Source organism: Micromonospora sp. AP08 (genome assembly GCF_008085935.1).
GTDB classification, from domain to species: Bacteria; Actinomycetota; Actinomycetes; order Mycobacteriales; family Micromonosporaceae; genus Micromonospora; species Micromonospora chersina.
Genome location: NZ_VSEZ01000003.1, coordinates 112763 through 168490, shown reverse-complemented (window position 1 = coordinate 168490; position 55728 = coordinate 112763). Strand labels below are relative to the sequence as shown.

The window sequence follows — 55728 nt, the reverse complement described above, 5'->3', positions numbered from 1 at the left end:
CTACCGGCCGAGCGACCGGTTCTGAGTCGACCCGACGGCGGCCCCGCCGGCACCCGCGTGGTGTCCGGCGCGGGCCGCCGTCGCGTTCCCGACCCCGCGCTGACCTGGGCGTTCGGCGCAGGGCGGCGTAGAGTCGATGGTCTCCCCGCACGCGGCGGGGGCGGTGACGGCTCGGTGCGGATCCTCCCCGGGCGACGCCGCCCGGGCGCCGCTCCCGCGTCCGTCGGGCAGCGTGGCCGGAGCCGGCGCGCGTGTGCGGATCGGGAATGCGGGTAACCCGGTGCGGTGAACCGGACGGACAGCCTGTGCGGTCGCAGTCCGGGCCGACATGTCACCGTCGGGAGTCGATCGACAGCCGACCGTTGTCACGCAATTGTCCGACCGGCAGTTAATTGCCGCGACTAATGCGACAATTCGGAACGACGACCGGGGATTTGGTGACCGATGAATCGGTTACGCGTTGTAGGAGGTGTGGGGCAGATGACGGCGTTCGACCGCGATCTACCTGCTGTCCCGCAGATATTCGGGCCCTCCCACCAGGGCATTCGTGACGCTGCGCGGTCCGACCGCTACGCGAAAGATGTTGCGCAGCGTCACCGCCGGAGGTCTAGGCTGTCTGCTGTTCTCCCCGATGATCCATCCATCTCTAGTGATCGAGAATTCGACGTGACGAGTGCGTTGACGCTGCCGTCGGGCAGCCCGCTGGCATCGTCCTGGCCGGAGGCGCCGACCGGGTCCCAACCCCTGCCGTTCGAGCTCGACCATCTGCTCGCGCTTCGGGTACCCGGCCTCATCGCGACCCGCCGTCACATCCACTCCCACCCGGAGCTGTCGGGCGAGGAGTTCGAGACGGCCGCCCTGGTCCACCGGGAGCTCTCCCTCGCCGGCCTGAGCCCGCGCCTGCTGCCGAAGGGCAACGGGGTCATCTGCGACATCGACGGGCGCCCGGACGGCCCGGTGATCGCGCTCCGCGCCGACATCGACGCGCTGCCGCTCAGCGACCCGAAGGACGTGCCGTACCGGTCCACGGTCGACGGCGTCTGCCACGCCTGCGGGCACGACGTGCACACGAGCGTGATGCTCGGCGTGGGCATGCTGCTCGCCCAGCTCGCCGACCTCGGCCAGCTCGACGGCCGGGTGCGCCTGATCTTCCAGCCCGCCGAGGAGATCCTGCCCTGCGGCTCGCTGGAGGTCATCGAGGCCGGCGGCCTGGACGACGTGGTGCAGATCTTCGCCGTGCACTGCGACCCGAACCTGCCGGTCGGCAAGGTCGGCCTGCGGGTCGGCCCGATCACCGCCGCCGCCGACAACGTCACCGTGCGGCTCACCGGCCCCGGCGGGCACACGGCCCGCCCGCACCTGACCGTCGACCTGGTCGACGCGCTCGGCCGGCTGGTCACCGAGGTGCCGACCCTGGTCAGCCGCCGGGTGCCGGCCAACAGCGGGCTGCTGCTGGTGTTCGGCCACGCCTCGGCCGGCACCCGCTACAACGTCATCCCCTCCGAGGCCTGCGCCGCCGGCACCCTGCGGGTGATGGACCGGGACACCTGGGACCAGGCCCCGAAGATCGTGGCTCAGGTGGTGCGGGACGTCCTCGCCCCCACCGGCGCCACCGTCGACCTCGAATACCTGCGCGGCCGGCCGCCGGTCACCAACGACGCCCGGGCCATCGGCGTGCTCACCGCCGCCACCGCGGCCGCGCTCGGCCCGGAGGGCATCGCCGAGACCCCGCAGAGCATGGGCGGCGAGGACTTCTCCTGGTACCTGGAGCACGTGCCCGGCGCGCTCGCCCGCCTCGGCGTCGGCCGGAACGGGCCCAACGTGGACCTGCACCGGGCCTCGTTCGACGTGGACGAGCGCGCCATCCCGGTGGGCGTACGCCTCATGGTCCAGACCGCGCTGCGGGCACTGGCGGCGGCCCGCTAGGCACCGGACCCGCCGGCTCCGGCAGCGCCGGACCGGCCGGCGGCGTACGGCGCCCGCGGCGACGCGCCAGGGCCACCACGAGCGCCACCGGCACGCCGATCGCCAGCGCGAACGGCAGCACCGCGCCCAGCACGGTGAGCGCCACCCGCAGCGAGCCCAGGAAGGCCGACCAGCCGCCCCGCAGCCCGGTCAGGAAGCCGAGGTCCTCCTCGTCCTCGGTGGCCGCGGCCTCGGGGCCGACGAAGGTCACCGTGACGGTGGAGAGCGCCGTCAGGTCGGCGAGCCGGCGCTTCTTCGCCTCCAGCGAGGCCAGGTCCGCCTCCCGGCGGCCCACCTCGTTCTCCAGCGTGACCAGGTCGGTGATCGAGGTGGCCCGGGCCAGCAGCCGGCGGGCGCTGTCCACCCGGGCGCGCTGGGTGGCGATCCGGGCGTCCAGGTCGACGGTCTCCTCGGTCACGTCCTCGGTCCGTACCTCGCGCCGCTCCTGCCTGCCGAGCTTCGCCAGTGCCTCCAGCACGCTCGCGAACCGGTCCGCCGGCACCCGCAGGACCAGCTCGGCCCGGGCGTCCGCGGAGTCGCTGTTGCGCTGGTCGCCGCCGATGAAACCGCCCGCCGCCGTCACCGCCGTGCTCGCCTCGCGTGCCGCCCGCTCCACGTCGTCCACCCGCACCTGGAGCGTTCCGGTGTAGATGATCGCCCGCTGGTCGACCCGCAGGTCCGCGCCCCCCGCACCGGACTGCGCCTTCTCCGGCGCGGCCTGGTCCCGGTCCGCCGCCCCACCCGCCACCGCCTGCGGCTGGGCGGCCGAACCCGCGTTGTCGCCGCCCGAGTCGCCGCCCGCGCTGCAGGCCCCGACGCCCAACACCACCAGCAGCCCGGCCGCCGCGAGCGCCCCGCCCCGGCGCCGGCTGTCCCGTATCCTCATGTCCCCGCTCCGATCCTCCGAAGGCCCCGCCACGGGACCGATACGTCGGACGCGACGCGACACCGCGCCGGTTCCGGCAGACTGCGCTGAGGACGTCACGATTCGATAATCGAGGAGTCACGATGCAGGTCACCAAGTACACCCACTCCTGCGTCCGGCTGGAGCACGACGGCGGAGTGCTGGTCGTGGACCCCGGTGTATACAGCGAACCCGAGGCGCTGGACGGGGTGGACGCGGTGCTCATCACCCACGAGCATCCGGACCACGTGAACGTCGAGGCGCTGACCCGGGCGCTGGACCGGCGGCCGATCTCCGTGAACGGTCCCGCCTCGCTCGCCGGCGCCCTCGGCGACGCGGCCGAGGCGCTGACCGTGGTCGCGCCGGGCGAGTCGTTCACCGCGGCGGGCGTGGCGGTGCGCGCGTACGGCGGCCAGCACGCCGTCATCCACCCGGACATTCCGGTCATCCAGAACCTGGGCTACGTGTTCAACGACGTCGTCTACCACCCGGGCGACTCATTTGTCGTCCCCGACGACATCCAGGTGGACACGCTCTTCGCCCCGATCCACGCCCCCTGGTCGAAGTTCTCCGAGGTCGTCGACTTCATCCGGGCGGTCGCCCCGCGGCGGGCCTTCGCGCTGCACGACGGGCTGCTCAACGACCGGGGCTTCGGCGTGCTCGACCGCCAGTACACCGCGCTGTCGAAGACCGAGTACCGGCGGCTGGAACCGGGCACCCGGATCGACGCCTGACCCCGCAGTGGCCGGTCCACCCCCCGACCTGGTCCAGCGGCTCTACGCGACGCCGCCGGACCGGTTCGTCGCGGCCCGGGACGCCGCCGTCGCCGAGGCACGCCGGGCCGGCGACCCCAGGGGCGCCCGGGAGATCGGCAAGCTGCGCCGGCCAACCGTCGCCGCCTGGCTGGTCAACCTCCTCGCCATCCGCCGCCCGGAGCTGGTCGCCGACCTGGCGCAGCTCGCCGAGTCGCTCCGCTCCGCCCAGCGCGAGCTGCGCGGCGGCCGGCTCCGCGAGCTGTCCGCGCAGCGCCGGGCCGTCGTGGGCGCGCTGGTCGCCGAGGTACGCAAGCTCGCCACCGCCGAACCGGGCGCCCCGCCGGTCGGGAAGCTGCCGCTCGGTGAGGTGGAGGCGACGCTGAACGCGGCGCTCTCCGACACCGAGGTCGCCGAGCAGGTACGCGCCGGCCGGCTGCTCCGGGCCACCCACTACGCCGGGTTCGGCGAGGTGCCCAGGCCGCAGCTGCGGCTGGTCACCGGGGGTGGGGAGGAGGAACCCGCCGTACCGGACCGGGCGGCCGAGCGCGCCGAGGCCCGGCGGACGCGCGACGAGCGGGCCGCCGAGCGGGCGGCGAGGGCCGAGCGGGCGAAGCGCCGCCGGGCCGTGGAACGCGAGCTGGCGAAGGCCCGCGAGGAGCAGGAGCGGGCCGAGGCGGAGCTGGCCGAGGCCGCCGACGCCGAACGCGACGGCGGGGCGACGCTGGACCGGATCGAGACCGAGCTGGCCGAACTCGAGCGCCGCCGGGCGGTCGCCGAGCAGGAGCTGAGCCGGGCCAAGCTGGCCCGCCGGGGCGCGGAGCGATCGCTCACCGCGGCGCGCCGGCGGACCGGCGAGGTCGAGGCCGCGTTGGAGGCGCTGGACGCCGAAGAGGGGGATGCCGCGGAGGGTGGTCACGGGGCAGACTGACCGTGATGGATGACCACGGTGGACGGACGGTGAGGTGCCGCCGATGACCCCGGAGCAGGTCGCCGCCGCCAGCAAGCCGCTGGTGCTGGAGCTCGGGGAGGCGTTCTCCCGCTGCCCGTCGACGCTGCGCCGGGCCCGGCTGCTCGGCATCTCCGGCTGGGCCTTCTACATCACCGGCCGGGCCGGGGCGCTCGGCGACGTCCGCGCCGAGACGGTCGCCGCCGCGCTCGGTTTCATCGCACCGGAGGCGGTCGCCGACGGCTGGGACGCCGCCGTGCGGACCGTCCCGCCGCTGGACGTGGCGGGCGCCAACCTGGCCGAGTGCTGCCGGTGGGGCGCGGCCAACCTGGGTGACGCACCGGAGACGTCCCGGCTCGCCGCGCTGCTGCGCCGGGCGGTCGACGCGGCGGACGGCAGCGGGATGCCGCTCTTCGCCGCCTGGCGGGCCATGCGGGTCGACGACCCCGCGCCGGGCGCCCGGGCGGCCGTCGCGCTGCTGCTGCTCCGCGAGCACTTCGCCGGGGCGTACCTGCTGGCGGTGCGGGCCTCCGGGATGACCCCGCTGGAGGCGGTGCTGGCCGGGCCGGAGGGGGACGCCGGGGCCGCCGCGTGCGGCTGGCCGCCGCCGTACCCGCCGGTGGGCCCGCTGGTGCGGCGGCGGCTCTGGGCCGAGGCGGTGACCGACCGGCTGGTCTCCCCGGCGTTCCGGGTCCTCGGCCCCGGCGAGGGCGCGGAACTGCTCCACCTGCTCACCGTCGCGCGGCTGCGCCTCCGCGGCCGATAAATGGGAAGCGCGGTCGCCGGGGCGGCTGCCAATATCTGCCGCGTGACGATTCCCGCCGGTTGGACGGCCCGCCGCCCCACCCTCGACGACGTGCCCGCCATCCTGGCGGTGGTGCACGCCGCCGACACCTTCGCGGTCGGCTACCCCGACTTCGACGCCGAAGACGTGCGCGACGCCCTGACCGCGCCCTTCGTCGACATGGCCCGCGACTCGTGGCTGGTCACCGACCCGGACGGCACCGCCGTGGCCTGGTCCATCCTGAGCAACCCCACCGGGGTCGGCCGGGAGTTCGTCGAGGTCTACGTCGACCCCGACCGGGGGGCCGACCTGCGCGCCCCGCTGCTGGCCCGGCTGCTCGACCGGGTCGCCGAGCGGGCCGCCGAACGCGGCCTGCCCGCCCTCACCGCCCGGACCGCCGTCTTCGCCCCGGAGACCCGCTGGGCGGAGGAACTGGTCGAGGCGGGGTTCACCCGGATCAAGCGGTACATCCGGATGACCCGATCGCTGGCCGACCTGCCCGCCGAGCCGGCGCCCCCGGCCGGGGTGACCGTGCGGCCGCTGCGCGCCGACGACGAGGCCGACCTGCGGCTGTTCCACCGGATCTTCGACACCGCGTTCCGGGACACCCCCGACTACGAGCCGGTCGACTTCGCCCAGTGGCGCGAGGCGCTTCCCTCCTCGGGCAAGGTCTGGGACGAGTGGTACGTGGCCGAGGTCGACGGCGAGCCGGCCGGCGCCCTCCAGTCCTCCGACCAGGCCCTCGACCAGGACATGGGCTGGGTCCGGACGCTGTCCGTGCTGCCCGCGTACCGGCGGCGCGGGGTGGGGGCGGCGTTGCTGCGCCGGGCCTTCGCCGGCTACGCCGCCAAGGGCCGGACCAGCGCCGGTCTCGGCGTCGACCTGGCCAACCCGACCGCCCCGGTCACCCTCTACCGCTCCGTCGGGCTGGCCGACGCGCGCTGGACCGACATGTACGAGCGGAGCGTCCCCGCCACGGGTGTGTGATACGCGACCCGCCGCGGGGTCGACGCCCGGCCGGGGGACCGGCCGGAGCAGACTGGAGACGTGGGAGACGCGCTACGCGGACGCGGTGCCGGTGGGGCGGGACCGCAGATCGGTGACGTAGTCGTCCGGCGCGCCCGCCTTCTCCGCCGCGTTCGCGATCTCCGACAGATACCACGACGTCGGCAGGCCGCCCTCGTATCCGTCGAACACGTAGACCCAGGCGGTCACGTCCCCGTCCAGCGTCGAGACGCGGACGGTCAGCTTGCGGTAGGTCCCCGAGGTCACACCCTCGATCTCGTCGAGCTGGGCCGCGTCGTACGGGTGGATGTCGTAGAGCGCCACGAAGACCTGGTCGCCCGGCGACTCGACGACCGTGCTGACCGAGCCCTCCCAGCCGATGACGTCCTCGCCCGCGAAGGTGAGCCGCCACCCCGCCAGCCAGCCGGTGCCCACCATCGGCGAATGCGGGCAGTAGGCGCGCATGCGAGCGGGGTCCAGGTTCGAGCCGTAAGCGGCGTAAAGACGCACGGCGATGACGATAGCCCGGCCGACGGGTGGGGGAGAATACGACGGTGCGTGTCGGACGCGACGGGGAGAAGAAAGTCACTGTGAGCATGGGTGGGGGGCGAGCGCGGTGAGCGCGAGGAGTGCGGCGGAGCGGAGCCCCGCAGTCGCGAACGAAAGGATGGCCCTGTGAGCCAGATCGTGATCATCGGCGGGGGGCCGGCCGGGTACGAGGCGGCGCTCGTCGCCGCCCAGCTGGACGCCGATGTCACCGTGGTCGAGGCCGAGGGGGCCGGCGGCGCCTGCGTCCTCTCCGACTGTGTGCCCTCGAAGACCTTCATCGCCAGCTCGGAGGTGGTCACCGGCTACCGGGACACCGAGGAGTTCGGCGTGCACTCCGACGGGCTGGAGGCGGTCACCGTCGACGCCCCGGCGGTGCACGAGCGGGTCAAGCGGCTCGCCCTGGCCCAGTCCGCTGACATCCACGCCAAGCTGATCAAGGCCGGGGTCGAGTTCGTCGCCGGCACCGCCCGGCTCGGCGAGGACACCCTCGGTCACACCCACCGGGTGATCGTCGCGCCGGCCGACGGGGGCGAGGAGTACTCGATCGCCGCCACCACCGTGCTGATCGCCACCGGCGCCACCCCGCGCCAGCTCCCCACCGCCCTGCCCGACGGCGAGCGCATCCTCACCTGGCGCCAGGTGTACGACCTGCCGGAGCTGCCCGAGCACCTGATCGTGGTCGGCTCCGGTGTGACCGGCGCCGAGTTCGCCAGCGCGTACCTGGCCATGGGGGTCGAGGTCACCCTGGTCTCCAGCCGCGACCGGGTCATGCCGCACGAGGACGCCGACGCCGCCTCGGCCATCGAGCGGGTGTTCCGCAACCGGGGCATGACCATCCTCAACAACTCCCGCGCCGAGGCGGTCCGCCGGATCGGCGACGGCGTCGAGGTGGTGCTCTCCGACGGCCGGGTGGTCGCCGGCTCCCACGCGCTGATCGCGGTCGGCTCGATCCCCAACACCGCCGACCTGGGCCTCGCCGAGTACGGCGTCGAGCTGGCCCGGGGCGGCTACGTCACGGTGGACCGGGTCTCCCGGACCAACGTCCCCGGCATCTACGCGGCCGGCGACTGCACCGGGGTGCTGCCGCTGGCCAGCGTGGCCGCCATGCAGGGCCGGATCGCCATGTGGCACGCGCTCGGCGAGGCCGTCCGGCCGCTGCGGCTGCGTACCGTCGCGGCGAACGTCTTCACCGACCCGGAACTGGCCACCGTCGGCGTCTCGCAGGACGAGGTGGACGCCGGCAAGGTCCCGGCCCGCCAGGTGATGCTGCCGCTCTCCGGCAACGCCCGCGCGAAGATGGACGACCTGGCCGACGGCTTCGTGAAGCTCTTCTGCCGGCCCGCCAGCGGGCAGGTGATCGGCGGCGTGGTCGTGGCGCCGAAGGCCAGCGAGCTGATCCTGCCGATCACCATGGCGGTGGAGAACAACCTCACCGTGAACGAGCTGGCCCAGACCATCACCATCTACCCGAGCCTGTCCGGTTCGATCACCGAGGCCGCCCGCCAGCTCATGCTCCACGAGCTGGAGTGACCTCGCGCGACACGTCGGCGAGCTGGCGGTATTCCCATCCCCGGGGCACCGCCACGCCGCCGACGCGATGCCCGGCCAGCGTGGCCGCGACCACCGCGAGCAGGGCGACCTCGGCGAGGATGAGCACGCGTTCGGCGAGGCCGATCAGCAGCCGGTCGCCCGGATAGGCCGACCAGACCATCACCGCGGCCAGCAGCACGCTGGTCAGGGCGAGCCCGCGCAGCCAGCCGGCGGCCCGCCCGCCGAGCGGCCGGGCGAGCAGCCAGCCGGCGACCGGCAGGGCCAGGAAGGCCACCACCGAGGCGTACCGGTGCAGGTAGGCGGCGGTGTCCATGGGGAGCCCCGGCTCGTTGGTGGGCACCACCGCGGCGGCCAGCAGGCCCGCGGACCAGGCCACCAGCAGCGTCCCCGCGAGCCGGCCCGCGCCGGCCCGGCGCAGCGCCGGCAGGAGTACGACGGTGGCCGCCGCCAGCACCGCCATGGCCGTGTCGATGACGCCGCCCCGGTCCGAGACGGCGAAGTCGCTGACGGTCAGCGACCAGGGATTCAGGTCGTCGCTCACCTCGAGGTGACCGAGGACGGCGAGCACCGCCGCCAGGGCGATCCCGCCGAGGGCCAGCAGGCCGCTGTTCCGGGTTCCAGGCATGCCTCAGCCTGTCGCCGGAACCGCCCGAAACGGATCGGGGACCACCACCCACTTCGATCCCGGGGTCGCCCCCTACAGGCCGCGCTTCAGGAGGCGATCGTCGGTTCCTCGGCCGTTGCCTCGGCCTCCGGCCGGGTATGGCGGGCGCTGATCGCCGTCATGGCCCAGCCCGCCGCCGCGAACCCGGCCGCCGCCGTGCCGCCGATCAGCAGCAGCCGCCACGCCGACTCGGTCAGCGCGGCGCCGCCGAGGTGGCCGACGAGCGTCCCGTACGTGGCCCAGCAGGCGGCCGCGGCGGCCTCGTACAGGACGAAGAGGCGGTACGGGTAGCGGCTGCGCCCGGCCGAGAAGCAGGCCGCCATCCGGCCGCCGGGCACGAACCGGCAGAGCAGGATCACCAGTGGCCCGGGTTCGCGCAGGCCACGGGTGACCCGGGCGGCGGCCCGGCGGGCCCGCCCCGGCGTCGCGTGTCGCGGCTCGCGGCGGGTGGGCGCGGTGCGGCCCAGCACGTAGCAGGCGAGGTCGCCGGCGAAGACGCCGAGCGCGCCGACCGCGATGGTCAGCGGCAGGTTGAGCCCGCCGTAGACGGTCAGTGCACCGCTGGTGATCATGACGACCTGGGTCGGCACCACCGGCACGAAGGCGTCGGCGACCAGCAGGGTGAGCAACACCGCGTACGCCCACGTGGGCGACGCGACGTCAGAGATGAGTTCGGCCACGACCGCCACCTCGCCGGAGTTCCCCGTTCGACCGCACCGAGCCTGACGGCGTGTCCCGCCTCACCGTGAGCGGCCCTGTCCGGCGGTGACCGGCGACACCGGCAGGCCACCGATGTTCAACGAGGCAGCGCCGCCGAATGTGACGAGCCGCGAAGGTGCCGCCGGTCGCGGGGGCGGGCGGCGGATCGACGATCGGCGGCGTACCGTTGTCGGCGCGCGGCTCCGGAGGCGTCGGGTCCCCCGTTCCCGACGGACGGGCCGCCGCGGGTCGCCGGCAGGTCCCGTGCCGGCGACCCGCCCCCATCGCACCGCCGCCGGGCGCGTCGCGAAATCCAGGTGCACCAGCCGCGCCGCCGCGCGTACCGTCGCCGCATGCGCAGCGCGGTGGTGACCACGACGCCGGGTATCCCCGGCGCGCCGCACTGACGTTTCCGTCAACGAGGCCCCGGGGCGATCCGCTCCGGGGCCTCGCGGCGTTCCGGGTCAGCTCGCCTCCGGGTCGTACCCGATCTAGGAGAGCGACATGATCGACCACCGCAGGCTCGGCCGGGACCTGGAGCTGTTCGTCTCGGACCCCCTCGCGGGCGCCGGGCTGCCGATCTGGCTGCCGGCCGGCGCCGCCGCCCGCCACGCCGTCGAGGAGTACGTGCGGGAGTTGGAGCGCCGGGCCGGCTACCGGCACGTGTACTCGCCGCCGCTGGGCAAACGGGAGCTGTTCGAGCTCTCCGGTCACCTCGGCTACTTCGCCGACGACATGTTCCCGCCCATGCGGCTGAGCGCCGACGACGAGTTCGTGCTGCGCCCCGCGCTCTGCCCGCACCACGCGCTGGTGTTCCGCGCCCGCGGCCGCTCCTACCGGGAGCTGCCGCTGCGGGTCGCCGAGATCGGCGCGATGTACCGGGCGGAGCGCTCCGGGGTGGTCGGCGGCCTGTCCCGGGTCCGCGCCATCTCGCTGAACGACGCGCACAACTTCTGCGCGCTGGAGCAGGTCGGCGACGAGGTACGCGAGATCCTCCGGCTGATCCGCGAGGCGCACGCGGCGCTCGGCGTCCGGCCGGCCGGGTTCCGGCTGTCGCTGCGCGGGCCGGGGGAGAGGTACGTCGGCGACGACGCCGACTGGGCGCGGGCCGAGGAGCTGCTCCGCGCCGCGCTCGACGGGGTGGATTACCACGAGGGCCCGGGCGAGGCCGCCTTCTACGGCCCGAAGATCGACATCCAGATCGTGGACGCGGCCGGCCGGGAGTCGACCATCTCCACCGTCCAGCTCGACTTCGACAAGCCGGAGCGGTTCGACCTGTCGTACACCGACGCGGACGGGCGCCGGAAGCGGCCGGTCATGGTGCACCGGAGCCTGGTGGGCAGCATGGAGCGGCTCTTCGCGTACCTCATCGAGGTGCACGCCGGCGCCTTCCCGGCCTGGTACGCCCCGGTGCAGCTGGTGCTGCTCCCGGTGGACGACGGCCAGGCCGACGCGGCCGTGGCGCTGGCCCGCCGGGCCGAGGCGGCCGGGCTGCGGGCCGAGGTCGACCTGGCCGGCTCGCTGGGCGCCCGGATCCGCGACGCGGCCCGCCGGAAGGTCCCGTACGCCGGGGTGATCGGCCACCGGGAGGCCGCCGACGGGTCGGTCGCCCTGCGCCTGCGCGACGGGCGCGGGCTCGACCCGATGCCGGCGGCCGACGCGCTGGGGCTGGTCGGCGCCGTGGTGGCCGCCCGTTCCGCCGACCTGCTTCCGCCGGCCTGACCTGCGGCGCGCCGCTCCGCCCGGGTCGCCGCTCGTGGCGTCCATGTCAGCGTCCGGCCGGCGCGGCCGCCGGCTTCCCGGGCGGCGGTCCGCCGGCGGGGCCTCCCGGCGGTCCGCCCGGCCTCCCGGGCGGACCGCCGGCCGGCAGCGGCGCGGCGGCCTCCTCGTCGACGGCGGCGCCGGTGAACTGCGACCGGTAGAGCTCGGCGTACGGGCCGTTCGCCGCGACCAGCTCGTCGTGCGTGCCCTGCTCGACGATCCGGCCCTGGTCCATCATGAGGATCAGGTCGGCGTCGCGGATGGTGGAGAGCCGGTGCGCGATGACGAAGCTGGTCCGGTCGCTGCGCAGCGCCGCCATGGCTCGCTGGAGCAGCACCTCGGTGCGGGTGTCGACCGAGCTGGTGGCCTCGTCGAGGATCAGCAGCGACGGCTCGGCGAGGAACGCCCGGGCGATGGTGATGAGCTGCTTCTCGCCGGCGCTGACGTTGCTCCCCTCCTCGTCGATCACGGTGTCGTAGCCGTCGGGGAGGCTGCGCACGAACCGGTCCACGAAGGTGGCGCGGGCCGCGGCCAGGATCTCCTCCTCGGTGGCGGTCGGCCGCCCGTACGCGATGTTGTCCCGGATGGTGCCGCCGAAGAGCCAGGTGTCCTGGAGCACCATGCCGATCCGGCCGCGCAGCTCGGCCCGCTTCATCGACCTGATGTCCACCCCGTCGAGGGTGATCCGGCCGGCGTCCAGCTCGTAGAACCGCATGATCAGGTTGACCAGGGTGGTCTTGCCGGCGCCGGTCGGGCCGACGATGGCCACCGTGTGCCCGGGCTCGGCCACCAGCGAGAGGTCGTCGATCAGTGGCTTGTCCGGGTCGTAGCGGAACGAGACGTGGTCGAACTCCACCCGGCCGGTGACCTTCGGGGGCGCGGGCCGGTCCGCGACCTGCTCCTCGGCGTCGAGGACCTCGAAGACCCGCTCGGCCGAGGCCACCCCGGACTGGAGCAGGTTGGCCATCGAGGCGATCTGGGTCAGCGGCTGCGTGAACTGCCGCGAGTACTGGATGAACGCCTGCACGTCGCCGAGGCTCATCGTGCCCGAGGCCACCCGCAGCCCGCCGACCACGGCGATGGCGACGTAGCTGAGGTTCCCCACGAACATCATGGCCGGCATGATGATCCCGGAGATGAACTGGGCGCCGAAGCTGGCTTGGAACAGTTCCTCGTTCTTGGCCGCGAAGGCGGCCTGCGCCTCGCGCTGCCGGCCGAAGACCTTGACCAGTTCGTGGCCGGTGTAGGTCTCCTCGATGAGGCCGTTCAGCTCGCCCGTGTGCCGCCACTGGGCCATGAACCGGCGCTGCGACCGCTTGGCGATCTGCTGGGTGACGACCACCGACAGCGGCACCGCCACGAGGGCGACCAGGGCCAGCAGCGGCGAGATCCAGAACATCATGGCCAGCACGCCGACCACGGTGAGCAGCGCGCTGAGCAGTTGGCTGAGCGTCTGCGACAGGGTCTGCGAGATGTTGTCGATGTCGTTGGTGACCCGGCTGAGCAGCTCACCCCGGGGCTGCTTGTCGAAGTAGGGCAGCGGCAGCCGGTTGAGCTTCTCCTCCACCTCGGCGCGCAGCCGCAGCACGGTGCGCTGCACCACCCCGTTGAGCAGCCAGCCCTGCCACCACATCAGCAGGCTGGCGCCCAGGTACAGCGCGAGCGCCAGGGTGAGGGTGCGGCCCAGCGCCGTGAAGTCGATGCCCGCCCCGGGCACCACGTCCATCCGGGCCAGCATGTCGGCGAAGTTGTCGTTGCCGGCGGCCCGGGCCGCGGCGACCGCCTGCTCCGGGGTGGTGCCGGCGGGGATCTGCCGGCCGATCACCCCGGCGAAGATGATGTCGGTGGCGTGCCCGAGGATCTTCGGGCCGATCACGCTCGCCCCGACGCTCGCCACCGCCAGGGTGATGATCGCGGTCAGGGAGAACCGGTGCGGCCGGAGGCGGCCGAGCAGCCGGCGGGCGGACGGCCCGAAGTTCATCGACTTCTCCGCCGGCATGGCGGCGCCCATCCACGGCGGCCCTCCGCCGCCGCGCCGTGCGGCGGCCGCCGCCGGCAGCCGCTGCGGCGCCTGCCCGTCGGCCTTCGCGTCCGGCGCCGGCTTCTGTCCGGGTACGGCGGTCATGCCGTCACCTCGCTTCGCTCGGCGCCGTCACGACCCCCGCGGCGACTGAGCTGCCTGGTTCGCTCGCTGCGCTCGCTCATGCCGTCACCTCCGCCGTCTGCTGGGACGCCACGATCTCGGCGTACGTCGGGCAGGCCACCAGCAGGTCCTCGTGTCGTCCCATCCCGACGACGCCCCCGTCCTCGAGCACGATGATCTGATCGGCGTCGACGATCGTGGAGACCCGTTGGGCCACGATCACCACCACCGCGTCCGCGGTGACCGGTTTCAGCGCGGCCCGCAGCCGGGCGTCCGTGCCGAGGTCGAGCGCGGAGAAGGAGTCGTCGAAGAGGTAGATCTCCGGTTGGCGGACCAGCGCGCGGGCGATGGCGAGCCGTTGCCGCTGGCCGCCGGAGACGTTCGTGCCGCCCTGCGCGATCGGCGCGTCCAGCCCGCCCGGCATCTCCGCGACGAAGTCCCGGGCCTGGGCGATCTCCAGGGCCGCCCAGAGTTCGGCGTCGGTCGCGTCCGGGTTGCCGTACCGGAGGTTGCTGGCGACGGTGCCGCTGAACAGGTACGGCCGCTGCGGCACCAGGCCGATCCGGCGCCACACCTCGTCCTGTTCCAGCAGCCGCACGTCCACCCCGTCGACCAGCACGGCGCCGGCGGTCGGGTCCACCAGCCGGGGGATCAGGGTGAGCAGGGTGGTCTTGCCGGCGCCGGTGGACCCGATGATCGCCGTGGTCCGGCCGGGGCTGGCCCGGAACGAGATGTCGTGCAGCACCGGCGCGCTCGCTCCCGGGTACTGGAAGGAGACGCGGCGGAACTCCAGCTCCGCACGCCGGGTCATCGCGATCATCGGCTCGACCGGCGGCACCACCGACGACTCGGTGTCCAGCACCTCGACGATCCGTTCGGAGCAGACGGCCGCGCGCGGCACCATCATGAGCATGAAGGTGGCCATCATGACCGCCATCAGGATCTGCATCAGGTATTGCAGGAAGGCGGTGAGCGCGCCGACCTGGATCTGGCCGGAGTCGACCCGCTCCGCGCCGAACCAGAGCACCGCGACGCTGGAGACGTTGAGCACCAGCATCACCACCGGGAAGATCAGCGCCTGGAGCCGGCCGATCCGCAGCGCGGTGGCGGTCAGGTCCGTGTTCGCCACCCGGAACCGCTCGGTCTCGTAGGGCTCGCGGACGAAGGCCCGGACCACCCGGATGCCGCTGATCTGCTCGCGCAGCACCCGGTTGACCGTGTCGATCCGGGTCTGCATGAGCCGGAAGCCCGGGACCATCCGCCGGGTGATGAGGCCCAGCGCGACCGCCAGGACCGGCACGCAGACCAGCATGAGCCAGGAGAGCCCCACGTCCTCCTGGAGCGCCATGACCACGCCGCCGACACTCATGATCGGCGCGGCGACCAGCATCGTGCAGCTCATGAGCACGAGCATCTGCACCTGCTGCACGTCGTTGGTGTTCCGGGTGATCAGCGAGGGCGCCCCGAACCGGGCCACCTCGCGGGCGGAGAAGCGGTTGACGTGCGCGAAGATCCCGGCCCGCACGTCCCGGCCGAAGCCCATGGCGGTCTTCGCGCCCAGGTAGACGGCGACGATCGAGCAGGCGATCTGGAGCAGGCTGACGAGCAGCATCACGCCGCCCGTACGCAGGATCTGGTCGGTGTCGCCGACGGCCACGCCGCGGTCGATGATGTCGGCGTTGAGGCTCGGCAGGTAGAGCGAGGCCATCGTGCCGACGAACTGGAAGGCCACCACCGCGGCCAGCAACCGCCGGTACGGGCGCAGGTGGGTACGGAGCAGGCGGATCAGCACGGACGGCTCCCCGATGGGTTCTCGGTGTCGGACTCGCTGTCCGGGTTCAACCGGCGAAGGTCCCCGTCGGACATGCTCGTGATGATTTCCGTGAGGAACTCGCGGATGACCGCCTGCTTCGCGGGGTCCGCGTCGACCGAGGTGAGCGGCCGGTTGCTGTGGATGAGGTCGATGATGGCGAGCGCGTGCTCCCGGCCCTTGTCGGTGAGGCTGAGCTGGACGCTGCGCCGGTCGCCGGGGTCCCGGCGGCGGGCGACGAAGCCGTCGCGCTCCAGGGTGTCGACGATGCCGGTGAGGGTGGCGGGCCGGACGAAGCACCGCTCCGCCATCTCGCGGTGGGTGCTGTCGCCGGCCCGCAGCAGGACGAGCAGCACCCGCATGCCGGCGGAGGTGAGCCCGTGGTGTTCGGCGAGGTAGCGGCCCCAGTGCTGCTCGACGACGTGCCCCGCGATGGAGATGAGCCGGCCGAGCGGCGCCTGCTGGAGCGCGTCGGGGAAGCGGACGAGCGGTCCCATGTTCACGGGCCTTACGTTAGCCCCCGAACGGTAAGGTCCCAAACTATTTTCGCGGTCAGCCGAACGCCACCGCGAGGGCGGCGGCGACGAAGACGACCTGGAGGACCGTCCGGACGCCGACCGGGGTGACCGGGCGGCCGGCGAGGGTGAGCCCGCGACGCGCGGCCGAGACGTTGGCCGGAAACATGGCCAGCATGAGCAGCGCCAGGCCGGCGGCGGCCGCCCGGGCGGTGGCCGGCAGGAGCAGCCCGAGCGCGCCGAGCAGTTCGAGCACCCCGGTCAGCGTGACCAGCAGGTCCGCCCGGGGCAGCCCCGGCGGCACCATGGCGATCAGGTCGGCGCGGCGGGACAGGAAGTGGGCCGAGGCGGTCAGCAGGAACATCAGGGCCAGGCCGATCCGCAGGGCGGGGTGCCAGCCGTCGAGGGCGTCGACGCCGAGCAGGCCGGCGAGCCGGGCCGCCGTGGTGCCGGCGACGAGGGCGATCAGAGGTGCCATGGGTACGCCTCCCGAGGGAATCAACTTGTCGATGACAAGATTGCGCCGCGGAGGGTTATCTTGTCAATGGCAAGTTAGAGTGGTGCGCATGACCCGGTCCCGCGCGTACCACCACGGCGACCTCCGCCGTGCCCTGCTCGACGCGGCGGTGGAGGTGATGGCCGAGTCCGGCCCGGCCGCGCTGAGCCTCCGCGACCTGGCCCGCCGGGCCGGCGTCTCGCACGCCGCCCCCGCCCACCACTTCGGCGACAAGGCGGGGCTGCTCACCGCGCTCGCCGCCCAGGGGTTCACGCTCCTGGCCGAGGCGCTGGCGAACGCTGGCGACGACCTGGTCGACACCGGGGTGGCGTACGTGGGGTTCGCGGTCCGGCACCGGGCCCACTTCGAGGTGATGTTCCGCCCCGACCTCTACCGGGCCGACGATCCCGAGGTGGTGGCCGCCCGGACTCGTGCCGGGGAACTGCTGCGCACCGGCGTGGCCCGGCGCACCGGCCGGGGGCCGGACGTCGACGCGCTGGCGGCGTGGTCGATCGTGCACGGCTTCGCGACGCTCTGGCTCTCGGGCGCGCTGCCGCCCCGGGTCGGCCCCGACCCGGAGGCCGCCGCCCGCACCGTGATCAGCCGGCTCTTTTCCTGACGGCCGGGCCCCTCGGCGCGGGACCCGGCCGCGGGGTCACCAGCTCGTCGGCAGGGGCATGCCCTCGGTGTAGCCGGCGGTGCTCTGTACGCCGACCAGGGCCTGCTCGTGGAACTCCTCCAGGTTGCGGGCGCCCGCGTACGTGAACGCGCTGCGCACTCCGGAAATGATCTCGTCGATCAGGTCCTCGACACCCGGTCGGGTCGGGTCCAGGTACATCCGGGCCGAGGAGATGCCCTCCTCGAAGATCGCCTTCCGGGCCCGGTCGAAGGCGCTGTCCTCGGCGGTGCGGGCGCTCACCGCGCGGGCCGAGGCCATGCCGAAGCTCTCCTTGTAGCGCCGGCCGTCGGCGTCGGTGTAGAGGTCGCCGGGGGACTCGTAGGTGCCGGCGAACCAGGAGCCGATCATGACGTTCGAGGCGCCCGCCGCGAGCGCCAGCGCCACGTCCCGCGGGTGGCGTACGCCGCCGTCGGCCCAGACGTGCCGGCCGAGCGAGCGGGCCGCCGCGGCGCAGTCGAGCACCGCGGAGAACTGCGGGCGGCCCACGCCGGTCATCATCCGGGTGGTGCACATGGCGCCCGGCCCGACACCGACCTTGATGATGTCGGCGCCCGCCTCGACCAGGTCGCGTACGCCGTCGGCCGTGACCACGTTGCCCGCCGCCACCGGCACCCCGGGGTCGAGCTTGCGGACCGCCCGCAGGGCCGAGATCATCCGTTCCTGGTGCCCGTGCGCGGTGTCCACCACGAGGGTGTCCACCCCGGCCTCCAGCAGGGCGGCCGCCTTGCCGGTCACGTCTCCGTTGATGCCCACCGCGGCGGCGACGCGCAGCCGGCCCCGGTCGTCCACGGCCGGCTTGTAGAGCGTGGCGCGCAGCGCGCCCGACCGGGTCAGCACCCCGACCAGGCGCCCCTCGGCGTCCACCACGGGGGCGAGCCGCCGCCGGCCCGCCGACAGCCGGTCGAAGCCGGTACGCGGGTCCGCGTCCGCCGGCACGGTGTGCAGCTCCGTCGACATGACGTGCCGCAGCTGGGCGAAGCGGTCCACCCCGACGGTGTCCGCCTCGGTGACCACGCCGAGCGGGCGGCCGGCCTCGTCCACCACGATCACCGCGCCGTGCGACCGCTTCGGCAGCAGGTGGATGGCGTCGCCCACGGTGTCGGTGGGGCCGAGCGTGATCGCCGTGTCGTGCACCAGGTGCCGCTGCTTCACCCAGGCGACGACGTTCGCGACCACCTCGATGGGGATGTCCTGCGGGATCACCGCGATGGCGCCGCGCCGGGCCACCGTCTCGGCCATCCGGCGGCCGGCGACCGCGGTCATGTTCGACACCACCAGCGGGATCGTGGTGCCCGTGCCGTCGGCCGTGGCCAGGTCGACGTCGAGCCGGGAGCCCACCTCGGAGCGGTTGGGCGCCATGAAGACGTCGTTGTAGGTCAGGTCGTGCGCGGGAACCGCGCCATGAAGGAACCGCACCCGGCCATCATTCCCGCTCGCGGCCGGTCCCGCCGCCGCTGGTGGCCCAAACCACCCCGGCCGGCGGGACCGCCGCGGACGTCAGGAGATGGTGCAGATCGCGGCGCCGGCCGTGATCACGGCACCGACCTCGGCCGACAGGCCGCTCACCGTGCCGGCCTTGTGGGCGTGCAGGGGCTGCTCCATCTTCATGGCCTCCAGGACCACCACGAGGTCGCCCTCGGCGACGGTGTCCCCGTCGGCTACGGCGATCTTGACGATGGTGCCCTGCATGGGCGAGGCGAGCGTGTCGCCGCCGGCCGCCGCGCCGGCCTTGGCGCCGCCGCCCCGGCGGGCCGGCTTCTTCGCGGCGGGCGCGGCTGCCGCCGTACCCGCGCCGAGGCCGGCCGGGAGGGTGACCTCCAGCCGCTTGCCGCCCACCTCGACCACGACGGTCTCGCGCTCGGCCGGGCCCTCGGCGGCGCCGGCGGCGGCGGTGAAGGCCGGGACGGTGTTGTCCCACTCGGTCTCGATCCACCGGGTGTGCACGGTGAACGGCTCGGCGGTGAACGCCTCGTCGCGGACCACCAGGCGGTGGAAGGGCAGCGCCGTGGCCATGCCCTCGACGACCATCTCGTCCAGCGCGCGGCGGGCCCGCTCCAGCGCCTCGGTGCGGGTCTCACCGCTGATGATCACCTTGGCCAGCAGCGAGTCGAAGTTGCCGCCGATCACGTCGCCGGCCGCGACGCCCGTGTCCACCCGCACGCCCGGCCCGCTGGGCAGCCGCAGCGCCGTGATGGTGCCGGGGGCGGGCAGGAAGTTGCGGCCCGGGTCCTCGCCGTTGATCCGGAACTCGATCGAGTGCCCGCGCGGGGTCGGGTCCTCGGTGAACCGCAGCTTCTCGCCGTCGGCGATGCGGAACTGCTCGCGGACCAGGTCGATGCCGGAGGTCTCCTCGGTCACCGGGTGCTCGACCTGGAGCCGGGTGTTGACCTCCAGGAAGGAGATGGTGCCGTCCGCGCCGACCAGGTACTCCACCGTGCCGGCGCCGTGGTAGCCGGCCTCCCGGCAGATCGCCTTGGCACTGTCGTGGATCTGCTGGCGCTGGGCCTCGGTGAGGAACGGCGCCGGGGCCTCCTCGACCAGCTTCTGGTGCCGGCGCTGGAGCGAGCAGTCCCGGGTGCCCACCACGATGACGTTGCCGTGCTGGTCGGCCAGGACCTGCGCCTCGACGTGGCGCGGCTTGTCCAGGTAGCGCTCGACGAAGCACTCGCCCCGGCCGAACGCCGCGACCGCCTCGCGGGTGGCCGACTCGAACAGGTGCGGGATCTCCTCCATGGTGCGGGCCACCTTGAGGCCGCGCCCGCCGCCGCCGAACGCCGCCTTGATGGCGACCGGCAGCCCGTGGTCGACGGCGAAGGCCATCACCTCGTCGGCGTTTCCGACCGGGTCCGGCGTGCCGGGGACCAGGGGCGCGCCGGCCCGCTGGGCGATGTGCCGGGCGGTCACCTTGTCGCCCAGGTCGCGGATGGCCTGCGGGGTGGGGCCGATCCAGGTGAGCCCGGCGTCGATGACGGCCTGGGCGAAGTCGGCGTTCTCGGAGAGGAAGCCGTAGCCGGGGTGCACCGCGTCGGCGCCGGCCCGCGCGGCCACGTCGATCAGCTTGTCGATCCGCAGGTAGCTGTCGGCCGCGGTGTCGCCACCCAGGGCGTACGCCTCGTCGGCGAGGGTGGCGTGCAGGGCGTCCCGGTCGGAGTCCGCGTAGACGGCGACGCTCGCCAGGCCGGCGTCGCGGCAGGCGCGGATGACGCGGACGGCGATCTCGCCGCGGTTGGCGATGAGTACCTTGCGCACCTTGGTGGCTCCTCCCGAGGTCGTTGCCGGGAGTGTATCGGCCGGGGATTCGGCCCTAACGATCGCTCAGTGTGGGATGCCGCACCTTAGTCAAATTTGGCTATTACGCTTGCCCGGTGTCGGCAACGCGGATGATGATTCTGGGCCTGGTCAGGTGGATGCAGCCGGTGCACGGCTACGACGTGCGCCGTGAGCTGCTGAGTTGGAGCGCGGACAAGTGGGCCAACGTGCAGCCCGGTTCGATCTACCACGCGCTGCGCAAGCTCACCGACGAGGGGCTGCTCCGGACGGTCTCCGTCGAGCAGGTCGGCGCCCGCCCGGCCCGCACCACATACGAGGTGACGGCGAAGGGCGAGGAGGAGTTCGAGACCCTGCTGCGGGCGCAGTGGTGGCAGCTCAACGAGCCGCCGGACCCGTTCGTGGCGGCCTTCTCGTTCCTGCCCGCCATGCCGCGCGACGAGGCGGCGGCGGCCCTGCGCAACCGGGCGAACCTCCTGCGGGCCGGCGTCGAGTCGATGCGCGCCTCGCTGGACTCGGACTGGGTGCGCAACCGCAAGCCCGTGCACGTCGGCTGGATGTTCGAACTCTGGCTGGCCCGAGCCGAGGCGGAGATGGCCTGGTGCGAGCGGATCGCCGAGCGGATCGAGTCCGGAGTGTCGTACCTGCCTGCTGGGCTGGAGCAGGCCGAGGGGTGGTCGGGCTGGCGGGACGGTGCCCCGGACGCGGAATAATCAACGTTGACCACAAGAGCTATATCGCGTTAGTCTCGGCGCGAGCCGTGGGGGAGCCGTGCGTCCTCGCGGACCATCGACGGCCGGGCGCGTCCGGCCCGGAGGACCAGGAGCAGACATGATCGAGACCAGGGGGCTGCGGAAGTCGTTCCGCTCCCGCGCGGGTCGCGAGACGAAGACCGTGGACGCGGTCCGCGGCGTCAACCTCGAGGTGGCCGAGGGGGAGATCTTCGGCTTCCTCGGCCCCAACGGCGCCGGCAAGACCACCACCCTGCGGATGCTCGCCACCCTCATCGAGCCGGACGGCGGCGAGGCCACCATCGCCGGGGCCGACCTGCGCAAGGACCCGGCCGAGGTGCGCCGGCGGATCGGCTACGTGGCCCAGGGCGGCAGCACCTGGGACGAGTCCACCGCCCGCGAGGAACTGGTGCTGCACGCCCGGCTCTACGGCATCTCCAAGGCCGAGGCGCACCGCCGCGCCGCCCGCGCCCTGGACGCCTTCCAGCTCAGCGAGTACGCGGACCGCAAGTGCAAGACCTACTCCGGTGGCCAGCGCCGCCGCGTCGAGATCGCGCTCGGCATCATCCACGAACCGAAGATCGTCTTCCTGGACGAGCCGACCACGGGCCTCGACCCGCAGAGCCGGGCCCACATGTGGGACGAGATCCGCCGGCTGCGCACCGAGGGGATGACCGTCTTCATCACCACGCACTACCTCGACGAGGCCGACGCGCTCTGCGACCGGATCGCGATCATGGACCACGGCGAGGTGGTCGCGGAGGGCACCCCGGCCGAGCTGAAGCGCGAGATCTCCGGCGAGGTCGTGCTGGTCGGCCTCGACGCCGCCACCACGCCGAAGGCCGCCGAACTGCTCGACACCGAGGCGTACGTCGGCAAGCTGGAGACCGTCGACGAGGGTGGCCTGCGGCTCTACGTCGAGGAGGGCGCCACCGCCATCCCGCAGGTGCTGCGCCGCCTCGACCACGCCGGGCTGGAGCTGCGCTCGATCGAGTTGCACCGTCCCAGCCTCGACGACGTCTTCCTCACCAAGACCGGCCGCTCGCTGCGCGAGTCCTGAACATCGGGAGAACTGTCATGAAACTCGCCCGCGACACCTGGCTGATCTTCCAGCGCCAGATCCAGCTGCTGCTGCGCAACCCCGTCTGGGTCTTCGTCGGCGTCTTCCAGCCGGTGATGTACCTGCTGCTCTTCGCGCCGCTGCTCAAGCCCGCGCTGAACGCGCCGACCCAGGCCGCCGCGTACAAGATCTTCGTGCCCGGCCTGCTGGTGCTGCTGGCCATCTTCGGCGGCCTGTTCCAGGGCTTCGGCCTGATCGCCGAGCTGCGCGCCGGGGTGATCGAACGGTCCCGGGTCACCCCGGTCAGCCGGCTCGCCCTGCTGCTCGGCCGCTCGCTGCGGGACGTGGTCTCGCTGATCGCGCAGGCCGTCATCATCACCCTGCTGGCGCTCCTGTTCGACCTGCGCGTCTTCATCGGCTACCTGCTGCTGGCCTACCTCATGCTGGCCCTCATCGCCCTGATGACCTCGGCCGTCTCCTACGGCGTCGCGCTCAAGGTCAAGAGCGAGGACGCGCTGGCCCCGCTCATGAACACCGTGGCCCAGCCGGTGCTGCTGCTCTCCGGCATCCTGCTCCCGCTGACCTTCGCCCCCGGCTGGCTCCAGGGCGTCGCCAAGTGGAACCCGTTCTCCTGGTCCGTCGACGGCGTCCGGGCGCTCTTCGCCGGTGACCTGAGCAACGACAAGGTCTGGCAGGGCCTGACGATCATCGCGGTGCTCGCCGTCGCCGGGGTGGTCTGGGCCGCCCGGCAGTTCGCCCGCAGCGTCCGCTGAGCAGGACGAGAGCTGCCTCTCATCCGGGGCGGGGTGCCGGCCGCGCGCGCGTAGCGTAAGGCCGGTGCCCCGCCTCACCCGTGACCGGACGACCTGGCTGACCTACTCCCAGCTGGGGTTGTGGGGCTTCTTCCTCTACGGGTTCGGCCCCGTCGTACCGCTGCTCCGGGACGAACAGGGCACCAGCGCCGCCGTCGCCGGCCTGCACAGCACCGGCATCGCGGTCGGCGCGCTGGCCGGCGGCGCGCTCTTCGCGCCGGCCGCCCGCCGCCTCGGCCGCGGCCCCGCCATCTGGCTCGGGCTGGCCGGTGTGGCCGCCGGCGTCACCGCCCTCGGCCTGCTCCGCCCGCTGCCCGCCACCATCGCCGCCGTCGCGGTCATCGCCACCTTCGGCATGATGGTGATCAGCGGAATCAACGTCGTGCTCACCGCCCACCACGGGCCGGGCGCGCCCGCCGCGCTCAGCGAGGCCAACGCGGCCTGCGCCGGCATGGGCATCCTCGCGCCGCTGGTCATCGGCGCGACCGTGGACGCCGGGCTCGGCTGGCGGCCGGTGATGGCCGTCGAGGTCGGGCTCATCACGCTGGTCGCCCTCGCCGCCCTGACCTTCCGGGTACGCATCCCGCGCTCTTCGTCCTCGCGGATCTTGAAGACTTACCGTCCGTCTCGAACGGGGACTGTCCAAGATCTCCGGCAGCGTGCGGGGTCGGGGCGGCTGCCGCGGGCGTACTGGATCGCCTGGGTGCTGATGTCGGTCACCGGCTCGATCGAGGTCTGCCTGTCGCTCTGGGCAGCCGACGTGCTCCGTACCCACGCCGGCCTCACCGCCGGCGGGGCGTCCGCCGCCGTCGCGGCGATCGTCTGCGGCATGTTCGTGGGCCGGCTGGCCGGCGGCCGACTCGCGCTGCGCTGGCCGCCGGTGCCGCTGCTGCTCGCCGCGCTCACCGTCTCCCTGGCCGGGTTCGCGCTGTTCTGGTCCGCCCCGGTCGGCTGGCTGGCCGTCACCGGCCTGGTCGTGCTCGGGCTCGGCAACGCCCTGCACTACCCTCTGGCGATCTCCATCGCCCTCGCCGCGGCCGGGCCGGCCGCGGACAAGGCGGCCGGCTGGGCGTCGTACTCGATGGGGGTGGGTTTCGGGATCGCGCCGGTCGCGCTCGGGTGGGTGGCCGACGGCGTCGGCCCGCACCTGGCCTTCCTGCTCCTGCCCGGCTTCATCGCCGCGGCCATGCTCCTCACCGTGCGACTCGGCCGCGCCCTGCGCCTGCCCGCACCCGGCGACGACCGCACCCCGGTCTCCGCCGCCGCGTGATCGGCTTCAGAGCACGCGGGCCAGGGTCACACCGTCGGCGATAGGGAGCATGACGACCTCGACGCGGACGTCGGCGAGGATCTCGTCGTTGAAGGCGGCGATGGCCCGGTCGTCGGCGTTCTGCGGGGCGAGCACCCGGCCGCCGCGCAGCGTGTTGTCCACGGCGATCACCGCGCCCGGGCGCATCCGGGGCACCAGCTCGTCCCAGTAGACCGGGTAGCCGACCTTGTCGGCGTCGATGAACGCAAAGTCCAGGTAGCGCTCCTGCGGCAGCTGGCGCAGCGTCTCCGCGGCCGGACCGATACGCAGCTCGATCCGGTCCTGCACCCCGGCCCGGGTCCAGTAGCGCCGGGCCACGCCCGTGTACTCCTCGGAGATGTCGAAGCAGGTGAGGCGGCCGCCCTCGGCGAGGCCCCGGGCGATGGCCAGCGAGGAGAGCCCCGTGAACGTGCCCACCTCCACCGCCTGCCGGACGCCGAGCAGCCGGGTCAGGAAGGTCAGGAACGCGGCCTGCTCCGGCGCGACCTGCATGTCCGCCTGGGCGGGAAGGGCGGCGCGGGTCTCCTCGGCCAGCTCCCGGACGATCTCGTCGGGGGCGGATCCGTGCGCCACGAGGTACGCGTGCAGTTCCGGGGTCAGCGGCAACGGCTTCGTGCTCATGATCGGACGTTAGCCGAGATGCTCGATCTCCTGGCCCCCTGGCGCGACCTTCGTCCACAGGTCGGTGATATTCAGGTCCAGCTCGGCGAGGAGACCACGCAGCAGCGGCAGGGAAAGCCCCACCACCGTGCCCGGGTCGCCCTCGATGCCGGTCAGGAACGCCCCGCCCAGCCCGTCGATGGTGAACGCCCCGGCCACCGCCAGCGGCTCACCCGTCGCCACGTACGCGGCGATCTCCGCGTCGCTGATGTCGGCGAAGTGCACGGTCGTCGAGGCCACCGCCTCCGCGCGGGACTCGTCCTGCAGCTCCTCGGACAGCTCCAGCGTCGGGTTGATGAGGTGGCCGCGGTGCCCGTCGGCGTGCACCACGTCGAGCAGACAATGACCGGTGTGCAGCACCCCGCTGCGCCCGCGCATCCGCTTCCACCGCCGGGTGGCGTCCGCCGCGTCGGTCGGTTTGCCGAGGATCTCCCCGTCGAACGCCAGCACCGAATCGCAGCCGAGCACGAGCGTCCGCTCGTCCGGGCTGGGACGCAGCCGGCCCAGCACCGCCTGCGCCTTCAGCCGGGCCAGTTCCAGGCACAGCTCCTGGGCCCGATCGCTGGCCACCTGCGACTCGTCCACGCCGCTCACCAGCACGTCGGGTTCGATCCCGGCGGCCTGGAGCAGCTTGCGGCGGGCGGGACTCTGCGAGGCGAGCACGAGGCGCAGCGGCACGGAGGTCAACACCCCACCGACGCTACCGGCTTATCCGCGGCGGCGGGTCCTCGGCACGTCGACGGCGGCGCCAGAGCAGATAACCGCCGCCCGCCGCGAGCAGCACGCCTAACGTGGCCAGGCCGCGGGCGGTCGAGTTGCCGTCGCGGTTGCCGCGGGCCGCCGTCGAGGCGGGCGCGGTGACCGACGGCGATTCGAAGCCGAGTGGGGGGACATCGGCGGTGAGGGCGGCGACCAGGTCGATGACGCCGTAGCCGTACTCGTCGTCGCGGCCGGGCGGGCCCTTGTCGATCGCGGTGGCGGTCAGGCGGTGGGCGACCTCCTGAGCGGGGAGATCGGGGTACTTGGAACGGATCAAGGCAGCAGCCCCGGCCACGATCGCGGTGGCACCCGAGGTGCCGGTTCCCTTCGAATACTTGCCGCCATAGCTGGTGCTGTAGATGTCTACGGCAGGAGCCACGACGTCGATCTCGGGGCCAGTGACCGAAATCTGGGCGTGGAGGCCATGCCGATCTACACCACCAACGGCGATCACGCCTGGCTCAGAGGCGGGATAACCAACGAGAACGTCTTCCGGACGATTGCCGGCGGAAGCGACGACGACAACGTTGGCCGCCAAGGCAGATCTAATGGCCCTTTGTAGGCGGACACTTGCGCCGGCGACAGCCGAGACGCTAATCACGTCTGCCTGATGGGTGACTGCCCACTCGATGCTTGCCGCTAGCTCGTCGGCATCCCCCTCGCCGTCAATGAGACGAGACCGGATCGGCAGAACTTTGGCCTTGGGCGCAATGCCTAGGGCGCCGAGTCCTTTGCCATCTCCATGTGCTGCAATCAAGCCGGCCATAGATGTTCCGTGCCCATTGCCGTCGTCCCTGCCGTCGCCAGAGCCAGAAACGTCAGTTCCAGGTAGAAGGTTGTCTTTGAGGTCAGGATGCGGGTAGACGCCGGTGTCCGGGACGGCGACTACGACGCCCACGCCGTCGTTGATCTGCTGAGCTTTCTCAACATGCAGGAAGGCGAGGTGCCACTGATCCTTCCGGACTCGTCCGCGATCATCAGCTGCAGAGGGAGACGTTGCTGGCGCAATGAGGGAGGAGGCGAGCGTGAATAGCGTGAGGCCCCTCGTGAAGCTTCTATGCATCACCGATCAAAGCCGATTGCAGGGCCAGGATCAACCGGGCCGCGCTCGTCTGGCGGTCTGACAACTGGATCCACCCCCTCATCAACCTCCCAAGGGTTGTCGGGATCCCATTGGCGTTGCTGTTCGAGACCGTCTTTAGTCGCGCGTCGCGTTAGGGGGCCACTCGCTGGTCCTGGTCCCAGGGCTGTAGAGCCCGGGCTTCCTCCCAGTGGCGTCACACCGTGAAGTCCACTGGAGGGCATTCCGCGGCCTGCTCCAGGGCGCGATCCGGCACCGCCCGTCGGGGCGGTCCCGGCACCTCCTCCGCCGATAAGTCCTCCAACTGGATTCACTCGGCGGGGCGAGGAACCTGGCTGCGAAAGTCCCATCCCAGGGCTTCCGCCAATCAGTCCACCGGGCGGCAGCGACCGTGGCGGCGGTGGGTGCGGTAAGCCTCCACGGGTCATCGGAGGCGTGGGGCTGGCTGAAGTGCCCCTTACGGGAAGGGCGGGGCTTCCCCGGCCGAGCGGGCCCGTATTCGGCGTCGCCGTAAAGGAAGCGCCGCTAGTTGAATTGCTAGGAGTTGTCGGCGCTGGCATGCCATTTGGAGCAGGAGGAGGCGAGGTTGCGAGGCCAGTCCCAGCGCCGCCAAGCACCGGGCCGACGTTGGTAGCAGGCGAGGGAGTTGCTGGACCTGGTGCGGAGGCGGCTCGGCGGCGTGGGGCGCCGGGCGCGGCTACGGGAACGGGGACAATTGGCGGAATCACCGGTGCCGCATTGCCGTAAGTGTCTGCGTCCTCAATCTGCTTTGGCAGTTTAGGCTGCGGTGGAGGTTGGCGGAGCATGACTTGGGCTTGTTGGAGTTCGCTGCTCAGTCCCGTCATCAACCCGCGGGCCCGTACGTTCAACTGCTCCAGTTCCGCATCCGTCACCGGGGGCTTCTCCGGCAGCCGGCTCCCCGCCACCGCCTTCGGGTCGGCGAGGATCGTCTCGTACGCCCGTTTCTGCCGCACCTTCTCCGCGTACTCGTCATGGAGCGGTTGAAGCTCGGCCCGGGTGCTGCCGATGGCGCGGGTGGCGGCGGCGAGCGCGTCGTAGTTCGCGGCGGCCGCGTCGTGGGTGCGCTGCACCTGGTCGATGAGCTGGTCGAGTTCCCCGAGGTACGCCCGCGCGGCGGCGTTGGTCTCCGGCGGCCACGCCTCGGCGAGCCCGCGCCGGTATTCGCGCAGCCGGCTGAGGTGGGCGAGGGCGAGGTCGCAGACCTTGCGCCAGCCGGCGACCTGCTTCCACTGGCCGGTGGTGTCCTGGTCCTGGAGGCACGCCCACATGCTGAGCACGTCCATGAGCCGCCAGTCGGTGAGCCCGGAGGTGCGCCCGCTGCCCCGTTCGATCACGGCAGCACCACCCGCCCCTGCTCGGGTGCGGTCGGATCGGTCAGTGGCGGCACGGGGCGGGCCGCCGCGGTGGACGGCGCGGCGAGGGCGCGTTCCACGTCGGCGACGCGGGCCGAGGAGAACGCGTCGGAGTCGCCGTACCTGGCGGCGATGTGGGCGGCGGCGCCGGCCAGCCGGCCGGTGGCCGGGGCCAGGTCCCAGACCATGCTGACCGTGGCCTGCTGGGTCTCGTGGTGGGCCTGGAGGAACTGGACCAGCTCGACGAACGCGTCGGCGGGGTTGGGCACCGCGGCCTTCATGTCGTCCGCGATGTACGACAGGTGGGGGGCGTAGTTGCGGGTCACCTCGTCCTGGAGCCGGTCGGCGAACTCGCGCATCCGTCGGATGTCGGCCTCGATGCCGCCGTAGTCACGCAGCCAGCCGGCCGGCTGGTTGTCCTCCGGGATCATCGACCCTCCCTGCCCGTCACCACACGGTTTCCCTCAGTGAGGTTAATGGCTCGTCGCGGATCCCGGCAGTCCTGATCGGCGGCCGGCGTACTCGGGAAGGGTCAGCGGGGGAGGCCGGAGGCGCGCCACGCGCCGGGGCCGGCGACCGGCGACGCGCCGGCCGGACGGGCGCTGCGCGCCCACTGCGACACGACGGCCGGCGCGGTGGCCGCGGCCGGTCGGGTCCGCACCACGATCGCGCCGACCAGGGCGGCCAGTTCCTCGGCGGTGGGCACGCCGCGGACGATCCGGAACAGCGGCTCTTCGGCAGACATGCCGACAGGGTACGCGTCCAGAACTTGACCTTCACCGCACAGTGGCGTGCCGCCGGTGTACGCGTCGCGCCTGCCGGGTACGGTCTCAGGCGATGTCTAACGCGCTTCCCCAACTCGTCGCCGACCGGTACCGGCTCATCTCGCCGCTCGGCCAGGGCGGCATGGGTCGGGTGTGGAAGGCGCGCGACGAGGTACTGCACCGCGACGTGGCGATCAAGGAACTCGTTCCGCCGCCCAGCCTCACCCCGGAGGAGCGCCGCGAGATGCGGGAACGCTCGTTGCGGGAGGCCCGGGCGATCGCCCGGCTCAACAACATCAACGTGGTCCGCATCTTCGACGTGCTGCGCACCGACGGCGATCCGTGGATCGTCATGGAGTACGTGGCGTCGAAGTCCCTGCAGGACACCATCGCCGAGGACGGCCCGGTCTCGCCGGCGAAGGCCGTCCAGATCGGTCTCGGCGTGCTGGGCGCGCTGAAGGCCGCGCACAAGGCCGGCATCATGCATCGCGACGTGAAGCCGGGCAACGTGCTGCTCGGCAACGACGGCCGGGTGGTGCTCACCGACTTCGGCCTGGCCACGATCCCGGGCGACCCGAACGTGACCCGCACCGGCATGGTGCTCGGCTCGCCCGCGTACATCGCGCCGGAGCGGGCGAAGGACGGCACGGCCGGGCCGGAGGCCGACCTCTGGTCGCTGGGCGCCACGCTCTACGCCGCCGTCGAGGGCAAGTCGCCGTACGCGCGGCCGTCCGCGATCGCCACCCTGGCCGCGCTCGCCACCGAGCCGCTGCCGCCGCCGAAGAACGCCGGGCCGCTGAAGCCGGTGCTCCAGGGCCTGCTGCGCAAGGACCCGGAGGAGCGGATCACCGCCGAAATCGCGGAGCGCATGCTGCGCAAGGCCGCGGGGCGGCGGGCCAAGGGCATCTCGCTGCTCGACGGCGTACGCCGGCCGGGGCCGAACGGTCCGCGCGGGCCGCGCCCGCCGCTGGTGCCGGCGCCGCGTCCGGCCGACGGCCAGGCCGAGTCGCCGGCGACCCCGACGCCGCGCAAGCCCGACGGGGGTACGGCCGCGGCCGCCGCCGCGGGTGCCGCGGGGATCGCCGGCGCCACCGCCAAGGTGCCGGCCGGCGCGGACGCCGCGCCCACCGCGAAGGTGGCCCCGCCGGTGACCGAGCCCACCACGAAGCTCGACGCCGAGCCGGCGGTCGACGACACGCGGGTGGACGGTGCCGACCCGGCCCTGGACGAGACGCGGCTGGACGGCGAGCCGGTGGTGGAGCCGCCGGCCCCGCCGAGGAACCCCACGTCGGTGCTGGCCGAGCCGGTCAGCCCGGCGCCGTCGACCGGCCGGGCGGCGGTGATCCCGGGCACGAAGCCGGAGCGCAACAGGCGCAAGCTGCTGATCGGCGCCCTGGTCGCGCTGCTGCTGGTCGGCCTGGCGGTGGCCGTGCCGCTGCTCAACTCCGGCGACGACGACCCGAAGGGCGGGCAGCAGTCCGCCGCCACGTCGTCGGCCGCGGCCCCGCCCGCGCCGGGGACCAGCGCCGCACCGACCTCGGCCGCGCCGAGCAGCGCGGCGCCCAGCGCGACCCCTTCGGCGTCGCCGTCGCCCACGGGCTTCGTGCTGCCGGCCGGGTGGAGTCTCTACGAGGGCCCCATCGGCTTCAAGGTGCCGATCCCGAACGGGTGGAAGGCGCGGGTTCGCTCCGCCGACAACTCGGTCGTGCTCTACGAGGCGGGTGGCACGAACCGGGTGCTGCTCATCCAGTGGACCAGTACGCCGAAGAGTGACGCGGCGGCGGACTGGCGGCAGCAGGAGCCGGCCCGCCGGAGCCGGGTCACCGCATACCAGTACGTCAGCATCAAGCCGTGCGACTGGTACCGGACCTGCGCCGACTGGGACTGGCTGGAGACGCGCGACGGCGGCACCCGCTTCCACGTGCGCAACCGGGGTGTGGCCACCGCCAGCAACCGCGGCTACGCCCTGCGCTGGGAGGTCCCGGCGAACGCCTGGGACGCCAACCTGGCCAATTGGGAGACCATCATCAAGGGCTTCCAGCCCGATCGGGCGGACTGACCCGGCGAATCCCGCCGTTGCGAAACTGACTCGCATGGCCTTCCGTCCTCGGGGGTATTGAGACCCGCGACGACGGAAGGAGGTACGACATGGGTTACCGACACAAGGACACCGGCCCCCGGCTGGCACTGTGGATGCTGGTCGCGCTCGGGGACGTGGTCCTGCTGCTGGTGAGCGCCGGCCTGTCCGCGCCGGTCGCGCTGCTCGGTGTCGTCGCCCTCACCGTCGCGGGGGTGGCGACGTGGCGACTGGCCCGCCGGACCACCCTGGCCGGGCGGGGCGCCGTCCCCGTGCCGGTCGCCTCGCGACGCAGGGCGTGACCCCGGGCGGTAGGACGGCAGTGGCGGCAGCCGGACCAGCTATCGACCTCGGTCGTAGCCGATCCCGCTGCCGCCGACTGGCGACCGGGGGTGACGGTCAGGCGGTGTTGTTCGCCAGGGCGATCAGCCGGGTGCGGTCACCGTTCCAGTAGTTGCGGTCGACGTTGCCGCTGATCCCGGAGACGCTGCCGGTGCTGGTGTACTGCCAGAAGCTCCACACCGGGGCGCCGGCCGGGAGGGCGCCGGGCGTGCTCGACCAGCGGGCCAGCCAGAGCGGGTGGTTGGCCCACGGGCCCGTCCAGCTGCCGGTGCACTGGTTCCACCAGCTCGTGGTGGTGTAGATGACCGCGTACCGGCCGGTGCGGGAGCGGTAGGTGTTGAGGAAGTCCTGGATCCAGTTGCGCATGCCGGTGGTGCTCAGGCCGTAGCAGTAACCCCCGCTGTACGGGTTGGCCTCGATGTCGAGCGCGGCGGGGAGCGTGCGGCTGTCGGCCGACCAGGCGCCGCCGTTGCTGGCGAGGTAGCCGGCCTGGGTCGCGCCGGAGGAGATGTTCGGCCGCGCGAAGTGGTAGGCCCCGCGGATGACGCCGGCGTAGTAGGCGTTGGTGTAGTTGCTGTTGAAGTTCGGGTCCTTGTAGCTCGTGCCCTCGGTCGCCTTGATGAAGGCGAACTGGATGCCCGCGTTTCGCACGCTGGTCCAGTTGATGGTGCCCTGGTAGCGCGAGACGTCGATGCCGGGGGTGGTGGCCGCGGCCGCCGGTCCGGCGGTCGCGACGAGGCCCGCCGCCGCGGTGGCGGCGACGGTCAGGGCGGCGGCGAGCAGCCGGCGCACGGAGAGTCTGGTACGAGCCATTGATGCCTCCAGGACGTCCAATGATTGACGTCTATCTTTGGAGGTAAGTGCCCCAGATCGCAAGAGGGCCTAAAGAATTTTTCATTGACGATCGTCGTCGCCCCGGTGGCCGGTCCGGGTCGGTTCAGCGGAGGGTGCCCGGGTCGATGACCCAGCGGAAGGGCTCGGTGATGCTCAGCGTCTCGCCGGCCTTGGCGACCCGGTCCTCGACGTAATGCTCCCCGTCCAGCCGGTGCAGCCGCAGCGAGTGGCTGTCGCCGTCCTGCTCGACCAGCAGATACCACGGGATCCGGGCGATGGCGTAGAGCTGCATCTTGACAAGCCGGTCGGCGGCGGCGTTCCCCGGCGAGACGATCTCTCCGACGAGCCGGACCTCGTTGACCTCCATCACGGTGCCCTCGTCGTCCGTGTCGGCCACGACCAGGTCCGGAATGACGATCCGGTTCAATCCGAGTCGGACGTTGACCGCCTCGAATACCAGCAGCCCGTGCTGTTCGGCCGCTGCTTCCAGCGAGTTCGCGAGGCGACGCGAGATGGTCTGGTGCCTCTTGCTCGGAGCAGGAGTCACGAGCAGGCTTCCGTCGAGCAGTTCGATCCGGTCAGGCGTCTCGCCCAGGGCCAGGTAGTCGGCCTCGGTCCAGAGGCCGACGTGCTGCCCGAACGGCTCCAGCGGGGCGGCATTCACCGGCATTCACCTCCGGATCCGATCGGCACCCGATGAGTCTCACACTTTGCGAGGCTGCGCCTCTCGAATGACACAGCTCAGGCCGGTAGGCTCCCCGCCCATGCCCCTGATCGACGGCCTGACCACCCTCTGGGACAAGCTGCTCGGCGCCCAGCCCGACCCGCCGCCGCTGCTGGTGCTGCTGACCGCCGTCGTCGCGGTGGTCGTGGTCGCCACCCGGCTGCCGTGGCGGATCGCCCGCAACGCAGTGACCATCGCGCACGAGGGGGGTCACGCGCTCATGGCCCTGCTCACCGGCCGGCGGCTGCGCGGCATCCGGCTGCACTCGGACACCTCCGGGCTCACCCTCTCCGCCGGCCGCCCCACCGGCCCGGGGATGATCCTCACCCTGCTGGCCGGGTACGTCGCCCCGTCGCTGGTCGGTCTGGCCGGGGCGTGGCTGCTCGCCGGCAACCGGATCACCCTGCTGCTCTGGGTGGCCGTGGCGCTGCTGCTGGCCATGCTGGTGATGATCCGCAACGTCTTCGGCGTGCTGTCGCTGCTGGTCACCGGCGGCGTGGTGCTCGCCGTCTCCTGGTACGCCTCGCCGCAGGTGCAGGCGGCGTTCGCCTGGACCTCCGTCTGGTTCCTGCTCTTCGGCGGCGTCCGCCCGGTGATCGAGTTGCAACGGCTGCGCAGCCGGGGGCGGATGCCCGAGTCCGACGCGGACCAGCTCGCCCGGCTCACCCCCTTCCCGCCGCTGTTCTGGGTGACCGTGTTCCTGCTGGTCAGCCTGGCCGCGCTGGGCGCCGGCGCGCTGCTGCTCGCCGGCCCGATCCTCACCGACGCGGGGCTGACCATCTGAGCCGTGCCCCGCCCGCCCGGAGCGCCGGGCCGGGAAGGGGCAGAATCGGACGCGTGCGATACGTGATCATCGGGGCGGGCGCGGTCGGCGGCACCATCGGCGTACGGCTGGGGGAGGCCGGCCGCGACGTGACGCTGGTGGCCCGCGGCGCGCACCTGGACGCGCTCCGGGAGCGGGGCCTGACCCTGCGGACGCCGGACGGCACGGTCACCAGCCGGCTGCCCGCGGTGGCCGGGCCGGACGACCGCCCGCTGCCGGCGGACACCGTGCTGGTGCTCACGGTCAAGTCGCAGGACACGGCGGCGGCCCTGGCGACCTGGGTGGACACCCCGGTCGAGGGCGGCGGGACGGCGGGCGAGCGGCTGCCGATCGTGCTGGCCCAGAACGGTGTCGCCAACGAACCGGCGGCGCTGCGGCTGTTCGCCCGGGTGCACCCGGTCTGCGTCTGGCTGCCCGCCACCCACCTGGAACCCGGGGTGGTGGTGGCGAACGGGCACCCGCACCCGGGGATGCTGCACCTCGGCCGCTACCCGTCCGGCGCGGACGACACCAGCCGCGCGGTCGCCGCCGACCTGAGCGCCGCCGGGTTCGTCGCCCCCGTCCGCGACGACGTGATGCGCTGGAAGTACGGCAAGCTCCTCGGCAACCTGGGCAACGGCCTCCAGGCGCTGCTCGGCCCGGACGTGCCCGAGCCGCTGGCCGCCCGGGTCCGCGCCGAGGGGGAGGAGGCGCTGGCCGCCGCCGGCATCCCGCACACGACGCGCGAGGAGGAGGCCGCCGAGCGGGGCGACCGGGTACGGCACCGGCCGGTCGACGGCGAGGAGCGGGCCGGCGGTTCCACGTGGCAGAGCCTGGCCCGGGGCGCCGGCTCCGCCGAGGCGGACCACCTGAACGGCGAGATCGTGCTGCTCGGCCGGCTGCACGGGGTGCCCACCCCGGCCAACGAGGCGGTCCAGGCCGCCGTGCGCCGGGCGGTCCGGGAGCGCATCCCGGCCGGCGGCTTCCCCCTGGCCGAGCTGGAGAAATTGGTCGGCTGACCGGGCAACCACATCCCGCGCGCCAGGCGTGTCCCCTGCGAACACGGGGAGGTGACAGGTGCCCGACAGCGAGGGATTCGACGAGTTCTACCGGGGCAGCCGGCAACGGCTGCTCGGCTTCGTCTACGTGCTCACCGGCAACCTGGCCGAGGCTCAGGACGCCGTGCAGGAGGCGTACATCCGGGCGTGGCAGCGCTGGTCGACGGTGCGGGGGTACGACGACCCGGAGGCGTGGGTGCGGGTGGTGGCCAGCCGGATCGCGGTGAGCCGCTGGCGCAGCCTGCGCAGCCGGGCGCGGGCGTACCTGCGGCACGGGGCGGAGGAGAGCGTCCCGGCGCCGAGCACCGAAACGCTGGAGGTGGTGGCCGCACTGCGCCGGCTGCCGGAGGCCCAGCGCACCGCGATCGCGCTGCACTACCTGCTCGGGATGCCGGTGGCCGAGGTGGCCCGGGAGACCGAGGCGCCGGTGGGCACCGTCAAGGCCCGGCTCTCGCGCGGGCGGGCCGCGCTGGCCGGGCTGCTGACCGTCGTGGATCTGGAAGAGGAGGCCGCAGATGCGTGACGACGGCACATTCGTCGACCTTTTGCAGCGGGACCTGCGGCAGGTCCGCTGGCCGGAGCCGGCCGAGATCCGGGCCACGGCCCGGCGCCGCGGCCGGCGTACGGCGGTGGCGGCCGCCGCGGCCGTGCTGGCGGTCGCCTCGGTTTCCGCCATCGCCGTCGGCCGGGCCGGAACACCGACACCAGCCCCACCGGGCGCCGGCGCCGGGGGACGCGCGGAGATTTCCGCGGCGGCGATGCTGACCCCTGCCGATGTGCCGGCGAAGACGGACGAGCGGCTCGGCGACACGGGCCTGGGCGAGGGGGTTCGGGTCGACGACATCCTCCGGACGTGCGCACAGGAGCAGGGGCTGCCGACGGATCAGATCGTTTCGCGCTACTCCCGCTCGCAGACTCTGATCGGGACCGTCGAGGTGGACGGCTTCGCCCCGTACCGGCGGCCGTTCATCAGACAGGACGTCTACCGGCTGGATGACGGGACGGCCGGCCGGCTCTTCGCCGACCTCGACCGGTCGGTGGCGGCCTGTTCCGGGTGGCGGGAGGTGGGCCAGGTCCAGACGGGCGAGGGGAGCCCGGTCACCACGACGATGGTGCACAACTGGACGGTGGCCGAGAGTGACTTCGCCGGTGATCAGGCCATCCTGCTCCGGCACACGGTCGCTGTGCCGCTGGACCCGTCGACGGGTGAACCGGTCGGACTGGCGCCCCTGCCGGAGGACCGGCTGGTGGTCCGGGTCGGGGACCTGGTCACCGTCCTGGTTCCGGGAGAGCCCCTGCGTCCGGGTGTGCCTGGGAACACCGTGAACCAGGCGCAGCTGCTCGACCTGGCGCGTGCCGCGGCCAACCGGATGTGCGCCGCCGCCAACCCCGCCTGCTGACACCCGCGAGGCCCCCGCCGGGCGTCCGGCGGGGGCCTCGCGAACCACCCCTACAGCGGGATGTTGCCGTGCTTCTTCGGGGGCAGGGTCTCGCGCTTGGTGCGCAGCACCCGCAGCGCCCGCACGACCTGGGTACGCGTCTCGTGCGGCGGGATCACCCCGTCGACGTACCCGCGCTCGGCGGCGATGTACGGGTTGGCCAGGGTGTCCTCGTACTCGGCGATCTTCTCGGCCCGGACGGCGGCCGGGTCCTCGGCGTTCGCCAGCTCCGAGCGGTAGAGGATGTTCACGGCGCCCTGCGCCCCCATCACCGCGATCTGGGCGGTCGGCCAGGCGAAGTTGAGGTCCGCGCCGAGGTGCTTGGAACCCATCACGTCGTACGCCCCGCCGTACGCCTTGCGGGTGATGACGGTGACCTTCGGGACGGTGGCCTCGGCGTACGCGTAGATGAGCTTCGCGCCGCGGCGGATGATGCCGTCCCACTCCTGCCCGGTGCCGGGGAGGAAGCCGGGGACGTCCACGAAGGTGAGCACCGGGATGTTGAACGCGTCGCAGGTGCGCACGAACCGGGCGGCCTTCTCCGAGGCGGCGATGTCGAGGGTGCCGGCGAAGTGCATGGGCTGGTTGGCGACCACGCCCACCGGGCGCCCCTCGACCCGGCCGAAGCCGACCACGAGGTTCTGCGCGTAGAGCGGCTGGACCTCCAGGAACTCGCCGTCGTCGAGGACGTGCTCGATGACCCGGTGCATGTCGTACGGCTGGTTGGCCGAGTCCGGGATCAGCGTGTCCAGCTCCCGGTCCTCGTCCGTGATGTCGAGGATTGCCGGCGAGTCGAACACCACCGGCTCGTCCAGGTTGTTGGACGGCAGGTACGACAGCAGCGCCTTGACGTACTCGATCGCGTCCTCCTCGTCGGTGCCGAGGTAGTGCGCGTTGCCGCTGCGGGCGTTGTGGGTGCGGGCGCCGCCCAACTCCTCCATGCCCACGTCCTCGCCGGTGACCGTCTTGATCACGTCGGGGCCGGTGATGAACATGTGCGAGGTCTGGTCGACCATCACGGTGAAGTCGGTGACCGCCGGGGAGTAGACCGCGCCACCCGCGCACGGGCCCATGATCAGCGAGATCTGCGGGATGACGCCGCTGGCCCGCACGTTGCGGAAGAAGATCTCCCCGTAGAGGCCGAGCGAGGCCACGCCCTCCTGGATCCGCGCGCCGCCCGAGTCGTTGATGCCGACCACCGGGCAGCCGATCTTCATGGCCAGGTCCATCAGCTTGACGATCTTCTCGCCGAAGACCTCGCCGAGCGAGCCGCCGAAGACGGTGAAGTCCTGCGCGAAGACGCAGATCTGCCGGCCGTCCACCGTGCCGTAGCCGGTCACCACGCCGTCCCCGTACGGGCGGGTCTTCTCCAGCCCGAAGTTGGTCGAGCGGTGTCGGGCGAATTCGTCCAGCTCGACGAAGGAGCCCTCGTCGAGGAGCATCTCGATCCGCTCGCGAGCGGTCTTCTTGCCCCGCGCGTGCTGTTTCTCGACCGCGCGTGCCGACCCGGCGTGCACCGCCTCGTCGAGCCGTCGCTCCAGGTCCGCCAGCTTGCCGGCGGTCGTGTGGATGTTGATCCCGGTCTCGGTAGTCACCCGTGGAATATAACGATGGTTCAGGAGCGTGAGGTTGTGCAGTGCGCCTCACCCGGGCCGTAGGCTGGCGGGATGCCCGGCTCGCCGTACACCGATCTGGACCGCCCGCCGCTGTCCGCGGCCCGGCTGCGCCGCGCGCTGGTCGCGCCGCACGGGCCGTGGCGCCAACTGGAGCTGCGGGCCGAGACCGGCTCGACCAACGCCGACGTGGTCGAGGCCGCGCGCGCCGGTGAGCCGGAGGGCCTGGTGGTGGTCGCCGAGCGGCAGACCGCCGGCCGAGGCCGGCGCGGCCGGGTCTGGCAGTCGCCGCCGCGGGCCGGCATCACGGCCAGCGTCCTGCTCCGGCCGGGCGAGGCCGTCGCGGAGCGCGGCTGGGCACCCGTGCCACCGCAGGGGTACGGCTGGATGCCGCTGCTGGCCGGCGTCGCGCTGGTCGAGGCGGTGGCCCGCCTGGCCGAGCTGGACGCGCGGCTCAAGTGGCCGAACGACCTGCTGCTGGACGGCGCGAAGTGCGCGGGCGTGCTGGCCGAGGCGGTGCCCGGTGCGGCGCCGGACCGGCCGCCCGCGATCGTGGTCGGCATCGGCCTCAACGTGACCCTGCGCGCCGACGAGCTGCCGGAGAACCCGACCGGGCTGCCGGCCACCTCGCTCCAGCTCGCCGGTGCCACCGCCACCGACCGCGACCCCCTGCTCCGGGCCCTGCTCCGGGCGCTCGCCGACTGGTACGAGCGCTGGCGCGACGCCGGTGGGGACGCGGTCGCCAGCGGCCTGCGGGACGCCTACCTGGCCGGCTGCGCCACGGTCGGCCGGCAGGTCCGCGTGCTGCTCCCCGACGGCCGGGAGGTACGCGGCACCGCCACGGGCGTGGACCCGGACGGCCAGCTGCTGGTCGACGGCCCCGAGGGCGAGTTGCGCCTCGCGGCCGGCGACGTGCTGCACCTGCGCTGAGCACCCTCCGCGCGGCCGATCCCGGAGGATGCGCCGACCGGTTACGGTCAGCGCGTCCTGTTCTGCGAGGAGGTTCCCGTGGCGTTCCCCGAAGACGTGCTCACCGAGGACGAGCACGTCGTGCTGCATCTGCACCCGCACTGGAAGGCCCTGATCCGGCCGATCCTGGTGCTGGTGCTCGCCGTCGCGGCGGTGGTCGCGGGCTGGGTCCTGCTGCCCGAGGGTGACGGCGGGACGATCGCGCTCTACGTGATCGCCGCGCTCGGCCTGGTGCTGGTGTTCTGGCTGGGTCTGTGGCCGTTCCTGGTCTGGCGCAGCACGCACTACCTCTTCACCAATGAGCGGGTGCTGCTCCAGGAGGGCGTGTTCTCCCGCAACCGGCGCGACCTGCCGCTGACCCGGATCAACGACCACGCCATGCACCAGAAGTTCGTGGAGCGGATGCTCGGCTGCGGCACGCTGACCATCGAGTCCGCCGGTGAGCGCGGCCAGTCGGTGCTCACCGACGTGCCGCACGTCGACAAGGTGCAGACGAAGCTCTACGAGCTGGTCGAGGCCCACCACGACAAGCACAGCCTGGGCGACGGCGAGATGCGCGAGATCCTGGCCGACATGGCCGAGGGCAAGCCGCTCCGCGACCCGTCGGCCTGACCCCCGGGTTCTCCGGCGTCCGCTGGGCGGGCGCCGGAGGACCGGATCGGGTCAGCGGCGCGGGGCGCGGCGGGGAGTGGGCTGGAGTTCGGCGGCCAGTTCCGCGTCGAGGTCGGCGCCGAGCGTGCGGCCCAGGCCGGCTTCCGCGGGTGCGGGACGGCTCTGCTGCGGGGCGTAGTCGCTCGCGCGCCGCTCGCCGAGCGGCGGCTCGGTCTCCTCCAACTCGCTGACCGATTCGGCCAACTCGGCCACCGGGTCCATCTCGGCCATGGTGTCCCACTCGTCGCGCGGGATGGTGTGCCAGGTGTCCTCGGCGTGCTTCGGCACCGGCTGGAACACGAACGTCCGGTAGGACCAGAAGCGGAACAGGGTGGCCAGCAGCACGCCGCCGGTCTTCGCCACGTTCAACGCGAGCAGGCTGTGTACGCCCAGGCCGTACTTGGCCAGCGCCAGGACGCCGAGTTCGATGACCAGGCCGGCGCCGTTGAAGAGGAAGAACAGGACATATTCGCGGCGAAGCGCCGACTTCGGCCGGTCCCGGTACGTCCAGTGCCGATTCATCAGATACGACGTGATCGTCGCGACGATGGTCGCGATGACCGTCGCCTTGAGCTGGCCGTCGCGGAAAACCGTGAGTGCCAGCGCATTGAACACCGCGTAATTGATGACGGTGTTGATGCCGCCGACGATGCCGAATTTGAGCGCCTCGTGGATGAACTTCTGCCAGCGCGCGGGCAGCAGACGGACAAGAGGCATGCGGAACACCTTAGGGCAGTGGGCAGGGCCGGCTGGGCCCGGCAGGACGGGATGGGCGGTGGGTCACGCCCCGGACTCTCGGTCGCGGCTCGTCGCCGGAACGGGGGGAGTTCCCGCCTCGACGAAAACGAACCGTCGGTACGACCAGAACCGGAACAGCGTCCCCAGGCCGGTGCCGACGATGAAGCTGGCGATGTTGTCGGCCAACGGGGTCTGGAACACCTCGGGCCAGATGGCGCCGAGCCCGTAGCGGCTGATCGCGAGACAGGCCACCGCGATGCCGAGGCCCACCCCGTTGAAGAAGAAGAACAGCGTGTACTCCCGGGCCGGGTGGGAGCGCTGGCGGTGCCGCCAGGTCCAGAACCGGTTGCCCAGGAAGGCCAGGGTGGCCGCGATGACGGTGGAGATGGTCTTGGCCGCCACCGGCGGCATGTGCCGCACGCTCGCCAGGTAGTTGAAGAGCGCGAAGTCGACGAGGAAGGCGAAGCCGCCGACGGTGGCGAACTTGCTCATCTCGCGGACCAGGTGACCGAAGCGGTCGATCAGGGCCCCGATCAGCCCTCGACGGGTCTGCGGGGCCCCCGGCTGGTCCCCGGTCATCGTCGCGGCCACCCGCCGAGAGTACCGGGTGCGCGCTCCCGGGACCGGCCGCTGCGGCGAGTCGGCGGTCCGCGGCCCCGGCGCGCCGCCGTGGGCGGGCCGGCCCCTTCCGGCGACCGCCGTCCGTTTCCGATATCCGTGAGCGGAGCGTGACCGGGAGTACGGAATTGTGGACCGGATCACGGAATCGTCGTTCGTGACATGACGGTCGGCTTCCCCGCATCGGACGCCTCCGCCGGGTTGGCGAAGTCCCGGGCCGTCGGAGGTTCTTCGCAAGATTTGCGTGAAACTGCGCGCGAAAGCGGGTAAGAGATCGCGATGCCGCAGCGTGGCCGTACCTTGTGCAGTTCTTCACAACCAGTCCCACTGACTGGGGAGGCAGCCCGGTTTACGCTGAGGCCAATCCCAGGTTTCCACGAAGGCGGCGCACCGGCTCGCCAGAACTCGTGCATCCCATACATCGGTCAGCGTCGACCACAAGGAGATGTGACATGGTTGCTCCGGCTACTGTTCGGGGTATCGATCAGGCCCCGACGTCCCACCCCAAACTGCTCGCCTGGGTACGTGAGGTCGCGGAACTGACCACCCCCGACCGGGTGGTCTGGGTGGACGGGTCCGATGAGGAGTGGCGCCGCCTCACCGACGAGCTCGTCGAGAATGGCACCCTGATCCGCCTGAACCCGGAGAAGAAGCCCAACTCGTTCTACGCGCGGACGGACCCGTCCGACGTCGCCCGGGTGGAGGACCGCACCTACATCTGCTCCGTCGACGAGGCGGACGCCGGCCCCACCAACAACTGGATGGCGCCGGCCGAGATGAAGCGCACCATGACGGACCTCTACCGCGGCTCGATGCGGGGTCGGACGATGTACGTCATTCCGTTCGTCATGGGCCCGGCCGAGGCCGAGAGCCCCATGTTCGGCGTCGAGATCACGGACAGCGGGTACGTGGTCGCCTCGATGCGGATCATGACCCGGATGGGTGCCAAGGTCCTGGAGGCGATGGGCGACGACGCGGACTTCGTGCACGCCCTGCACTCCATCGGCGCCCCGCTCGCGCCCGGCCAGCAGGACGTGCCGTGGCCGTGCAACGAGACCAAGTACATCTCCCACTTCCCGGAGACCCGGGAGATCTGGTCGTTCGGCTCCGGCTACGGCGGCAACTCCCTGCTCGGCAAGAAGTGCTACTCGCTGCGGATCGCCAGCGTGATGGGGCGGGACGAGGGCTGGCTCGCCGAGCACATGCTGGTCCTCAAGATCACCTCGCCGGAGGGCAAGGTCTACCACGTCGCCGGCGCCTTCCCGTCGGCCTGCGGCAAGACCAACCTCGCCATGCTGGAGCCGACCATCCCGGGCTGGAAGGTCGAGACCATCGGCGACGACATCGCCTGGATGCGGTTCGGCCCGGACGGCCGCCTCTACGCGATCAACCCCGAGTACGGCCTCTTCGGCGTCGCGCCCGGCACCGGCTGGAAGACCAACGCCAACGCGATGCGCACCATCGAGCGCGGCAACTCGGTCTTCACGAACGTCGGCCTGACCGATGACGGGGACGTCTGGTGGGAGGGCATGGGCGAGCCGCCGGCCCACCTCACCGACTGGAAGGGCCGGGACTGGACGCCGGAGAGCGACGAACTCTCCTCGCACCCCAACAGCCGGTTCTGCACCCCGATCACCCAGTGCCCGATCCTGGCCGAGGACTACTACGACCCGAACGGGGTGCCGATCGACGCGATCCTGTTCGGTGGCCGGCGTCGGGACACCGTCCCGCTGGTGACGGAGGCCCGCGACTGGGTGCACGGCGTCTACATGGGCGCCACGCTCTCCTCGGAGACCACGGCCGCCGCCTCCGGCGCGGTCGGCGTGGTCCGCCGCGACCCGATGGCGATGCTGCCGTTCATCGGCTACCACGCCGGCGACTACTTCCGGCACTGGATCGAGATGGGCAAGGGCGCCGACGGCGACGAGGCCAAGCTGCCGAAGATCTACTACGTCAACTGGTTCCGCAAGGACCCCGAGGGCAACTTCCTCTGGCCGGGCTTCGGCGAGAACTCCCGGGTGCTCAAGTGGGTCATCGAGCGGATCGAGGGCCGGGCCGAGGCGGTCGAGACCCCGATCGGCATGGTCCCGGCTCAGGACGCGCTGGACGTCGAGGGCCTGGACATGACCCCGGAGGACGTCCGGATCGCGCTCAAGGTCGACCCGGAGGAGTGGCGCAACGAGCTGCCGCTGGTCACCGAGTGGTTCGAGAAGTTCGGGGACAAGCTCCCCGGCGTCCTCTGGGCCGAGCTGGACGCGCTGCGCGCCCGGCTCGACGCGGAGCCGCAGAAGTAGAGGTGTGACGGAAGCCCGCACCGGGCAACACCGGATGCCATGAGGACGGCCGCCGAACCTGTCGAGGTCCGGCGGCCGTCCGCCGTCCGGGCGCTGACCACCCTGCTCGCCGTGACGGCGGCGGCCACCGTCGTGGTCGAGCTGCTCAACTACTGGTACGCCCCGGAGCAGGAGTTCGGACTCGCGGTCCGCACCGGCTGGGCGATGCTGCGCTCGCTGGGTTTCCTCGTGCTGATCGGCCATGTCAAGCGGGGCCGGGCCGTGGCGAAGCCGTTCGGGCTGATCCTCGCGGTGACCACGGTCTTCGCGGTCGGGCGGCTGGTCGTACCCCGGGCGGGGGTGCCGCCGCTGCCCGGCCTGCTCGGCTTCGGCGTGCTCACCGCCCTCTGCGTCGCGGTGGTGGCGCTGCTCTACCGCTCCGACGCGGTGAGCGGGCACCTCGTCCGGCACCGCAAGGGCCTGGTCGTCGAGGGCGGGGTGATCTCCTGGCGGGAGGTCGTCCCGAAGCGACCGCCGATCACCGGCTGGCTGCTCACGGCCCGGGTCGCCGCGTTCACCTACAGCCCGCTCATGCTGGTGCCGGCCCTGATCGCGGCCGGGTCCATCCTGGACGGGCGGATCAGCGCCGTGCCGGCCGTGCTGTTCTGGTTCGCCGCCGGCATCGCGGTCAGCTACGCGGTGCTCTTCTGCACGGCCTTCCTGATGCGCGACCGCCCCTGGGCACGCAAGCTCCTGGTCGCCATCACCCTGGCCACCCTGGCGGTGGACCTCCCCCTCTGCTGGTGGCTCCTCGGCGTGGACGGCCTGATCCGAGACGGCGCCCCCCTCCTGACAGCAGCCCTCCTGACCCTCTACTCCCTGAACCGCACCCGCCCCCGGGCCGCCCACCCCACCGCGTCCCCGCCCCGGTGATCATGAGGTTGGCGGCGGTGTTGATCTCGTTCGCTGCCGTCAACTTCATGATCGACGGGTGGGGCGGGCGCGGCGTGCTGGAAGGGCCGGGTAGCGCGGGGAGGATGGTGGGGTGGGGGAGTTGTGGGACGTGGTCGTCGTCGGGGCCGGGCCTGCGGGGGCGGCCGCCGCTCTTGGCGCGCGGCGCGCGGGGGCGGCGCGGGTGCTGCTGCTCGACCGGTACGACTTTCCCCGCGACAAGGCGTGCGGGGACGGCATCGCCGCGCACGCGCTGGACGTCCTCGCCGAGCTGGGCGTGACCGGGGCGGTCGACGGGTACGCCCCGCTGCCCGCGCTGCGTCTGGTCGGCCCCGGCGGCGGGACGGTGGCCCGGGCGCTGCCCCGGCCCGCGTACACGGTGCCCCGGCGGGTGTTCGACGCGCGGCTGGTGGCGGCGGCGACCGCGGCCGGGGCGGAGCTGCGGCGGCACACCGTACGCGCGGTGGAGGTGCGGGACGACCGGGTGGTGCTCGACGGGGAACTGGCCGCCCGGGCGGTGGTCGGGGCGGACGGGGCCGGCTCGGTGCTGCGGCGGGCGCTCGGCCACCCGGTGAACCCGGACCGGCACCTCGCCCTCGCCATCCGGGGCTACGCCCCGGCGCTCCCGGGCCCACCCGAGCAGGTCATCGTCACCTCGTCGCCGCGCTGGCCGGCGTACGCCTGGTCCTTCCCGATCGGTGACGGCCGGGCGAACGTCGGGTACGGGGAGGTGCTGCGCGGCGAGCCGCTGACCCGCGCGCACCTGCTGGACCGGCTGGCCGCCCTGCTCCCCGGCACCGACCCGGCGGCGGTGACCGACCTGCGCGCCCACCACCTGCCGCTCTCCACCCACCGGCCGGCGCCGGGGCGGGGCCGGGTGGTGCTGGCCGGCGACGCCCTCTCGCTGATCAATCCGTTCACGGGCGAGGGCATCTTCTACGCGCTGCGTTCCGGGGCCCTGGCCGGCGCGGCCGCGGCCGGCGCCCCCGACCGGGCGGCCAGCCGGTACGCCGACGCGCTGCGCCGCAGGCTCGGCACCCACCTGCGGCACAGCTCGGTGGCGGCCTGGCTGGCCCGGCGCCGGTGGGTGGTGGACGCGGCGGTGCGTGCGGCCCGGCGTGACGAGCGGGTCTACCGGACCGTGGTGGAGCTGGGGCTGGGTGACGGACGTCTCGACGCCCGCACCCTGGGCATGATCGGCTTCGGCCTCACGTCGCGCGATACGCCACCGAGGCACTGATCTCTCGCGCGGGTCGCTACCCTGCAAGGTGATGACTCTGCGGAAACTTCTTTACTCCGTGTACGAGCGCCGGCTCACGGCGAAGCTCGCGGGCAAGCCGGTGCCCCGGCACGTCGGCGTGATGTGCGACGGCAACCGCAGATGGGCCCGGGAGATGGGCTTCGTCGACCCGAACGACGGCCACCGGATGGGCGCCGAGCGGATCAAGGAGCTGCTGCGCTGGTGCGACGCCGCCGGTGTCGGGCACGTCACGCTCTGGTTGCTCTCCACCGACAACCTCTCCCGGCCGGCCGCCGAGCTGGACCCGCTGCTCCAGATCATCGAGGACCTCACCACCGAGCTGGCCGAGGAGGGCAACCCCTGGCGGCTGCGGATGGTCGGCGCCCTCGACGTGCTGCCCGCGCACCACGCCGCCGCGCTCAAGGCGGCCGAGGAGCGCACCCGGCAGCGTGACGGCGGGGCACAGGTCAACATCGCGGTCGGGTACGGCGGCCGGCGCGAGATCGCCGACGCGGTCCGCTCGCTGCTGCTGGAGCACGCCGCCACCGGCGGCACGGTCGAGGAGCTGGCCAACTCGATCGATGTCGACCACATCTCCGAGCACCTCTACACGAAGGGCCTGCCCGACCCGGATCTGATCATCCGGACCAGCGGTGAGCAGCGCCTCTCCGGCTTCATGCTCTGGCAGAGCGCGCACTCGGAGTTCTACTTCTGCGAACTCAACTGGCCCGACTTCCGCCGGGTCGACTTCCTCCGCGCGCTACGCTCCTACGCCACCCGCCAACGCCGCTTCGGCGCGTGACCCGGTCCCCACGGGGGCTCAGGCCAGGTGGGGCAGCGCCTCGGTGAGGAAGTCGCCGAGGGCGGCGGGGGAGTCCAGGGTCAGGTCGGCGGCGTCGGCCACCTCATGGCCGGTCTCCGGGTTCGCCACGGCGACGCAGACGCCGAGGAACTGCGGGTCGGTGGCGGCCCGGGCGCGCAGCGCCGCGAACGCCTTGATGTCGGAGACGTCGTCACCGAAGTACCAGGCGCCGCCGGCGTCGCGGACCGCCTCTCCGATGACCATGCCCTTGTCCCGGTCGACCGGGGGCTTCAACTCCAGCACCATGCGCCCGGCCTGGCAGCGCAGGCCCAGCCGCTCGGCCCGGGCCCGGCCCCACTCCTGCACCAGGTCGCCGAGCTGCGGCGCGGTGCGCCAGTGCAGCGCCACGGAGAGCCGCTTGAACTCCACGAGGGCGCCCGGCGGCAGCTCGGCGCGGGCCTGCTCGGCCAGCTCCGCCATGGTGGGCACCCAGGGCAGGGCGGCCGGCTCGGTGACGGTCTCGCCGCCGGAGTGGCTGTGCTCCAGGCCGTAGAGGCCGTAGAGGTCGATGCCGGCGAGGCCGCCGAGGTGGTCGCGGAGGAACTCCACCGGGCGGGCGGAGACGATGGCGATCCGGCGTACCCGCGGGGCGAGCGCTTCCAGCGCGGCGAGCACCTTCGGCGCGGGCTGGACCGCGGTGGGGTCGTCGTCGACCGGCGCGAGAGTGCCGTCGAAGTCGAAGAAGAGCACCACGTCGCCCGCGCGGGCGGCGGTGGCGCGCCACGCGTGCTCGGCGTCCAACGGGGTCTTCGGCTGCTGGTTGCCCAGATTCAACGGCGGCACGCGCGTCAGCGTACCCCGGGCACGGCGGCGTATTCGTGGCCGAGATGTGACGTCGGGACGACGCGGAAGGTCAGCGTTCGGCGGCTCCCCGTCCTCGGCGTCCGAACGGCACCACGGCCGCTTCCTGCCCGTGGCTCAGCAGGTAGCCCTCCACGAAGCCGGTGTTCCGGTCGCCGGTGTGCGCCTCGATCTCGTTGAGCCGCGCCACCAGGAACTCGGTGAGCGCGCTGACCCGGTCGTTGAGCCGGTCGTGCAGCTCGGCGACGACGGCGAGGACCACCGCGGTGCCGGCCGTGATGAGGGCGAAGAGGTTGACGACCAGGGGAAGCTGCCCGCCGTCCAGAACGCCGACCACCACGTTGCCGGTCACGCACGATGTCACCGACACCACCGCGACCACGACTGCCAACCATTTCAGGGTCATGGACAGACCCCTCCTTCTGTCCCGCAGGGCTGAGTTCGGCTGTGTCCCGTCCCCCCGCCGACGACGAGCCCCGAGCAGTACAAACAGGCACGCTAGCGTGTCCGATCCGAGCCTGGAGGGGATCGATCGAATCTGTCCGGCCGTTCTTTCGCCATTTGCGGAACTAACCGGCGTGTCGTCTATCCGGCCTGTCTTCCTCGTTTTCCGGAATCGGCCGGGAGCGTCGGGCGGTAAGCGAGGTAGCGAATGGTTTCCCGGATGTGGAACTTCTCCGCGTCGGAGACGTTCGGGTCGACCAGCCGGCGCAGCAGCGCCTCGACGTCCGGGTCCATGGGCGGCGGGGTGGGGATGGCGCGGGGGGTGGCCGCCCGGTCCCAGCCGAGGGCGGCGAACGCGGCCGCCGGGTTGAGCCCCAGCCCCTCGCAGAAGGCGACCACCCGCTCGGCCTCGGGGTCGCTGGCCCAGTCGCCGCGTACCCACCGGTTGATGGTCTGGCGGGAGACGCCGGTACGCCGGGAGACCTCGGTGCCGCTCCAGGCCCGCATGGCGCGTGCGTCCTCCAGCGCGCGGCGGACGAAGGTGGCGAAGGCGATCTTCCGTGCGTTCGCGGTCTCGGTCACCCCGTGACGGTACGACCAGTCGGTCTCCGTGGCGCGTCCCGGCACGCTGCTGTCACGCCCACGTGACGGTGATCCACGATTCTCGGTAAACGATCCAGCGCTGTTCCTGAGGGGTGTCACCCGGGCAGAATAGATGGACGCCAGTACGGCGGTAAACAGACGAAAAGCTGATACTGTCACGCTCATGAGACAACTTACGGTGTGTCACGTGCATGAGACGACGAGTGCTCATATGCGTCACTCCGCGGGTGTCGAGGGGGTCTCGTGACCGAGCTCGCGACCCGTGCGCAGGCCTTCGGCCTGATCGCGGACGGGGTGGCCGCGGGGCTGAGCGCCCCGTGGCGGCTCTACCTCGCCCGGGGCTGCCGCTACCTCTCCCTGAGCGTCGGCGACCGCGACGAGTGGGACGCCTGGCGGACCCACCTCGGCTGCCCCGAGCTGAGCGTCCGGGTCTACGACGCCGGCGGCGAGATCCGCCGGGCCTCGGTGGCCGAGGTGGTCGTCGACGGCTGCCGGATCAGCGTCGAACTGGTCGAGGAGGTCAGCACCGCCGACCTGGAGCGACTGCTGGTCGTCGACCCCCTGCCCGGGGCGGACGAGCGATGAGCCCCTTTCTGGCCGTCGTCCTGGTCCTCGTGCTCGGCTCGACCTGCTATGCGGCGGGTCGGCTGCACGGCCAGCTGAGCTACCGGATCGGCTACCGGTTCGGCTACCGCCAGGGCTACTTCGACGGCGACCGGGGCGCCTGGAACCGCCGCCGCCGGGACGCCCAGGCCGCGATCGCCTCGGCGCTGGCCGGTCCCGCCCCGGCCGTGGTGACCACCGCGGCCGGGCGCACCACGCCGTTCGCCGGCACGGCCGTCCCCGCCGCGGTCACCGCCCGGGCCGCGTCCGGCCCGACCCTGCGGGCCACCGCGACCGCGACCGCGACCGCCCAGTTCGGCGGGCTGGCCACCCGGCAGGGCACCACGTACACCGGCTCCTCGTTCGGCGCGGCCGGCGGTGGGCCGCGGACCGGGACCCTGGTGCGGCGACAGGGCTGAGGTCCGCCAGAGCACGGTGTGCCGTCCGCGGCGGACGCGCACCGTCGGAGCCGTCGTCAGACCGGTGACGACGGCTCCGCCGGCCGGGATGCGCGCAGGGGGCATGCATCCCGGCCGGTCCGCCGCGTCGTTCAAGGAACAGTGATCCACTCGCACCACTAGCCGACCGGGCCCGCGGCGATTAGCGTCTAGGCATGGCACGGGGCTTTCCCGGGCCAGCCGGACAGCCCGGACCTGCGACCTCGCGCACGGGGCCCGCATCCGACCCCGTGTCCACCGGGCACCGGACGAGGCGGAACTCGGGTGGCCGGGTGCCCATCCGCGGAGCAGGCCTGTGACCACTCGCCGTACCCCCGCCGGTGCCGACCGGACCCCGGCCGCGACCGCCACCACCCGCCGGAGCACCCGCGGTCGCCGCGCGGCCGCCGCGTCCGCCGGCACCGAGGAGCCCCGACCAGCCGGCACGGCCTTCGTCCTGGACACCTCGGTCCTCCTCTCCGACCCGGCGGCGTTCCACCGCTTCGCCGAGCACGAGGTGGTGCTGCCGCTGGTGGTGATCTCCGAGCTGGAGGGCAAGCGTCACCACCCCGAGCTGGGCTGGTTCGCCCGGCAGTCGCTGCGCATGCTGGACGAGCTGCGGGTGAAGCACGGCCGGCTGGACCGGCCGGTGCCCGCCAACGACCAGGGCGGCACCCTGCGGGTGGAGCTGAACCACACCGACGACGGCGCGCTGCCGCCCGGGTTCCGGAACGAGTCGAACGACGCCCGGATCCTCTCCGTGGCGCTCAACCTCGCCGCCGAGGGGCGCGAGGTCACCCTGGTCAGCAAGGACATGCCACTGCGGGTGAAGGCGGCCTCGGTCGGCCTGCGGGCCGACGAGTACCGGCACGGTCAGGCCAGCGACCCGACCTGGACCGGGATGGCCGAGCTGGAGCTGGCCGAGGAGGAGATCGGCCGGCTGTACGCGGGGGAGACGCTGGACCTCGACGCCGCCGCCGGCCTGCCCTGCCACACCGGCCTGGTGCTGCACTCGGGGCGCGGCTCGGCGCTCGGCCGGGTGCTGCCCGACAAGACCGTCCGGCTGGTCCGCGGCGACCGGGAGGCGTTCGGCGTGCACGGCCGCTCGGCGGAGCAGCGGGTCGCGCTCGACCTGCTGCTGGACGAGTCGATCGGCATCGTCTCGCTGGGCGGCCGGGCCGGCACCGGCAAGTCCGCTCTGGCGCTCTGCGCCGGCCTGGAGGCGGTGATGGAGCGCCGCCGGCACAAGAAGGTCGTCGTGTTCCGCCCGTTGTACGCGGTCGGCGGCCAGGAGTTGGGCTACCTGCCCGGCTCGGAGTCGGAGAAGATGTCGCCCTGGGCCCAGGCCGTCTTCGACACCCTCGGCTCGGTGGTGCACGAGAACGTGCTGGAGGAGGTCACCTCGCGGGGCCTGCTGGAGGTCCTGCCGCTGACCCACATTCGCGGCCGGAGCCTGCACGACGCCTTCGTCATCGTCGACGAGGCGCAGTCGCTGGAGCGCGGCGTCCTGCTCACCGTGCTGTCCCGGATCGGTCAGGGCTCGCGGGTGGTGCTCACCCACGACGTGGCGCAGCGGGACAACCTCCGGGTCGGGCGGCACGACGGGGTCACCGCCGTGATCGAGGCGCTGAAGGGCCATCACCTCTTCGCGCACGTCACCCTCAGCCGTTCGGAGCGTTCGCCCATCGCCGCGATGGTCACCGATCTGTTGGAGGACATTCCGCTCTGAGGCAGAGGTTTGTCCTGATTTGATGGCGCTCGCCTTGTGGCGCAGATCACATTTGGCGTCCTCGGTTTCCCATCGGCCTCACTGTGCGCAATGGTGTCCATCGAGCGCTTCCGACACACCACGAGCCCGGCGGAGAGCTGCGAGCACCGGTGCGTCGGCTGCGACCGAGAGGGTCGGGGCGCTCACGGCGCCGGCGCGGCCGATCGAGGGCCACGCGTCGCGCCGTGTCCTTGCCCCCGACGAAGGGACACTTCGTGAGTCGGCTGTGGAGCCGGTTCGGCGCCCGTACGGCCGCTGTCGCGCTGCTCTCCGTGGGCGTTGCCGGTGGCTTCTACCTGGGCGAAGACCGACAGACCCAGCAACAGGGCCTGACCGCGCAGGTCGGCCTCAAGGTCGACCGGACGGAGTACGCGTACCAGCGCGACCTCCAGGCCGACCACCGCCTGGCGTCGGCCAAGCAGCGGGCCGCCGAGTACCAGGCGAAGCTCCGGGCCGCCGCGGCGGCCAAGGAGGCCGCCGAGCGGGCCAAGGAGGCCGAGGCGGCGGCCGCGTCCCGCAAGAAGGAGCGGGAGGCCGCGGAGAAGGCGGCGGCCAAGCCGTACGACGGGCCGATCCCGTCCTCGTGCGAGGAGTTCAGCGGCAACCGCAAGATCGGTTGCGCGATCATGCTCGACGAGGGCTTCGGCATCGACCAGTTCCCCTGTCTGGACAAGCTCTGGACCAAGGAGAGCGGCTGGAACCACAAGGCCCTCAACGAGGGGTCCGGCGCCTACGGCATCCCGCAGGCCCTGCCGGGCAGCAAGATGGGCTCGGTGGCGGACGACTGGAAGACCAACCCGGCCACCCAGATCAAGTGGGGCCTCGGCTACATCGAGGGCCGCTACGACGACCCCTGCGGCGCCTGGGCGCACTCGCAGAGCACCGGCTGGTACTGATCGGACACCGACGGCGGGGCGTGCGGAGATTCGCACGCCCCGCCGTCGTCGTGCCGCGCTCAGGTGGCGGTCCGCCCCGATTACTGATAGCTCTTGACGGATGACCTGGCAGGACGGCCCGACGGGCGGCGACCCACACCGGTTCGGCACCGAGGCGTTCTACGCCTCCCTCGGCCGCGCCTTCGTCGCCATGTGCGCGGTGGTGCCGCTGCTGTTCCTCGTGGAAGCCGTCGATGTCGGCCTGAACGCCGACCTGGACGTCACCGCGGGCATCATCCCGCACCGCATCCAGGGGCTGGACGGCGTGTTCTTCTCGCCGTTCCTGCACGCCGGCTGGAACCACCTCTACAGCAACAGCATCCCGCTGATCCTGCTCGGCACCTTCGTGCTGGCCGCCGGCACCCGCCGGTTCCTCTGGTCCACCCTGGTGATCATCCTGGTCAGCGGGCTGGGGGTGTGGTTCACCGGCTCGCCCAACTCGGTGGTGGTCGGCGCGAGTGGGGTGATCTTCGGCTACCTCGGCATCCTGCTCACCCGCGGCATCGTCGAGCGGAGCTGGTGGAACTTCGCCGTCGTGCTCCTGGTCGGCCTGCTCTACGGCTGGCAGCTGCTCGGCATCCTCCCCACCGACGAGCGCATCTCCTGGCAGGGCCACCTGTTCGGGCTGCTCGGCGGGGTCGTCGCGGCGGTCCTGTTCCGCCGTCGCCGGGCCGAGGTCGCGGGGCGGGACCCGCTCGGGTCACCCCCGGTCACGTCGCCCTGACGGCGCGTCCATCGGCCGGCGGGACATGCTTGCCCGCGGCCACCGGCCCGCCTACCGTCGGGATCAGCACGCGTTGATCCCTGGCGAAGTGACGGGACGGTACGCCATGCGCGAGGTCGATGTCGCCGTGATCGGGGCCGGTCCCGCCGGGCTGTTCGCCGCCTACTACGCCGGGTTCCGCGGGCTCACGGTGGCCGTGATCGACGCGCTGCCCGAGCCGGGTGGGCAGGTCACCGCCATGTACCCGGAGAAGCTCATCCTCGACGTCGCCGGGTTCCCCGCCATCAAGGGGCGCGAGCTGGTGGCCAACCTGGTCGCCCAGGCCGCGCCCTTCCGCCCGGAGTACCTGCTCGGGGTGCGCGCCGAGAAGCTGTCGTACCTGGACGGGCGGCCGGTGCTCGGGCTGGCCGGCGGTGACCAGCTGCGCTGCGGCGCGGTGCTGGTCACCGGCGGGCTGGGCAGCTTCACCCCCCGCCCGCTGCCGGTGGCCGACAGCTTCGTGGGCGCCGGGATCGTCTACTTCGTGCCGCAGCCGACCGAGCTGACCGGGCGGGACGTGCTCATCGTGGGCGGCGGCGACTCGGCGTTCGACTGGGCGGTGACGCTGGCCCCGATCGCCCGCTCGGTGACCCTGGTGCACCGGCGGGACCGGTTCCGGGCGCACGCCTCGACCGTCGACCGCGTGCGTGCGCTGCCGGTGCGGATCGTCGTCAACGCCGAGGTGAGCCGGCTGCACGGTGAGGACCGGGTCACCGGCGCCGAGCTGACCGTACGCGGCGGCGCGGTGGAAACCGTGCCGGTGGACACCGTGGTGGCGGCGCTCGGCTTCACCGCCGACCTGGGCCCGCTCGCCGAGTGGGGGCTGAACCTGGACCGGCGGCACATCGTGGTCGACAGCGCCATGGCCACCAACCTGCCCCGGGTCTTCGCGGCCGGGGACATCACCGACTACCCGGGCAAGGTCCGGCTGATCGCCACCGGTTTCGGCGAGGCGGCCACCGCCGTCAACAACGCGGCGGTCGTCATCGACCCGACCGCGCACCTCTTCCCCGGCCACTCGTCCGACGGCACCTGACCGGCGCCAGGCGCGCTCAGGCGGCGGGCAGGCCGATCAGGTCGGCCATGAGCCCGGTCTGGTGGTCGAAGTACTCGTCGCGGTGCGGCAGCGTCCGGTTGATCCGGCCGAACAGCTCGAAGCTGATCAACCCGAAGAGCTGGGTCCAGCCGGCCATGCCCCGGGCCAGCAGGGCGGGCGGCAGGTCCACGGCGATCAGGGCGGCCAACTCGGCCACGTCCGACCGGAGCGGTTCGGGCAGGTCCTCGCCCGACGGGGTGAGCAGTCCGGCGGCCACCCCGTCGCGGAGGATGCCGACCAGGGTCACCGGGGGTCGCTGGGCCGGCGCCACGGTGTCGTCCGGCGCCGCGTAGCCGGGGACGGGGCTGCCGTAGAGCAGGGCGTACTCGGCGGGGTGGGCCAGCGCCCAGGACCGGGCGGCCCGGCACACGGCGTGCCAGCGCCCGCGCACGTCGGCCCGGTCGGCGCCGGCGTCGGCCGCCTCCACGGCGTCGCCGAGCGCCTCGTAGGCGTCGAGGATCAGCGCGGTGAGCAGGTCGTCCCGGCTGGGGAAGTAGCGGTAGATGGCCGAGGAGACCATGCCCATGTCCCGGGCGACGGCCCGGAGCGAGAGGTTCGCGCCGTCGGTGGCCAGGTGGCGGCGGGCGACGGCCTTGATCTCGTCGATCATTCCGGCGCGGACCCGGGCGCGGAGCGAGGGAGCGACCATGCCTCCACTCTGCCATGGACGAGAGCGCCAATCAAAACCGAGAGCACTGCTCTTGACGGAGAGGGCGGTCGGCATGCATGCTCTGTTGCGAGAGCGGTGCTCTCACATCGAACTCCTGCTTCGAAGGGTGGCCCCCATGGCCCTGCACGTGATCGTCGGCGCCGGACCCGTCGGCACCGCCACCGCCCGCCTCCTCGCCGAGCGCGGCGAGCGGGTGCGCGTGGTGACCCGCCGCGGCACCGGGCCCGCGCACCCCGCGATCGAGCGGATCGCCGCCGACGCCGCCGACGCGGAGCGGCTGACCGCGCTGACCGAGGGGGCGACGGCCCTGTACAACTGCGCCAACCCGGCTTACCACCGGTGGCCGCTGGACTGGCCGCCGCTGGCCGCCGCGCTGCTCACCGCCGCCGAGCGGACCGGCGCGGTGCTCGCCGGAGTCGGCAACCTCTACGGCTACGGCCCGGTCGACGCACCGATGACCGAGGCGACCCCGCTGGCCGCCACCGGCACGAAGGGGCGGGTACGCAACCGGATGTGGGCCGACGCGCTGGCCGCGCACGAGACGGGCCGGGCCCGGATCACCGAGGTACGCGGCTCCGACTACGTCGGCGCGGAAGGCACCTCGCTGGCCATGATGGTGCTGCCCCGGGTGCTCGCCGGGCAGCGGGTGTTCCTGCCGGTCGACTGGGACGCCCCGCACACCTGGACGTACATTCCCGACGTCGCGCGTACCCTCGTGGCCGCCGCGACCGACGAGCGGGCCTGGGGCCGGGCCTGGCACGTGCCCAGCGCCCCCGCCGTGTCGATGCGGGACCTGGCCGGCCGGGCGGCGGCCCTGGTCGGTGCGCCCGCGCCGCGGCTCATCCGGATGCCGTACCCCGTGCTCTGGGTCGCCGGGCTGGCCAACCCGTTCGCCCGCGAACTGCGGGAGACCGCCTACCAGTTCGACCGGCCGTACCTGCTGGACTCGACCACCCTCGGCGTCGAGGCGACGTCGCTGGACCGGGTGGTCACGGAGACGGTGGCGGCGCTGCGCGGGTGACCGGCCGCGGCGGCGGACCGAGGGCGGCGACCAGCACCGCGACCAGGGTCAGCCCCGCGCCCAGCAGGGTGGTCGGCGTCGGGTGGGAGGCGGCGGTGGGCAGCAGCACGTCCAGCAGGACGGCGCCGACGACCTGCCCCGCGATGGTGGCCAGGCCGAGCAGCAGCACGCCGGTGAACCGGACGAGGGCGGCGGCCAGCGCGATGAAAACGATGCCGATGGGCCCACCTACGTAGAGCCACGGCTCGGCCGGGAAGCTCCCGGCTGGGCGGCCCCGGACGGCGACCTCCACCGCGAAGGTGGCGAGCAGCGCCACCGTCCCGACCGTGAAGTTGACAAGCGTGGCGGTCATGG

57 protein-coding genes (2 of these 57 only partly in view) are annotated in these 55728 nt (G+C 72.8%); 32 read left to right on the top strand and 25 right to left on the bottom strand.

The genetic code is table 11. The features are described from left to right. Positions 1-25 carry the 3' end of a methylmalonyl-CoA mutase gene (locus FXF50_RS07175; protein WP_148426437.1) on the top strand. Its footprint begins 1559 nt before the window's first position, so 25 of the gene's 1584 nt are visible here — the last part of the coding sequence; its start codon lies off the left edge, out of view; the stop codon is at positions 23-25. A gap of 641 nt (positions 26-666) precedes the next feature. After that, the gene (locus tag FXF50_RS07170) at positions 667-1926 is read left to right on the top strand and encodes an amidohydrolase (protein ID WP_148426436.1); all 1260 of its coding nucleotides are present in this window, start codon (positions 667-669) and stop codon (positions 1924-1926) included. On the opposite strand, the gene FXF50_RS07165 is transcribed toward FXF50_RS07170, so the two are convergent. Continuing rightward, a complete protein-coding gene (locus FXF50_RS07165) occupies positions 1883-2851 on the bottom strand; it encodes a DUF4349 domain-containing protein (protein ID WP_187399561.1) in 969 nt (322 codons plus the stop codon). The genes FXF50_RS07170 and FXF50_RS07165 overlap by 44 nt on opposite strands. A 122-nt stretch (positions 2852-2973) precedes the next feature. On the opposite strand from FXF50_RS07165, the gene FXF50_RS07160 reads away from it, so the two are divergent. From FXF50_RS07160 to FXF50_RS07145, 4 genes are read left to right on the top strand one after another with little or no spacing between them, the layout of a single operon-like run. Beyond that, positions 2974-3603 (top strand): MBL fold metallo-hydrolase, encoded by a 630-nt coding sequence (locus FXF50_RS07160; RefSeq protein ID WP_148426435.1) that lies wholly within the window; start codon positions 2974-2976, stop codon positions 3601-3603. Positions 3604-3610: 7 nt separating this feature from the next. Then, positions 3611-4552 carry a hypothetical protein gene (locus FXF50_RS07155; protein ID WP_148426434.1) on the top strand — a complete coding sequence of 314 codons (942 nt, stop codon included), beginning with the start codon at positions 3611-3613 and terminating at the stop codon, positions 4550-4552. A 43-nt stretch (positions 4553-4595) separates the two neighbouring features. After that, complete coding sequence (locus FXF50_RS07150; protein WP_148426433.1) at positions 4596-5336, top strand: hypothetical protein; 741 nt, start codon at positions 4596-4598, stop codon at positions 5334-5336. Between the two features lie 42 nt (positions 5337-5378). After that, a complete protein-coding gene (locus FXF50_RS07145) occupies positions 5379-6341 on the top strand; it encodes a GNAT family N-acetyltransferase (protein WP_148426432.1) in 963 nt (320 codons plus the stop codon). Positions 6342-6413: 72 nt separating this feature from the next. On the opposite strand, the gene FXF50_RS07140 is transcribed toward FXF50_RS07145, so the two are convergent. Beyond that, on the bottom strand, positions 6414-6869 hold the full coding sequence (locus tag FXF50_RS07140; protein WP_148426431.1) for a gamma-glutamylcyclotransferase: 456 nt from the start codon (positions 6867-6869) through the stop codon (positions 6414-6416). A gap of 165 nt (positions 6870-7034) precedes the next feature. Here FXF50_RS07140 and FXF50_RS07135 point away from each other — a divergent pair, with 165 nt between their 5' ends. Further along, positions 7035-8438, top strand: coding sequence for an NAD(P)H-quinone dehydrogenase (locus FXF50_RS07135; RefSeq protein ID WP_148426430.1), 1404 nt, complete (start codon positions 7035-7037; stop codon positions 8436-8438). On the opposite strand, the gene FXF50_RS07130 is transcribed toward FXF50_RS07135, so the two are convergent. Then, positions 8416-9084, bottom strand: a complete 669-nt coding sequence (locus FXF50_RS07130; RefSeq protein WP_148426429.1) for a DUF998 domain-containing protein — start codon at positions 9082-9084, stop codon at positions 8416-8418. The two genes, FXF50_RS07135 and FXF50_RS07130, sit on opposite strands and share 23 nt — an antisense overlap. Before the next feature lie 86 nt (positions 9085-9170). After that, positions 9171-9803, bottom strand: coding sequence for a DedA family protein (locus FXF50_RS07125; RefSeq protein ID WP_148426428.1), 633 nt, complete (start codon positions 9801-9803; stop codon positions 9171-9173). Between the two features lie 523 nt (positions 9804-10326). Between FXF50_RS07125 and thrS the strand changes: the two genes are divergently transcribed. Continuing rightward, positions 10327-11544, top strand: a complete 1218-nt coding sequence (thrS, locus tag FXF50_RS07120; protein WP_148426427.1) for a threonine--tRNA ligase — start codon at positions 10327-10329, stop codon at positions 11542-11544. Between the two features lie 46 nt (positions 11545-11590). On the opposite strand, the gene FXF50_RS07115 is transcribed toward thrS, so the two are convergent. From FXF50_RS07115 to FXF50_RS07100, 4 genes are all read right to left on the bottom strand, one after another. Next, positions 11591-13708 (bottom strand): ABC transporter ATP-binding protein, encoded by a 2118-nt coding sequence (locus FXF50_RS07115; RefSeq protein ID WP_148426426.1) that lies wholly within the window; start codon positions 13706-13708, stop codon positions 11591-11593. 76 nt (positions 13709-13784) lie between these two features. Next, positions 13785-15518 carry an ABC transporter ATP-binding protein gene (locus FXF50_RS07110; protein ID WP_148426425.1) on the bottom strand — a complete coding sequence of 578 codons (1734 nt, stop codon included), beginning with the start codon at positions 15516-15518 and terminating at the stop codon, positions 13785-13787. Further along, complete coding sequence (locus FXF50_RS07105; protein WP_148426646.1) at positions 15512-16033, bottom strand: MarR family winged helix-turn-helix transcriptional regulator; 522 nt, start codon at positions 16031-16033, stop codon at positions 15512-15514. Before FXF50_RS07105 ends, FXF50_RS07110 begins: the two co-directional genes overlap by 7 nt. Before the next feature lie 55 nt (positions 16034-16088). Beyond that, positions 16089-16529, bottom strand: coding sequence for a DoxX family membrane protein (locus tag FXF50_RS07100; RefSeq protein ID WP_148426424.1), 441 nt, complete (start codon positions 16527-16529; stop codon positions 16089-16091). An 88-nt stretch (positions 16530-16617) separates the two neighbouring features. On the opposite strand from FXF50_RS07100, the gene FXF50_RS07095 reads away from it, so the two are divergent. After that, positions 16618-17166 carry a TetR/AcrR family transcriptional regulator gene (locus FXF50_RS07095; protein ID WP_148426423.1) on the top strand — a complete coding sequence of 183 codons (549 nt, stop codon included), beginning with the start codon at positions 16618-16620 and terminating at the stop codon, positions 17164-17166. Between the two features lie 36 nt (positions 17167-17202). Here FXF50_RS07095 and FXF50_RS07090 read toward each other — a convergent pair whose 3' ends face one another. After that, positions 17203-18642, bottom strand: coding sequence for a GuaB1 family IMP dehydrogenase-related protein (locus FXF50_RS07090; RefSeq protein WP_148426422.1), 1440 nt, complete (start codon positions 18640-18642; stop codon positions 17203-17205). 81 nt (positions 18643-18723) lie between these two features. Further along, positions 18724-20475 (bottom strand): biotin carboxylase N-terminal domain-containing protein, encoded by a 1752-nt coding sequence (locus FXF50_RS07085; protein WP_148426421.1) that lies wholly within the window; start codon positions 20473-20475, stop codon positions 18724-18726. Positions 20476-20606: 131 nt separating this feature from the next. Between FXF50_RS07085 and FXF50_RS07080 the strand changes: the two genes are divergently transcribed. From FXF50_RS07080 to FXF50_RS07065, 4 genes are all read left to right on the top strand, one after another. Beyond that, complete coding sequence (locus tag FXF50_RS07080) at positions 20607-21206, top strand: PadR family transcriptional regulator (RefSeq protein WP_148426645.1); 600 nt, start codon at positions 20607-20609, stop codon at positions 21204-21206. 118 nt (positions 21207-21324) lie between these two features. Further along, entirely contained in the window at positions 21325-22284 is a 960-nt protein-coding gene (locus tag FXF50_RS07075) for an ATP-binding cassette domain-containing protein (RefSeq protein WP_148426420.1), read from the top strand. Positions 22285-22301: 17 nt separating this feature from the next. Then, the gene (locus FXF50_RS07070; protein ID WP_148426419.1) at positions 22302-23057 is read left to right on the top strand and encodes an ABC transporter permease; all 756 of its coding nucleotides are present in this window, start codon (positions 22302-22304) and stop codon (positions 23055-23057) included. A gap of 64 nt (positions 23058-23121) precedes the next feature. After that, the gene (locus FXF50_RS07065; protein WP_148426418.1) at positions 23122-24366 is read left to right on the top strand and encodes a sugar MFS transporter; all 1245 of its coding nucleotides are present in this window, start codon (positions 23122-23124) and stop codon (positions 24364-24366) included. A gap of 6 nt (positions 24367-24372) precedes the next feature. Here FXF50_RS07065 and FXF50_RS07060 read toward each other — a convergent pair whose 3' ends face one another. The 5 genes from FXF50_RS07060 to FXF50_RS07035 form a co-directional block, all read right to left on the bottom strand. Beyond that, a complete protein-coding gene (locus tag FXF50_RS07060) occupies positions 24373-25026 on the bottom strand; it encodes an O-methyltransferase (RefSeq protein WP_148426417.1) in 654 nt (217 codons plus the stop codon). Positions 25027-25035: 9 nt separating this feature from the next. Then, positions 25036-25755 (bottom strand): nucleoside triphosphate pyrophosphatase, encoded by a 720-nt coding sequence (locus FXF50_RS07055; RefSeq protein WP_148426416.1) that lies wholly within the window; start codon positions 25753-25755, stop codon positions 25036-25038. A 10-nt stretch (positions 25756-25765) separates the two neighbouring features. Beyond that, positions 25766-26887, bottom strand: a complete 1122-nt coding sequence (locus tag FXF50_RS07050; RefSeq protein WP_148426415.1) for a S8 family serine peptidase — start codon at positions 26885-26887, stop codon at positions 25766-25768. Positions 26888-28256: 1369 nt separating this feature from the next. Further along, complete coding sequence (locus FXF50_RS07040) at positions 28257-28709, bottom strand: hypothetical protein (RefSeq protein WP_148426413.1); 453 nt, start codon at positions 28707-28709, stop codon at positions 28257-28259. Between the two features lie 101 nt (positions 28710-28810). Next, positions 28811-29023 carry an acyl-CoA carboxylase subunit epsilon gene (locus FXF50_RS07035; RefSeq protein ID WP_148426412.1) on the bottom strand — a complete coding sequence of 71 codons (213 nt, stop codon included), beginning with the start codon at positions 29021-29023 and terminating at the stop codon, positions 28811-28813. A 92-nt stretch (positions 29024-29115) separates the two neighbouring features. On the opposite strand from FXF50_RS07035, the gene FXF50_RS07030 reads away from it, so the two are divergent. Together FXF50_RS07030 and FXF50_RS07025 are read left to right on the top strand one after the other, a co-directional pair. Beyond that, positions 29116-31101 (top strand): serine/threonine-protein kinase, encoded by a 1986-nt coding sequence (locus FXF50_RS07030; RefSeq protein ID WP_148426411.1) that lies wholly within the window; start codon positions 29116-29118, stop codon positions 31099-31101. A gap of 89 nt (positions 31102-31190) precedes the next feature. Further along, positions 31191-31421 carry a hypothetical protein gene (locus FXF50_RS07025; protein ID WP_148426410.1) on the top strand — a complete coding sequence of 77 codons (231 nt, stop codon included), beginning with the start codon at positions 31191-31193 and terminating at the stop codon, positions 31419-31421. A 97-nt stretch (positions 31422-31518) separates the two neighbouring features. On the opposite strand, the gene FXF50_RS07020 is transcribed toward FXF50_RS07025, so the two are convergent. Further along, entirely contained in the window at positions 31519-32274 is a 756-nt protein-coding gene (locus FXF50_RS07020; RefSeq protein WP_148426409.1) for a GH25 family lysozyme, read from the bottom strand. 124 nt (positions 32275-32398) lie between these two features. Next, the gene (locus FXF50_RS07015; RefSeq protein ID WP_148426408.1) at positions 32399-32965 is read right to left on the bottom strand and encodes a Uma2 family endonuclease; all 567 of its coding nucleotides are present in this window, start codon (positions 32963-32965) and stop codon (positions 32399-32401) included. Between the two features lie 94 nt (positions 32966-33059). Here FXF50_RS07015 and FXF50_RS07010 point away from each other — a divergent pair, with 94 nt between their 5' ends. The 4 genes from FXF50_RS07010 to FXF50_RS06995 are packed head-to-tail and all read left to right on the top strand — an operon-like array spanning position 33060 to position 36279. Then, positions 33060-33803, top strand: coding sequence for a M50 family metallopeptidase (locus FXF50_RS07010; RefSeq protein ID WP_148426407.1), 744 nt, complete (start codon positions 33060-33062; stop codon positions 33801-33803). A gap of 53 nt (positions 33804-33856) precedes the next feature. Then, positions 33857-34840 carry a ketopantoate reductase family protein gene (locus FXF50_RS07005; RefSeq protein WP_148426406.1) on the top strand — a complete coding sequence of 328 codons (984 nt, stop codon included), beginning with the start codon at positions 33857-33859 and terminating at the stop codon, positions 34838-34840. A 58-nt stretch (positions 34841-34898) separates the two neighbouring features. Beyond that, entirely contained in the window at positions 34899-35402 is a 504-nt protein-coding gene (locus tag FXF50_RS07000) for a SigE family RNA polymerase sigma factor (RefSeq protein WP_148426405.1), read from the top strand. Next, the gene (locus tag FXF50_RS06995; protein WP_148426404.1) at positions 35395-36279 is read left to right on the top strand and encodes a hypothetical protein; all 885 of its coding nucleotides are present in this window, start codon (positions 35395-35397) and stop codon (positions 36277-36279) included. The genes FXF50_RS07000 and FXF50_RS06995 overlap by 8 nt, the downstream gene beginning before the upstream one ends. A gap of 50 nt (positions 36280-36329) precedes the next feature. Here the strand turns inward: FXF50_RS06995 and FXF50_RS06990 are convergent, their stop codons facing one another. After that, positions 36330-37913 carry an acyl-CoA carboxylase subunit beta gene (locus FXF50_RS06990; protein WP_148426403.1) on the bottom strand — a complete coding sequence of 528 codons (1584 nt, stop codon included), beginning with the start codon at positions 37911-37913 and terminating at the stop codon, positions 36330-36332. A 72-nt stretch (positions 37914-37985) separates the two neighbouring features. On the opposite strand from FXF50_RS06990, the gene FXF50_RS06985 reads away from it, so the two are divergent. Next, on the top strand, positions 37986-38861 hold the full coding sequence (locus tag FXF50_RS06985; RefSeq protein ID WP_148426402.1) for a biotin--[acetyl-CoA-carboxylase] ligase: 876 nt from the start codon (positions 37986-37988) through the stop codon (positions 38859-38861). Between the two features lie 78 nt (positions 38862-38939). Further along, entirely contained in the window at positions 38940-39512 is a 573-nt protein-coding gene (locus tag FXF50_RS06980) for a PH domain-containing protein (protein ID WP_148426401.1), read from the top strand. Between the two features lie 51 nt (positions 39513-39563). On the opposite strand, the gene FXF50_RS06975 is transcribed toward FXF50_RS06980, so the two are convergent. Further along, positions 39564-40268 (bottom strand): GtrA family protein, encoded by a 705-nt coding sequence (locus tag FXF50_RS06975; RefSeq protein WP_148426400.1) that lies wholly within the window; start codon positions 40266-40268, stop codon positions 39564-39566. A 63-nt stretch (positions 40269-40331) separates the two neighbouring features. Next, on the bottom strand, positions 40332-40868 hold the full coding sequence (locus FXF50_RS06970; RefSeq protein WP_148426644.1) for a GtrA family protein: 537 nt from the start codon (positions 40866-40868) through the stop codon (positions 40332-40334). A gap of 491 nt (positions 40869-41359) precedes the next feature. Here FXF50_RS06970 and FXF50_RS06960 point away from each other — a divergent pair, with 491 nt between their 5' ends. The 4 genes from FXF50_RS06960 to FXF50_RS06945 all read left to right on the top strand — a co-directional run bounded on the left by FXF50_RS06960 (position 41360) and on the right by FXF50_RS06945 (position 46173). Then, complete coding sequence (locus tag FXF50_RS06960; RefSeq protein ID WP_148426399.1) at positions 41360-43201, top strand: phosphoenolpyruvate carboxykinase (GTP); 1842 nt, start codon at positions 41360-41362, stop codon at positions 43199-43201. 39 nt (positions 43202-43240) lie between these two features. Beyond that, complete coding sequence (locus tag FXF50_RS06955; protein WP_148426398.1) at positions 43241-44113, top strand: hypothetical protein; 873 nt, start codon at positions 43241-43243, stop codon at positions 44111-44113. Positions 44114-44234: 121 nt separating this feature from the next. Continuing rightward, entirely contained in the window at positions 44235-45371 is a 1137-nt protein-coding gene (locus tag FXF50_RS06950) for a geranylgeranyl reductase family protein (RefSeq protein ID WP_148426643.1), read from the top strand. Positions 45372-45402: 31 nt separating this feature from the next. Further along, the gene (locus FXF50_RS06945) at positions 45403-46173 is read left to right on the top strand and encodes an isoprenyl transferase (protein ID WP_148426397.1); all 771 of its coding nucleotides are present in this window, start codon (positions 45403-45405) and stop codon (positions 46171-46173) included. 18 nt (positions 46174-46191) lie between these two features. On the opposite strand, the gene otsB is transcribed toward FXF50_RS06945, so the two are convergent. From otsB to FXF50_RS06930, 3 genes are all read right to left on the bottom strand, one after another. After that, positions 46192-47016: a trehalose-phosphatase gene (otsB, locus tag FXF50_RS06940; protein WP_148426396.1), complete on the bottom strand. Its 825-nt coding sequence runs from the start codon at positions 47014-47016 to the stop codon at positions 46192-46194. Between the two features lie 70 nt (positions 47017-47086). Beyond that, complete coding sequence (locus tag FXF50_RS06935) at positions 47087-47440, bottom strand: hypothetical protein (RefSeq protein WP_091314007.1); 354 nt, start codon at positions 47438-47440, stop codon at positions 47087-47089. A 179-nt stretch (positions 47441-47619) separates the two neighbouring features. Further along, positions 47620-48060 carry an XRE family transcriptional regulator gene (locus FXF50_RS06930; RefSeq protein WP_148426395.1) on the bottom strand — a complete coding sequence of 147 codons (441 nt, stop codon included), beginning with the start codon at positions 48058-48060 and terminating at the stop codon, positions 47620-47622. Between the two features lie 264 nt (positions 48061-48324). Here FXF50_RS06930 and FXF50_RS06925 point away from each other — a divergent pair, with 264 nt between their 5' ends. The 6 genes from FXF50_RS06925 to FXF50_RS06900 all read left to right on the top strand — a co-directional run bounded on the left by FXF50_RS06925 (position 48325) and on the right by FXF50_RS06900 (position 53623). Beyond that, positions 48325-48666 carry a hypothetical protein gene (locus FXF50_RS06925; protein ID WP_148426394.1) on the top strand — a complete coding sequence of 114 codons (342 nt, stop codon included), beginning with the start codon at positions 48325-48327 and terminating at the stop codon, positions 48664-48666. Continuing rightward, positions 48663-49103 (top strand): hypothetical protein, encoded by a 441-nt coding sequence (locus tag FXF50_RS06920; protein ID WP_148426393.1) that lies wholly within the window; start codon positions 48663-48665, stop codon positions 49101-49103. The genes FXF50_RS06925 and FXF50_RS06920 overlap by 4 nt, the downstream gene beginning before the upstream one ends. Positions 49104-49437: 334 nt before the next feature. After that, on the top strand, positions 49438-50850 hold the full coding sequence (locus FXF50_RS06915; protein WP_148426392.1) for a PhoH family protein: 1413 nt from the start codon (positions 49438-49440) through the stop codon (positions 50848-50850). 254 nt (positions 50851-51104) lie between these two features. Continuing rightward, complete coding sequence (locus FXF50_RS06910; RefSeq protein WP_187399560.1) at positions 51105-51785, top strand: lytic transglycosylase domain-containing protein; 681 nt, start codon at positions 51105-51107, stop codon at positions 51783-51785. Positions 51786-51885: 100 nt separating this feature from the next. Further along, the gene (locus FXF50_RS06905; RefSeq protein ID WP_148426390.1) at positions 51886-52548 is read left to right on the top strand and encodes a rhomboid family intramembrane serine protease; all 663 of its coding nucleotides are present in this window, start codon (positions 51886-51888) and stop codon (positions 52546-52548) included. Positions 52549-52654: 106 nt separating this feature from the next. After that, positions 52655-53623, top strand: a complete 969-nt coding sequence (locus FXF50_RS06900) for an NAD(P)/FAD-dependent oxidoreductase (RefSeq protein WP_148426389.1) — start codon at positions 52655-52657, stop codon at positions 53621-53623. 16 nt (positions 53624-53639) lie between these two features. Here FXF50_RS06900 and FXF50_RS06895 read toward each other — a convergent pair whose 3' ends face one another. Next, positions 53640-54332, bottom strand: a complete 693-nt coding sequence (locus FXF50_RS06895; RefSeq protein WP_148426388.1) for a TetR/AcrR family transcriptional regulator — start codon at positions 54330-54332, stop codon at positions 53640-53642. 136 nt (positions 54333-54468) lie between these two features. On the opposite strand from FXF50_RS06895, the gene FXF50_RS06890 reads away from it, so the two are divergent. After that, complete coding sequence (locus FXF50_RS06890; RefSeq protein ID WP_148426387.1) at positions 54469-55374, top strand: NAD-dependent epimerase/dehydratase family protein; 906 nt, start codon at positions 54469-54471, stop codon at positions 55372-55374. Here FXF50_RS06890 and FXF50_RS06885 read toward each other — a convergent pair. Next, positions 55343-55728, bottom strand: partial view of a DMT family transporter gene (locus tag FXF50_RS06885; RefSeq protein ID WP_148426386.1) — the end only. Its footprint extends 616 nt past the window's final position; 386 of the gene's 1002 nt are visible here — the last part of the coding sequence; its start codon lies off the right edge, out of view; the stop codon is at positions 55343-55345. The genes FXF50_RS06890 and FXF50_RS06885 overlap by 32 nt on opposite strands.

Bases quoted from the DNA above. Each gene is read 5' to 3' on its own strand.
- FXF50_RS06905 (WP_148426390.1), top strand. From the start codon at position 51,886: ATGACCTGGCAGGACGGCCCGACGGGCGGCGACCCACACCGGTTCGGC.
- FXF50_RS07050 (WP_148426415.1), bottom strand. From the start codon at position 26,887: ATGCATAGAAGCTTCACGAGGGGCCTCACGCTATTCACGCTCGCCTCC.
- FXF50_RS06895 (WP_148426388.1), bottom strand. From the start codon at position 54,332: ATGGTCGCTCCCTCGCTCCGCGCCCGGGTCCGCGCCGGAATGATCGAC.
- FXF50_RS07150 (WP_148426433.1), top strand. From the start codon at position 4,596: ATGACCCCGGAGCAGGTCGCCGCCGCCAGCAAGCCGCTGGTGCTGGAG.
- FXF50_RS07160 (WP_148426435.1), top strand. From the start codon at position 2,974: ATGCAGGTCACCAAGTACACCCACTCCTGCGTCCGGCTGGAGCACGAC.
- FXF50_RS07070 (WP_148426419.1), top strand. From the start codon at position 22,302: ATGAAACTCGCCCGCGACACCTGGCTGATCTTCCAGCGCCAGATCCAG.
- FXF50_RS07165 (WP_187399561.1), bottom strand. From the start codon at position 2,851: ATGAGGATACGGGACAGCCGGCGCCGGGGCGGGGCGCTCGCGGCGGCC.
- FXF50_RS07040 (WP_148426413.1), bottom strand. From the start codon at position 28,709: ATGATCCCGGAGGACAACCAGCCGGCCGGCTGGCTGCGTGACTACGGC.
- FXF50_RS07020 (WP_148426409.1), bottom strand. From the start codon at position 32,274: ATGGCTCGTACCAGACTCTCCGTGCGCCGGCTGCTCGCCGCCGCCCTG.
- FXF50_RS06995 (WP_148426404.1), top strand. From the start codon at position 35,395: ATGCGTGACGACGGCACATTCGTCGACCTTTTGCAGCGGGACCTGCGG.
- FXF50_RS06945 (WP_148426397.1), top strand. From the start codon at position 45,403: ATGACTCTGCGGAAACTTCTTTACTCCGTGTACGAGCGCCGGCTCACG.
- FXF50_RS06955 (WP_148426398.1), top strand. From the start codon at position 43,241: ATGAGGACGGCCGCCGAACCTGTCGAGGTCCGGCGGCCGTCCGCCGTC.
- FXF50_RS07080 (WP_148426645.1), top strand. From the start codon at position 20,607: ATGATGATTCTGGGCCTGGTCAGGTGGATGCAGCCGGTGCACGGCTAC.
- FXF50_RS07025 (WP_148426410.1), top strand. From the start codon at position 31,191: ATGGGTTACCGACACAAGGACACCGGCCCCCGGCTGGCACTGTGGATG.
- FXF50_RS06970 (WP_148426644.1), bottom strand. From the start codon at position 40,868: ATGACCGGGGACCAGCCGGGGGCCCCGCAGACCCGTCGAGGGCTGATC.
- FXF50_RS07130 (WP_148426429.1), bottom strand. From the start codon at position 9,084: ATGCCTGGAACCCGGAACAGCGGCCTGCTGGCCCTCGGCGGGATCGCC.
- thrS (WP_148426427.1), top strand. From the start codon at position 10,327: ATGATCGACCACCGCAGGCTCGGCCGGGACCTGGAGCTGTTCGTCTCG.
- FXF50_RS06900 (WP_148426389.1), top strand. From the start codon at position 52,655: ATGCGCGAGGTCGATGTCGCCGTGATCGGGGCCGGTCCCGCCGGGCTG.
- FXF50_RS06985 (WP_148426402.1), top strand. From the start codon at position 37,986: ATGCCCGGCTCGCCGTACACCGATCTGGACCGCCCGCCGCTGTCCGCG.
- FXF50_RS07060 (WP_148426417.1), bottom strand. From the start codon at position 25,026: ATGAGCACGAAGCCGTTGCCGCTGACCCCGGAACTGCACGCGTACCTC.
- FXF50_RS06935 (WP_091314007.1), bottom strand. From the start codon at position 47,440: ATGACCCTGAAATGGTTGGCAGTCGTGGTCGCGGTGGTGTCGGTGACA.
- FXF50_RS06960 (WP_148426399.1), top strand. From the start codon at position 41,360: ATGGTTGCTCCGGCTACTGTTCGGGGTATCGATCAGGCCCCGACGTCC.
- FXF50_RS07035 (WP_148426412.1), bottom strand. From the start codon at position 29,023: ATGTCTGCCGAAGAGCCGCTGTTCCGGATCGTCCGCGGCGTGCCCACC.
- FXF50_RS07030 (WP_148426411.1), top strand. From the start codon at position 29,116: ATGTCTAACGCGCTTCCCCAACTCGTCGCCGACCGGTACCGGCTCATC.
- FXF50_RS07105 (WP_148426646.1), bottom strand. From the start codon at position 16,033: ATGGGACCGCTCGTCCGCTTCCCCGACGCGCTCCAGCAGGCGCCGCTC.
- FXF50_RS06890 (WP_148426387.1), top strand. From the start codon at position 54,469: ATGGCCCTGCACGTGATCGTCGGCGCCGGACCCGTCGGCACCGCCACC.
- FXF50_RS07095 (WP_148426423.1), top strand. From the start codon at position 16,618: ATGACCCGGTCCCGCGCGTACCACCACGGCGACCTCCGCCGTGCCCTG.
- FXF50_RS07010 (WP_148426407.1), top strand. From the start codon at position 33,060: ATGCCCCTGATCGACGGCCTGACCACCCTCTGGGACAAGCTGCTCGGC.
- FXF50_RS07115 (WP_148426426.1), bottom strand. From the start codon at position 13,708: ATGACCGCCGTACCCGGACAGAAGCCGGCGCCGGACGCGAAGGCCGAC.
- FXF50_RS06975 (WP_148426400.1), bottom strand. From the start codon at position 40,268: ATGCCTCTTGTCCGTCTGCTGCCCGCGCGCTGGCAGAAGTTCATCCAC.
- FXF50_RS07100 (WP_148426424.1), bottom strand. From the start codon at position 16,529: ATGGCACCTCTGATCGCCCTCGTCGCCGGCACCACGGCGGCCCGGCTC.
- FXF50_RS07015 (WP_148426408.1), bottom strand. From the start codon at position 32,965: ATGCCGGTGAATGCCGCCCCGCTGGAGCCGTTCGGGCAGCACGTCGGC.
- FXF50_RS06920 (WP_148426393.1), top strand. From the start codon at position 48,663: ATGAGCCCCTTTCTGGCCGTCGTCCTGGTCCTCGTGCTCGGCTCGACC.
- FXF50_RS07075 (WP_148426420.1), top strand. From the start codon at position 21,325: ATGATCGAGACCAGGGGGCTGCGGAAGTCGTTCCGCTCCCGCGCGGGT.